Raw genomic sequence first — 55,280 nt, 5'->3', positions numbered from 1 at the left:
CCAATTGGAGCAGGTCGGTAATCGGCTTTTGCTTGAGTTCAGTCAGATTCATATAGGAATGACGTAATCATTTATGGAGGGGGAAATTAAGCTTTTGGCTTAATGAGGCCGCGCCGCGGAGAAGGCGACAGGATCGCGTACTAATCGAAAAGGAGTGCGTCGGCGACGGCTTGCAGGGGGCAGTGGAGAAACCAGTGCGGGGCCGAATGTAACACCTGAATTTCGGAGCGTCTAGCCCTGTTTTACGAAAAAGCCCCGCGATTTGCGGGGCTTTTTTGACGACGCTTAGATGTTCGCGTCGATGAATGCAGCCAACTGCGACTTCGACAATGCGCCCACTTTGGTCGCTTCAACGTTGCCGTTCTTGAACAGCATCAGCGTAGGAATACCACGTACGCCGTGTTTGGCAGGCGTTTCCTGGTTGTCGTCGATGTTGAGCTTGGCAACGGTCAGCTTGCCTTCGTAGGTGGTTGCAATGTCGTCCAGAACCGGAGCGATCATTTTGCAAGGGCCGCACCACTCAGCCCAGTAGTCAACCAGCACCGGGCCTTGAGCCTTGAGTACTTCGGCCTCAAAGGTCGCGTCCGTGACGTGCTTGATAAGATCGTTGCTCATGGATGTCTCCGGATTGTAAGCAAAAAAAACGTTGCCCATCATAGCCGCCCTTCCCCCGTTCAGGAAGCCGCCTCTGATTGAGTCTCGCTATGGCGATCAATGAGTTTGGATATTGCCTTATTCAGGGGGTGGCAGGGGTCAGGAACGCGATGCCGGTACGTAACGCCGCGTTGCGTACGTGCTGCTGCATGGTTTTCTGCGCCGCTGCACTGTTGCGTTGAGCCAGGGCGCGGAGGATCTTGCGATGCTCTTGCCAGGTTTCCATGGCCCGCTCCGGCCGGATGAACGGTAGTTTCTGACTCTCCAGAAACACCTCGGCGCTGGCACTGAGGATGCTGACCATCGCTCGGTTACCGCTGGCGAGGAGAATGCGCTGGTGAAATTCAAAGTCCAGCCGCGCAGCCGCTTCGAAATCACCGGCCTTGAGCACCTGACGCATTGCCTCGACGTTGTCTTCCAGGCTGTCTAACGCCTCGATGGTCAGCGTGACCGCCGCCAACCCCGCGGCAAAGCCCTCCAAGGCATAGCGCAACTGAAAAATCTCCAACGGCGTGGCCTGCGCCGCGAAAGGCCAGGCAAAACCCGCCGGCGGCTCCTGCGCGGTTTGCACGAACACACCTTTACCCGGTTGCACACTGACCACACCCAGAGCGCTCAGGGACGACAACGCTTCGCGCAATGACGCCCGACTCACGCCCAGTTGCACGGCCAACTCACGCTGAGACGGCAGGGCATCGCCTGGGCCGAAGCCCTGCTCCTTGATCAGTTTGCGGATGGCCTGCAACGCCGCCTCCGGTACCGCTTGGGCGATGGAATTCATAAAAAACTCAAGGTTTCAGTCAACTGAGCGGCTAGTTGTAAAGCTATTCGCAGTCGGCGGCAAGTCACGCCCTAAAGGCGCTCGCGAGGTTTTAGCGGCGCTCGAAAAGGGTGCAAAAAACTTACTTACTGTTCAGACCAGTAAGACCAATACACGCCAGTAAAACCCAGCCTTGCAGCGCAATCGGCCACGACTGGCATGGGCTGTGCACTGACCATTGACAGAACATTCCTTCGCCTTTCTCGGAGAGTTGCCATGACCAAGCGCTACAGCGCCCTGCTGACTGCCCTGTTTGCCAGTCTGATGCTGAGTCACACACCCGCACAGGCCAACGGGCTGGACGATATCGTGGCCCGTGGCACCTTAAAGGTTGCCGTGCCGCAGGATTTCCCGCCGTTCGGCTCGGTCGGCCCGGACATGAAGCCCCGTGGCCTGGACATCGACACCGCCAAGCTGCTGGCCGACCAGCTCAAGGTCAAGCTGGAGCTGACCCCCGTCAACAGCACCAACCGTATCCCCTTCCTCACCACCGGCAAAGTCGATCTGGTGATCTCTAGCCTGGGTAAAAATCCCGAGCGCGAGAAGGTCATCGACTTTTCCAAGGCCTACGCGCCCTTTTACCTCGCCGTGTTCGGCCCGCCCGAGGCCGCCATCGCCAGCACCGACGACCTCAAGGGCAAAACCATCAGCGTGACCCGTGGCGCCATCGAAGACATCGAGCTGACCGCCGTGGCGCCCAAAGAAGCCACGATCAAGCGCTTCGAAGACAACAACTCGACGATCGCCGCCTACCTGGCCGGCCAAGTCGACCTGATCGCCAGCGGCAACGTGGTGATGGTGGCGATCAGCGAGCGCAACCCCAAACGCGTACCGGCGCTGAAAGTGAAACTCAAGGACTCGCCGGTGTACGTGGGCGTGAATAAAAACGAGCCGGCGCTGCTGGAGAAGGTCAATCAGATCCTGGTCGCGGCCAAGGCTGACGGCAGCCTGGAGAAGAACGCGATGCAATGGCTGAAAGAGCCGCTGCCCGCCGATCTGTGAAGCCACGGAGCTGACTGATGGCGTATCAATTTGACTTTGTTCCGGTGCTGGCCAACACCGACCTGTTGTTGCGGGGCGCGCTATTTACCCTGGAATTGACGGCTATCGGCGCGATCCTCGGCGTCGCCCTGGGCACCGTCGGTGCAGTAGTGCGTGCCTGGAAAATCCAGCCTTTGGCCTGGTGCTTTGGGGTCTATGTCGAGTTGATCCGCAATACGCCATTCCTGGTGCAGCTGTTCTTCATCTTCTTCGGCCTGCCGTCGTTGGGGCTGAAAATCACCGAATGGCAAGCCGCCGTACTGGCGATGGTGATCAACCTGGGGGCTTATTCCACGGAGATCATCCGCGCGGGCATCCAGGCCGTTCCTCGCGGGCAACTGGAAGCCGCCGCCGCACTGGCGATGACCCGCTTCGAAGCCTTCCGTCATGTGGTGCTGCTGCCAGCGCTGGGCAAGGTGTGGCCAGCCCTGAGCAGCCAGATCATCATCGTGATGCTGGGGTCGGCGGTGTGTTCGCAGATCGCCACCGAAGAATTGAGTTTCGCCGCCAACTTCATCCAATCCCGCAATTTCCGCGCCTTTGAAACGTATGCCCTCACCACGCTGGTGTACTTGTGCATGGCGCTGATGATTCGCCAGTTGCTCAATTGGATCGGCCGTCGCTTTGTGATGAGGAATAGCCAATGAGTGATTTTTCATTCTGGGACATTGTGCGCAACCTGCTTACGGGCCTGCAGTGGACGTTGCTGCTGTCGCTGGTGGCATTTATCGGCGGAGGCCTGATCGGTTTGCTGGTGATGACTCTGCGCATCAGCAGTAAGGCATTTCCACGCAATGTTGCGCGCACCTATATAGAGCTGTTCCAGGGCACACCGCTGTTGATGCAGTTGTTCCTGGTGTTTTTCGGCATCGCGCTGCTCGGCGTGGATATTTCGCCCTGGCTGGCGGCGGCGATCGCCCTGACTTTGTTTACCAGTGCCTACCTCGCCGAGATCTGGCGCGGCTGCGTCGAGTCAATCGCTCATGGGCAGTGGGAAGCCTCCGCCAGCCTGGCACTCAACCCGCTTGAGCAACTGCGTTATGTGATCCTGCCTCAGGCCCTGCGCATTGCCGTGGCGCCGACCGTGGGGTTCTCGGTACAGGTCGTAAAAGGCACCGCCGTCACCTCGATTATCGGCTTCACCGAACTGACCAAGACCGGCGGCATGCTCGCCAATGCCACGTTCGAGCCCTTTATGGTCTACGGCCTGGTGGCCCTTGGTTACTTTTTGCTCTGCTACCCCTTGTCCCTCAGTGCGCGCTACCTGGAAAGGAGACTGCATGCCTCTGCTTAGAATTTCGGCCCTGCATAAGTATTACGGCGACCATCATGTCCTCAAAGGCATCGACCTCACGGTTGAAGAAGGCCAGGTGGTGGCGATCATCGGTCGCAGCGGCTCGGGCAAATCCACCTTGCTGCGCACCCTCAATGGCCTGGAGTCGATCAACGATGGGGTGATCGAGGTCGACGGAGAGTACCTCGACGCCGCACGCGCCGACCTGCGCAGCCTGCGGCAGAAAGTCGGGATGGTGTTCCAACAGTTCAACCTGTTCCCGCACCTGACCGTGGGCGAAAACGTCATGCTCGCGCCCCAAGTGGTGCAGAAAGTGCCCAAGGCCAAGGCCGCCCAACTGGCTCGGCAAATGTTGGAGCGCGTTGGGCTGGGTGAAAAATTCGACGCCTTCCCCGATCGTCTGTCCGGCGGCCAGCAACAACGGGTCGCCATTGCTCGCGCCCTGGCCATGTCGCCCAAGGTGCTGTTGTGTGACGAAATCACCTCGGCCCTGGATCCGGAACTGGTCAACGAGGTACTCAGCGTGGTGCGCCAGTTGGCCAAGGACGGAATGACGCTGATCATGGTGACCCACGAAATGCGCTTCGCCCGGGAGGTCGGTGATAAATTGGTCTTCATGCACCAGGGAAAGGTGCATGAAGTGGGCGATCCCAAGGTGTTATTCGCCAACCCACGTACCCCCGAGTTCGCGAACTTTATCGGCTCAGTGGAGCAGTCGGGCTGACCAGCTCGAAACGGCCCCTCCCCTCCAGCACCGCGTGATCGCGCACCTGCAAGGCGTCGGAGGGCAGTTCGGTGTCGATTTGCACCTGGGCGGTCAAGCGCTTGCCAGCCGCCCTGGTGAACAGTACCTGCCCTGGCAATAGCTGCCCGCCAACGGGTTCACCGGCAAGCTGTACCGGCGCCCACTCGACAGCATGCCCATCCATCTGGGCCTGCTTGAGTGTCAGACGGAAGTGCCCCTGACGGCCAAACCGGAAACTTTGCCCATCGGCAGCTCCGGCAAATCGCAGCGCGATGGTCGCAGGCTCCATACACAGCACGCTCAAGTGCAGCATGCGCGTCCCCAGTGCGAGGGTGGGGCTGTGTACCAGCGGCGCACTGCGAATGACCCCATAGTCGACCGTCGGCTGGCTCACGGACAACCGGCAGTTCTGCGCCTGTACAGCCTCGCTCATCATCACCGTGCACAACAGTACGAGGCCCAGTTTCTTCAGCTTAACGGCCATGGCACACCGCCGATGTTGTCTCGTAGAACGTGTCATTGTCGGGCTGGGTCTCGGGAGTAAGCCTGAGCTGGCAAGTAGAAGAATCCGACAAAGAAACCCGCAACGCCTGGGAGTCGTTCATGTCGTTCAGGAAAATCATGCCGTCACCCACCACGCTGGTCAGGAAACGGTTGTTCTTATCGAACACCGAAGCACCCTGAGGCAATGGTCGGCCCTGTTCATCGGTGCCGGTGACCAGCACTCGGCGCACTTTCACCACATCGAACGTCACGTTGTTCACCGACCCGCGAGCGGCAGCGAGGGTGTGCGTGCCGTTCTTCAGGTCCACGCGTTTGGGCAAGGACTGGGTCTGTACTTCGATACGACTGTCGGTATAGGCCGGCAAACCGGGGATCACTGCCTGCCCGCTGAAATCGGTCCATACCGGGCCGTGCGGGGTACTGATTTTGGCGGCGCCGATATCACCCACCGAGACAATGCCAAAGGTGTCCTGCACGGCATACGGCGAGAACGTCAAACCGCCTCCGTGGGCCACGACGCCGCCGCGCAACTGCCCGGAATAATCGGTGCCCTGGGGGTTGCGACTGACCCCCATGCCCACTCGGGTGTAGCGTGGCATCAGGTCCAACTGACCGCGCAACGTTTGCTCCCGCGCACTGAGGTCACGCTCGACGCCCACTTCGTAGTTCACGTAGTCATTGACCCGCTCCGTAAGGGCGGCGCCAGCCCGCGCGCGGTCCCCACGCCGACTGATATAGCTGTTGACTCGACGATCACCGCCCAGGGGCACGGTCACCTGCAAGCGCACCGACAGATCATCGTCGAACGCCGAATCACGCCGGCTACCGCCCTGGGTAACGTCATGCCGTTTGCGGGTGCCACCCACCTGCGAATCGGCGATCAAGGTGACGTCGGCATGGCTGAATGAGCGGTTCCATGAGGCGAACAGATGCTCGGTGGTGTGCCCGTCGAATGAGTTGCTGCGCGTATAGCCCAAAGAGAATGCCCCCAGCGCGGGGTCGATCCAGCTCACTCCGGCGGTGTATTGATGCTTGAAACGAGAGTCCAGTTCATCGGTCTTGGACGAGCGACCCGCCTCAAGCACTTCGCGATAACCGCGCGTCTGGGTGGTAGCGCTGAGGCTCAGGTCCATATCGGCGGACACCGGGCTGCTCACGCTTAGGCTGCTGCGTGAACCGGACACCGCATTAAGACTGTCTCGGGAAAGGTTATGGCGAGCACCCACGTTCACGCGTTGGAAAAACACGCCGCTCAGCGTGCCTCCGGCCGCCCAGTAGTCATCGGTACTCAACAGACCAAAGCCGGCGGATGAGTCGCGCCCCAGGCCCCAGGTGCCACTGCCCATGGCGACGATGGGTGACGGCGCGTCTTCATGAGTGTTCTCACGCACCTTGCCCAAAGCGAAGTAATAGCCGGGTGACGCGGGAGCAGCACCGGCAAACGAAGCCGCCGGCACCACAAAACTGCGCGTGCCTCCTCGCACATCGATCACGCTGACTTCCAGGTCGCTGGTGCCATTGAGCAGCGGCAACCCGGTCAACCGAAAAGGCCCTTCGGGCACCAGCGTGCTATGGATCAAGGCACCCGACTGACGCACTTCGATCCTCGACTGGCTCTGGGCCAGCCCCTCAACCACGGCATTGTTGCTGCCCGCCGGCACACGGGATTGGCCGTCGGGAAAGAACTGCACACCGGACAGCTGGAGGCCACCGAAATGCGGGTTATTGCTGGACAACTGGCCGACCTGGAAGGTCGATTGCAACGCGCCGATATCCTGCTGGGCATAGGCATTCAAATGTTCGGTGCGGGCCTCGCCATTGTCGGACACATAATATTGGCGGCTGCGAACGATCCAATCTCCGAGATTGAACCCCGCCTCGGTATAAGCCGATACGAACCGGCTCGCACCGCTGCGCGAATGGCTATCGAACCCCTGCACGTCATAGTTGAACAACGCCGCCGCCCCGCCCCGGGCAAAGTGCCCAGCCTCCCATTGCGGCTCGCGCAGTGCCTGCGTCGGCACCACCAGCGCGACCTCATCGTTACCGGGCCGCAGCCGCACCATCGTATTAGGGAAAGCCCCCAGGAAGTCATGACAGGCCTGAGTCGCATCAGCCGTCTCTTGGATAATGCCACTCGGTTTGACCAACCCGGCCTTATCGAGCAGCCCGGCGGTAAAACACAGTTGCCCATGCGCATCGAACCGCGCCTCCACCAACCCGAGCGGGTTGCCATTGAGCCGCAACCCGACCACATGCACACCCTCACGAAAACGCGGGGCCGTGCGGAAATAGTCGGAGACTTTGGGATCAATGCCGTGGGTGGTCAGCGCCGCCAGGTCAAACCCCTCTCCCAACTCCAGGGCGGGCAGCACACCAGGCAAGCTCCACAACGTTGCAACCCCCATGAGCAGCGTGGGCCGACAGGGCCAGAGCGACGCCAGAACTCGGTTACTCGACAGATTTATCATGAGTCGATCAACCCTCGCCGGCATTGATCGAAGCTCGGTAGTTGTCTGCGGAGAAACCGTAGACAGTGGCGGGCTGAATCTCTACAGCAGCCACCCCCTCCAGAGCGCCTTCGACGCTCAATGTCAGCGCCTCCCCCGGCAAAATGTAGGTTCGGGGCAATGTTGCCAGGGCCTTCTGTGGTAGCAGCAGTACCTCCGGCGCCAGACGCACGACATAGGCGCTGTCGTTATGAACGCTGAGGCCCTCGCCCACGTGCTTCCACTTCAACAGCTCCCAGGGGCTGTGATGCAGAGGAAGGCCCCGCGGATGCAGGATCAGCGGCAAGTTCTGCCGCAAGGTGATACCGATGGTCGCACGGCCTGGCGCACGGGCCTGGGGGATGCCCTCGAAGGACACGCGTTTCAATCGCTGGGTTTTCAGCGGCTCCTTCAAGGTGCCGATGAAGCGCACCAACTGGGTTTCGCCCGCCTCCACTCGCGTAATGGGCGGCGTCACGATTAAAAGCGGCTCCACATCTTCCGGTACGTTTTCGATAACCGAGTGAAGCAACGCCGGCGTCGCGTCAGTATTTTTGATAGATATCGTCGCTTCGCCCTGGTCTTCATAAAACACAACCACGGTTGTTTCCGGCAACATTCCATCCGCCATTACAGCACCGGCAAACCACACACAAAAACTGGCACATAACACACGTGCACTATTTATTACTGAAAGACTAAGCATTCAGTGTTCCCCACGCCTTTAAGTTGACCCTTGATAGCTAAGCGCTCCTATTAAAACAGCCGATCGGAAACAAGGGAGTTCTGATCGGCCGTAAATAAGTCGCTTAGATGTAGCTCAACTCAAGCGTCGCACGCCCATCCAGAACCGTATCGCGCGACAGGTCCAGGTCCTGGCCCCGATTAATAACGGCGCGCACTTCGAGGGTGCCGGTCAGTTGACTGATCGCGGCTGGGGTGACAGCCGTGGTGTTGCGCCAGGAATACTGACTAGGCGCCTGGGCCACTTTGCCATCCGAGTTTTGCCAGGCGCCGGTGCCGACACGCACGATAGGAAACAGCGTGGTGGTGGACGAACGCAGGTCTTTGAGGGTGATGGCGAAACCACCGGTTCTGCGGCCGCCAACGGAACCCAGGCCATAGTTGTGGGCTTCGGTATAGCCGGCCCCCAACGCATTGAGGATGCCAGGCACCTTGCTGGCGCCCTGCAGGTCGACGAACTTCAATCCGAACTTGGCTGGGGTAGTGCCGCAGTTGATGCTCAGAGGAGCGGTCTTGGGCAGCAATGGGTTGAACGCAGTTGGCAGCAATTGGCCGGAAGGGATTGTGCCGTAGTCGACGATGCCACCACCGGTCATGCTGAGGTTGCAGGCGGCAGGTTTGATCGTGCCCCTGACGATCAGCTCGGCGCTGCTGGAAGCGTGGGCGTTGATGGCCGCAGCCAGGCAAGCGATACCGAAAGTCAATCCAACAATCTTTTTCATAAGGGTCCTGTCACTGAAAGTTATCAGGCGCATTTATTTATTGTTCCTTACGGCAACCATAAATAAATAACACCACGGCACTATTGCCGAGTGACAGTCTGTCTCCTTAGTACCTAACTAAAAAATGAGACAACACATCAGTTAGTGTGGGAGCGATAAAAATATATTGTCAGCCAAGCGTGAACCTAGAGTAGGCCTCAACAAAAAAAGGAATGAAATATCGACATGAAAGGTGTAGGCAGAATCATAATTCGTACTACCACAGATAAAAGTTATAACTTCCTACAAGAACACACGAGGGCGCTACAGAGGTCGAGAACGACAACCTACCTTTCCTACAGCTAATTCTTATGGGCAACCTCGGCGCAATTCCCGAAGCACTACGCGTTGGCGTCAGCGGTCGATCGTGGCACGATGGCGAGGTTATCGACCGAGACCCCCAAACCATGCCGCAATCCCAAGCCAAGAATCTGTCCCTGATCGCCGCCATCGACCTGGGCTCCAACAGCTTTCACATGGTCGTGGCCAAGGCCCAGAACGGTGAGATCCGCATCCTTGAGCGGCTCGGCGAAAAGGTGCAACTGGCCGCCGGAATCGACGACGAGCGTCAGCTCAATGAAGAATCCATGCAGCGCGGGCTCGATTGCCTCAAGCGTTTCGCTCAATTGATCAACGGTATGCCCCTGGGCGCCGTTCGAATCGTCGGTACCAACGCCCTGCGCGAAGCGCGCAACCGTGGCGAATTCATCCGCCGCGCCGAAGAAATCCTCGGCCACCCCGTGGAAGTCATCTCAGGCCGTGAGGAAGCACGCCTGATCTACCTCGGCGTGTCACATACGCTGGCCGATACCCCCGGCAAACGCCTGGTGGCGGACATCGGTGGCGGCAGTACCGAGTTCATCATTGGCCAGCGTTTCGAGCCGCTGCTGCGCGAAAGCCTGCAGATGGGCTGCGTCAGCTACACCCAGCGTTATTTCAAGGACGGCAAGATCACCCCGGCGCGCTACGCCCAGGCCTATACGGCCGCGCGGCTGGAGATCATGAGCATCGAACACGCCCTGCACCGCTTGACTTGGGATGAAGCCATCGGTTCGTCCGGCACCATCCGCGCCATCGGCCTGGCCCTCAAAGCGGGCGGGCACGGCACCGGTGAGGTCAACGCCGAAGGTCTGGCGTGGCTCAAGCGCAAACTGTTCAAGCTGGGGGATGCCGAAAAAATCGACTTCGACGGCATCAAACCTGATCGACGCACGATCTTCCCCGCCGGCCTGGCGATTCTCGAAGCGATTTTTGACGCCCTCGAACTGCAACGCATGGACCACTGCGATGGCGCCCTGCGTGAAGGCGTGCTGTATGACCTGCTGGGCCGTCACCACCATGAAGACGTGCGTGAGCGCACGCTCAGCTCATTGATGGAGCGTTATCACGTCGACCTGGAGCAAGCGGCCCGCGTTGAACGCAAGGCGCTGCATGCCTTCGACCAAGTGGCCGAGGACTGGGGCCTGGAAGACGGCGTCTGGCGCGAACTGCTGGGCTGGGCGGCCAAGGTGCATGAAGTGGGCCTGGACATCGCTCACTACCACTACCACAAGCATGGCGCTTACCTGATCGAGCATTCGGACCTGGCCGGTTTCTCCCGGGAAGACCAACAGATGCTCGCGCTGCTGGTGCGCGGCCATCGCCGTAATATCCCCAAGGACAAATTCGCGGAATTTGGTGACGACGGCATCAAACTGATTCGCCTGTGTGTGCTGCTGCGTTTTGCGATCCTGTTCCACCACATCCGTGGCACGCAGGAGATGCCCCAGGTCAAACTGCGGGCCGATGGCGACAGCCTGGAAGTGATGTTCCCCAAAGGCTGGCTGGAAGAAAACCAGCTGACCCAGGCGGATTTTGCCCAGGAAGCGGAATGGTTGACGCGGGTGGGGATCAGTCTGAACCTGCGCTAGAGAACACCGAAAACAAATATGGGAGGGGGCTTGCCCCCGATGAGGGAGTGGCAGTCAACAGATTCAGTGACTGCTCCACCGTCATCGGGGGCAAGCCCCCTCCCACCTTTCAGACATCGTCGGTTTTTAGTTCACCGCCAGGATCGGGCTACCCAACTTTTCCAACAACGTTGCCTGCGCGCTGCGCGGGTTCTGGTTGCCGGTCGGAGTGTTGCGCACGTAGCGCCCGTCGGACTGCAGGCTCCAGCTGTGGGTATTATCGGTCAGATAACTCTCCAGCTCTTTCTTGACCCGCATGATCAGCTTCTTGCCTTCCACCGGGAAACAGGTCTCGACGCGCTTATCGAGGTTACGTTCCATCCAGTCGGCGCTGGAGAGGAACATCTGCTCTTCGCCGCCGTTGAGGAAGTAGAACACGCGGGTGTGCTCCAGGAAGCGACCAATGATCGAACGCACATGGATGTTGTGCGAAACCCCGACGATTCCCGGACGCAGGCAGCACATGCCACGCACCACCAGGTCGATACGCACACCGGACTGGCTGGCCTTGTACAGCGCACGGATGATTTTCGGGTCGGTCAACGAGTTGAACTTGGCAATGATGTGCGCCGGCTTGCCGTCGAGGGCGAACTGGGTTTCGCGGGCAATCATGTCGAGCATGCCCTTCTTCAGGGTGAACGGCGCGTGCAACAGCTTCTTCATGCGCAGGGTCTTGCCCATGCCGATCAACTGGCTGAACAACTTGCCGACGTCCTCGCACAAGGCGTCGTCGGAGGTCAGCAGGCTGTAGTCGGTGTAGAGCTTGGCGTTACCGGCGTGGTAGTTGCCGGTGCCCAGGTGGGCATAACGCACGATCTCGCCGGCCTCGCGGCGTAGGATCAGCATCATCTTGGCGTGGGTCTTGAAGCCCACCACGCCGTAGATCACCACCGCACCGGCCGCTTGCAGGCGGCTAGCCAGTTGCAGGTTGGATTCTTCGTCGAACCGCGCGCGCAGTTCGATAACCGCGGTGACTTCCTTACCGTTACGCGCGGCGTCCACCAGCGCATCGACGATTTCCGAGTTGGCGCCGGAGCGGTACAGGGTCTGGCGCACCGCCAATACATGGGGGTCCTTGGCGGCCTGACGCAGCAGGTCCACCACAGGCGTGAACGACTCGAAGGGGTGCAGTAGCAGAATGTCCTGCTTGCTCACGACGCTGAAGATGTTCTCGCTGTTTTGCAGCAGCTTGGGGATCTGCGGGGTGAACGGCGTGTATTGCAGCTCCGGGTGGCTGTCCAGACCGGTGATGCTGAACAGACGCGTGAGGTTGACCGGGCCATTGACCTGATACAGCTCGCTCTCGCCCAGGTTGAACTGCTTGAGCAGGTAGTCCGACAGGTGTTTGGGGCAGGTATCGGCCACCTCTAGACGCACCGCATCGCCGTAGCGCCGCGAGAACAGCTCGCCGCGCAGGGCACGGGCCAAGTCTTCGACGTCTTCGGAATCCAGCGCCAGGTCGGCGTTACGGGTCAGGCGGAACTGGTAGCAGCCCTTGACCTTCATGCCTTGGAACAGGTCATCGGCGTGGGCGTGGATCATCGACGACAGGAATACATAGTTGTCGCCAGCGCCCCCCACCTCTTCCGGTACCTTGATGATCCGTGGCAACAAGCGCGGCGCCGGGATAATCGCCAGGCCGGAGTCGCGCCCGAAGGCGTCGATGCCTTCCAGTTCGACGATGAAGTTCAAGCTCTTGTTCACCAGCAGCGGGAACGGGTGAGTCGGGTCAAGGCCGATGGGGGTGATGATCGGTGCGATCTCGTCGCGGAAGTAGCGACGCACCCAGGTCTTGATCTTGGTGGTCCAGTGACGGCGACGGATAAAGCGGACCTGATGCTTTTCCAGTTCCGGCAGAAGAATGTCGTTGAGGATCGCGTATTGGCGATCCACATGGCCGTGGACCAGCTCGCTGATGCGCGCCAGCGCCTGGTGCGGCTGCAGGCCATCGGCGCCGGCCTGTTCGCGGGCAAAAGTGATTTGCTTTTTAAGGCCCGCCACGCGGATTTCGAAGAACTCATCCAGGTTGCTGGAGAAGATCAGCAGGAACTTCAGCCGCTCCAGCAAGGGATAAGACTCATCCAGCGCCTGCTCCAACACGCGAATGTTGAATTGCAGTTGCGACAGCTCGCGATGAATGTACAGGCTGCTGTCATCCAGATTGACCACCGGCGGCGCCGGGGCTGGCACCGGCACTTCAGCGACGACGGGCGCGAGCGGCTCATGTTCCGGGGGTGTCTCGGAGACTTGCTCCACCACCGGGTGGGCGTCTTTTACGGCAACTTCGGAGAGTCCTTCGGTATTCATCGAGTGTCCTGTGAGAGCTACGGTTGCGCTCTAAGCAATTGGGCGGCGCGGGCGGCAAAGTAGGTCAGAATGCCATCAGCTCCGGCACGTTTAAAGGCAGTCAGGGATTCAAGGATCACTCCCTCACTCAACCATCCATTCTGTATTGCGGCCATGTGCATCGCGTATTCGCCGCTGACCTGATAAACGAAGGTCGGCACCTTGAACTCCTCTTTGACCCGATAAAGGATGTCCAGGTACGGCATTCCGGGCTTGACCATCACCATGTCAGCCCCTTCGGCCAGATCCGCGGCCACTTCGTGCAAGGCCTCATGGCTGTTGGCCGGGTCCATCTGGTACGAAGCCTTATTGGCTTTGCCCAGGTTCAGCGCCGAGCCCACCGCGTCGCGGAACGGGCCGTAGTAGGCGCTGGCGTACTTGGCCGAGTAGGCCATGATCCGCACATTGACGTGACCGGCCAGCTCCAGGGCTTCGCGAATCGCCTGGATGCGTCCGTCCATCATGTCCGACGGCGCCACCACCTGCGCCCCGGCCGCGGCGTGGGACAGCGCCTGCTTGACCAGCGCATCGACGGTGATGTCGTTCTCAACATAGCCGTCAGCGTCCAGAATGCCATCCTGACCATGGGTGGTGAACGGGTCCAGCGCCACGTCGGTAATCACCCCCAGCTCCGGGAAGCGTTCGCGCAATGCGCGGGTGGCGCGCTGAGCAATACCTTGCGGGTTCCAGGCTTCGGCAGCATCCAGGGACTTGAGTTCAGTGGGCGTAACGGGAAACAACGCCAGCGCCGGAATACCCAGTTCAACCCAGCCAGCCGCCTCTTCAAGCAGCAGGTCGATGGTCAAACGCTCCACCCCCGGCATCGACGCCACAGCTTCGCGGCGGTTCTCACCGTCCAGCACAAACACCGGCAGGATCAGATCATCGGTCGTCAGCACGTTTTCACGCACCAGGCGGCGAGAAAAATCATCACGGCGATTGCGACGCAGGCGGGTAGCGGGGAACAGGCGATTGGCAGGGGTAAAGCTCACGACAGACTCCTGAGCCCGGGTTCACGGGCGAGCGTTGCAGTTATAAGCGGCCATTATGACGAAGGAATGACAGTTGTGCTTATCGATGCGACCTGTCGTCGCATTCGTCGTTTATGTAGGAATTGTTCACTTCGTGACACATCTCGATACTTTCATGAATGTTCGCGAAGGCGTAGGCTGCGCGTTCATTTCGCCAGCACCCAGACCATGCTTCAACAATTTCTGCATGACTTCGGCTACTTTGCCCTCTTCCTCGGCACCTTCTTCGAAGGCGAAACCATCCTGGTGCTCGCAGGCTTTCTGGCGTTCCGTGGTTACATGGATATCAACCTGGTGGTGGTCGTTGCCTTCTTCGGCAGCTACGCCGGCGACCAGCTCTGGTACTACATGGGACGCAAGCATGGCCGCAAGCTGCTAGCGCGCAAGCCGCGCTGGCAACTGATGGGTGACAAGGCCCTGGAGCATATCCGCAAGCATCCGGACATCTGGGTGCTGAGCTTTCGCTTCGTCTACGGCTTGCGCACCGTGATGCCGGTGGCAATCGGGCTGTCCGGCTACCCGCCGTTGCGCTACTTGATCCTTAATGGCATCGGTGCCGCGATCTGGGCCGCCGCGCTGGGCGCAGCGGCTTACCACTTTGGCGCCGTGCTCGAAGGCATGCTCGGCAGCGTCAAGAAGTACGAGCTGTGGGTATTGGGCGCATTGCTGGTACTGGGTTTTGGCCTGTGGGTGCGCCGCCGCTTCAAAAACGCGCGTATCGCCCGGCAGGCATGCGCCGACGCACAAGCCCAGAGCGCTGCCGAGCCGGTGCCGGTGGAGAAACCTAAGACGCCAGTCGAGTAAGCCGGCTTCTGCAGCAGTAGAGGGCGATCACGCTGAGCAAGCTGTAACTGGCCAGGCCCAGCCAGCCCAGGCTGCTTGCCGGCCATAGCCCGACCAACGGCGCCAGCCATACCAGCGGCGCATTCAGCGCCAGGCGCAGCAGCTCAGCCTTCAACGCCCACGGGCGATTTTCCAGGGCCACGCCTAAGGTAAACAGCCCCAACGCCATCGCCCCCCAACCCAGGACCAGCGCCGCCGTGGGCAGACCTTCGCCGACGTTCATCAAGTAACTGCCAAACCCCACATACGCCGCAAATTGCACGGCCACGTACACCTGCTGACGCACATCCAGCGGCACTTCGTATTTGCGGAACTGGCTCAAGTCGGGCTTAACCAATGGGTATTTGGCCTTCACATCCGCCGGGCGCCAGCCGGTACGCATAAACCAGATACGCAGCTTGTCCCACAGGCTCTGCGTTCGCCGCGCATCGCTACACAGTTGCGCATAGAACTGCAGATTGGCCCACAGCGGGTTCCAACTGGCCAGGGGCGTGGTCACGCCGAAAATCACCGGTTCGTTTTCGTCTTCTTCTTGGAAACTGCCGAACAGGCGGTCCCAAATAATGAACACCCCACCGTAGTTGCGATCCATGTAGAGAGCGTTCTGTGCATGGTGGGCCCGATGATTGGACGGAGTAACGAAGAACCACTCGAACCAGCCGAGCTTGGGCACATGCCGTGTATGGACCCAGAATTGATACAGCAAATTGAGCGACGCCACGCTGATAAACACCACCAATGGCACGCCGACCACCGCCAGGGGCAGGTAGAAAATCCAGCTCAGCAGAAACCCCGTGCTGGTCTGGCGCAGGGCCGTGGTGAGGTTGTAGTCCTCGCTCTGATGGTGCACCGAGTGCGCGGCCCACAGAATATTGCGCTCATGCCCCATGCGATGCAGCCAGTAGTAGCAGAAGTCATAGAACACAAAGGCGAACAGCCACGTCCAAGGGCTCTGCGCCGGCAAATCGAACAGCGCCAGATGCTTGAGAGCGAACGCGTAGGTCAACACGCCCACGCCCTTGGTCAACAGCCCCGTGGTGGTAGACAGCACACCGGTGCTCAGGCTGTTGATGGCATCCGCCACCCGGTAATTGCGCTGTCCGCGCCAACGGTCGGCAAGCAGCTCCACCACGATCAAGGCAATGAAAAACGGTACCGCGTAAGGCACGAAGTCCATGGGCAAGTCCGGTCTATTTTTGTTACATCAAGATTAGGTGCAGCGCTGTGAGATCCCATTGGCAACAGGTTACAAATTAGTAGACATTTAACGCCAAGAACCCAGGAGAAATGCCCATGAGCAAAAAGATTGCAGTGATCCTTTCCGGCTGCGGCGTGTATGACGGCGCAGAGATCCACGAAAGCGTGATCACTTTGCTGCGCCTGGATCAGCGCGGCGCTCAGGTCCAATGTTTCGCACCCGATATCGAGCAACACCACGTCATCAATCACCTGACCGGCGAAGAAATGCCAGAAACGCGCAACGTGCTGGTGGAGTCGGCGCGCATCGCCCGTGGCGAGGTGAAGGACATCAGCCTGGCCAATGTCGACGACTTCGATGCTCTGATCGTACCCGGCGGGTTTGGCGCGGCGAAGAACCTGTCGAATTTTGCCAGCGAAGGCACCGCATGCAGCGTCAACCCGCAGGTGCTGGCGTTTGCGGAGGCCTTCGCCGAGGCGAGCAAACCCGTAGGGCTGATCTGCATCTCGCCGGCCCTGGCCGCGAAGATCTACGGCCCGGGCGTAACCTGCACCATCGGCAACGATGCCGACACCGCAGCCGCCCTGGGCAAGATGGGCGCCACTCACCAGGAGTGCACGGTTGAAGACATCGTCGAGGACAAAGCGCGCAAACTGGTAAGCACGCCGGCCTATATGCTGGGCAAGAACATCGGCGAGGTGGCGTCAGGCATCAATAAGTTGGTAGATCGCGTGCTGGAGCTGACCCACGAGAACGACGAGTGATCGCCTGACCGGCCCTATGCGGTAAGCCGCTCCACCCTCAACCCTGGCGCATCAGTTGCGTAAGGATTCGGTCCAGCGCATTGGCAAACGCCTGCTTATCCTTCTCCCCATGGGGCGGTGGTCCGCCGCCCATCTGGCCCTGTTCACGCAAGTCGGTGAACAGGTTGCGCACCGCCAACCGCTCGCTCATGTTCGCCGGGCTGAACTCCTTGCCTCGCGGGTCCAGCGCGGTGACACCCTTTTTCACCAAGCGATCGGCCAGTGGCACGTCGCTGCAGATCACCAACTCGCCGGGCACCGCGTGCTCAACCAGGTAGTCATCGGCGGCGTCCGGGCCGCTGGGTACCACGATCAGCTTCACGCAGGCAAAAGCCGGTTTGATCTGGCTCTGCCCGGCCACCAGCACCACCTCGAACTGGCGCTTGAGGGCGAACTTCACCACCAGGTCCTTGGCCGCGCGCGGGCAGGCGTCGGCATCGATCCAGACGCGCACGGTTATACCGCCACTCGGCGCTTCTCGGTCAAACGACTGCGGCCGTATAGCACCACAATCGCCAGGATCGCCACCACCTGCGCGCTCAGCGAGTAAGCGTCGGCGTGGATGCCCAGCCAGTCGAAGTCAAAGAACGCCACCGGCCGTGTACCGAAGACACCCGCCTCCTGCAATGCCTTGACACCATGCCCAGCGAACACCACCGACAGCGCGCACAGCAGCGCCGCGTTAATACCGAAGAACAGCGCCAGCGGCAGCTTCGCCGAGCCGCGCAGGATCACCCAGGCCAAACCCACCAGCAGCACCAGCGCGGTGGCGCCCCCCGCCAGCACTGCGTTATGCCCAGCCGGGCCGGCTTGCAGCCACAGGGTTTCGTAGAACAGGATCACTTCGAACAGCTCGCGGTATACCGAGAAAAACGCCAGCACCGCAAAACCGAAGCGTCCACCGCCGCCCACCAGGCTGCTCTTGATGTAGTCCTGCCAGGCCGCCGCGTGGCGCCGGTCGTGCATCCACACTCCCAGCCACAGCACCATCACGCTGGCGAACAACGCCGTGCACCCTTCCAGCAATTCACGCTGGGCACCGCTGACATCAATCACATACGCCGCCAACGCCCAGGTAGCCAGGCCGGCCAACAGCGCCAAACCCCAGCCGGCGTTGACGCTACGCACCGCCGATTGCTGGCCGGTGTTACGCAGGAACGCCAGGATCGCCGCCAGCACCAGGATCGCTTCCAGGCCCTCACGCAGCAGGATCAGCAAACCGGAGATGTAACTCAACGACCAGCTCAGTCCATCGCCACCGAGCAAACCGGCCGACGCGGTGAGCTTGGCCTTGGCCACGTCCAGGCGCTGCTGCACTTGATCGATCAGCAACCCGTCCTGCAACGACTGCCGATAGGCCATCAGGGCCTTTTCGGTGTCTTTGCGCACGTTGGCGTCGACGTTGTCCAGGGAGCTTTCCACCAGCTCGAAGCCTTCCAGGTACGCCGCTACCGACAGGTCATAGGCTTGTTCGTGATCGCCATTGCGGTACGCAGCCAGGCTCTTGTCCAAGGTGCTCGCGGTGTAGTCGAGCAACTGTGCCGGGCCGCGCTTGACCTGCGGCGGCTGCGCGCGCTGGGCGCGGAAGGCCGCGGCAGCTGCGGCGCCGTCAGCGGCCAGCACTTCATTGGGGGTACGACGGGCCAGGTCGGCGAGGTTGAACGGCTGCTCGCTCTTGGCGGCCGCCGGGTCGGCGGTAAATTCGGCGATGTAGGTGGCCAGGTCCCAACGCTGGCGGTCATCCAATTGATCGGCGAACGCCGGCATGTCGGTGCCTTCGACGCCCAGGCCCAAAGTGTTGTAGATCGCGTAGAGACTCAGGCGATCCAGCCGCGCGGCGTCCCGCAGATTAGCCGGCGGCGGCGTAAGACCCACACCCGCCGGGCCATCGCCAGCGCCGGCTGTGCCGTGACATACCGAGCAATGCTGGGCGTAGAGGGGTGCGCCGCGCGTTGGGTCGGGCGTGATGGCCGGGGCCTGGCTCACTTCATAAGCCACCGCCAACTTGGCGCCCAACTGCCGAGCCTGGCGGGCAACGGTGGCACCGTCCTGACGAGCGGTCACCGCCACGCGCAGTTCTTCGACGCCCGTTACCAGTTCGGCGCGTTCCGGCTTGGCCGGCAAGTCCGCCACCAAACCCTGCAACACCCCAAGGAACTCAACTTGTTCACGGTATTCCGAAGGGTCCACCACCTTGCCTGCGTCGACCGTCGGCGGGTAATCAGCACCGATGTAGTCCAGCAAATGCAGGGCTTGGGGCGCGCCCTCGGCCGTTGCGGCCAACAGGTTGAAGCTGCACGACATCAACGCCGGCAACACCAGCCAGGCGAGAAAACGGTGGGGGGCAGTCATGAATGAATCTCAAAGGGAAATACGAAGTAACACATTGTTTAACGTTAAAGGCTTTGACTCAAGCCGTTCGTGATTTAGCACACCTGAGCGCAACCGTTTAATCCGTCAGTAGTGGCATTTTTGTCGATCGCATCACAGCAAAAAGCCATTGTTTTGCCAGTTATGGCGCCTATAATGCCGCGCCCTGTTAGTGCGAAAGGGAATGTCATTCCGGATTTTTATGCGAAATGACCACATTGGCTGACAACTTTCAGGGAAGAAATCTGCATGGCATTTCGCGCTTTAACCCCGCTCACGCTCGCGGCGGTAACCTTGCTGTCCGGTTGTTCGATGTTCCGCAGCTACGACACCGAGCTGCAAGCCACTAACCAGCAACTGGCCACCGGCAACGTCGATGCCGCCCTGACCCTGCTGGAAAAGAACAACACCGGCGAAGACAAAGACCTGCTCTATTTCTTCGAAAAAGGTGAATTGCTGCGCGCCAAAGGCGACCTCACCGGCAGCCAGACCGCCTGGCGCAGCGCGGACCTGCAAGTCTTCAAGTGGGAAGAATCGGTCAAGTTCGATAGCGCGAAGTACCTCGCCCAGTTCGGCAGCTTCGTGGCCAACGACAAGGTTCGGCGCTACGAAGGCTACGACTACGAAAAAGTCATGCTGACCACCCAGATGGCCCTGAACCTGCTGGCCGTGAACGACTTCGACGGCGCCCGCACCGAGATCAAGAAAACCCACGAACGCGAAGCGGTGATCGCCGAGCTGCGCGATAAGGAATACCTCAAGCGCGAGGGCGAAGCCGAGCGAGAAGGCGTGACCACCCAGTTGAAAGACCTCAACGGTTACCCGGTGGAAGCCCTGAACGCCCCAGAGGTGGTCGGCCTGAAAAACAGTTACCAGAGCGCGTTCAGCCATTATCTTGCCGGCTTCGTCTATGAAGCCCTGGGCGAAAAAGACCTGGCCGCCCCTGGCTATCGCAAGGCAGCCGAATTGCGCCCTAACACTCCGCTGCTGGAACAGGCCTTGCGGGACCTGGACAAGTCCAAGGTCGGCGCCAATGAAACCGACGTGCTGATTGTGGTGCAGAGCGGCCTTGCGCCGGCCCGCGACTCGATCCGCCTGCCGTTGCCGATCCCCATCAACGGCAACCTGGTGATTACCCCGCTGTCGTTCCCGGTAATCAAAGCCGACACCTCCACCGCCACCTTCGCCCAGATCGGGGTGGACGGCCAGCAACAGAACCTCACCGCGCTCAACAGCACCACTGCCATGTCCCGCCGCGCCCTGCGTGACGACATGCCGGGGATCATCCTGCGCACTACCGTACGCGCAGTCAGCCGTGGTGTGGCGCAGAACAACCTGAACAAGACCAACCCCATGGCCGGCCTGGTGCTGGGCATCGCCTCGGCCGTGACCGAAGGCGCCGACACCCGCACTTGGCGCACCTTGCCGGACATGACCCAAGTGACGCGCCTGCGCCTCAAGCACGGCGAGCACCAGGTCAGCCTGCCCAACGCATTGGGCGGCACGCTGGTGACGGTCAAGGCCGATCAGCGCTACCAGGTGATCACCCTGCGCGTGGTGGGCAATCAGGTGTTCGCCGGCGGCCTCGCGGCCCATGTGGTGCCGAGCAGCACGCCCCAGGCGATCGCCACCCTCAAACAACCTTAAGGAGCACGCTATGCGTCATTTCATCCTCGGCGCTTTGGCGCTGGTCCTGCTCGCCGGCTGCGCCACCCCGCCGCCACCGGCACCCGGCAGCGCCGCCAGCAAAATCGTAGTGATGGGCAAATTCAAGGGCATCGCCGTCGGCGCTATCCGCGTCGCGCGGGAGAACGGCTTCCTGACCGCCAAAGTGCAACTGAGCAACATCACCAGCAGCAACCAGACGATGTATTACCGCTTCGCCTGGCTGGGCGCCGACGGCTTCCCGGTAGGCGACGAAGAGACTTGGAAAGTGCTCAACCTGTATGCCAACCAGGCCACTTTCCTGCCGGCCATCGCCAACCTGCCCCAGGCGGCGGATTTCCGTCTTGAAGTGAAAACCCCTTGAGCCGCTCATCCTTTCTGAGAGATTTCCCCATGTTTGCACGCTTCTCGATGCTCGCCGTGGTCGCCGTTCTGGCCAGCGGTTGCGCCAATACCTCGCCAGTACTCGGCAGCAAGAACATCAACTACGGCGATACCAAGGCCGTGGAAACAGTCACCAACGAGTTCGGCTCCACCGACTTGCAGATGATCGCCGAAAGCATGACCCGCTCCCTGGCCCAGTCCGGCGTGCTGCGAGGCCGCCCGGTGGTGCAGGTGTATGACGTGAAGAACAAGACCAGCGAGTACATCGATACCCGCGAGATCACCACGTCGATCAAGACTCAGTTGATGAAGACTGGCACCGCGCGCTTCGCCAGCGACAACACCGACATGCAGAGCCAGGTCGACCAGCTCAAGCTGCAAAACCAGAGCGGCCTGTACAAGAAGTCCACGGTCAGCAAGACCGGCAACATGATCGCCGCGCAGTACCGTCTGGAAGGCTCCATCAGCTCCATTGTCAAACGCAGCGCGGACTACAAGGACGTGTTTTACAAGTTCAGCCTGCAACTGATCGACGTCGAAAGCGGCGTGGCCGAATGGATGGACGAAAAAGAAATCCGCAAAACCACGGAGCGCTAAGCAATGCGTGTATGGATCGGCATGATCGGCCTGCTGTGCGCCTTTGGCGCCTCGGCCGCGCCTAAGATCGCGGTGACCGACCTGGCCTACGAGGCACGGGTCGAGGAATACATCCACCAGGTCTCGGCCAGCGACACCTTCCAGGCCAGCGCTTATCACGCCAGTGGCGCCTCCAATTACAGCGAGTACGAAAGCCGTACCAGCTATATCGAGCAGACCGAGCTGCGTAAATTCAGCGGTGATATCAAGGGCGAGATCCTCAAGTCACGGCAGTTCCAGCTGGTGCAGGGCACGCCCTACACCGCCGATGCTAAGGGTGACGTCTACGACGTGATCAAACGCATCAAGGCCGGCCACTTCAAGGGTGCCGATTATGTGCTGTTCGGCACGTTGTCGGACATCGACTTCACCCAGGACATCAACGCCCTGGACAACACCAACAGTTACTCCGCGGTGCTGGGCCTGACATTGGTGGCGGACTTCAGCCTGATCAACACCCGTACCTACGAGATCACCTCGGCGTTTACCGCCATGGGCGAAGGCCAGGACACCAAACTGGTCAACAGCCGTGACATCCGCGTGAGCTTGAACCGGCCACGGGTGGTGAAGGAAGTGTCGAAAGCGCTGGGTGAGGATGTGGCCAGGCAGTTGGCAGAGCAGTTGGGCGGTGGCTATCAGGAACCTGGCCAACCGGCACCGCGTAACAACCTGCCAAGGGATGAAGCGCCGAAGATTCTGCGCTGAGCGGTAATCCCCCAGGCAACACAAAACCAATGTGGGAGGGGGCTTGCCCCCGATGGCGGTGCCTCAGCTACAGCTAAGCTGACTGACACGCTGCTATCGGGAGCAAGCCCCCTCTCACACGTTTAGCGACCGAGCTTTACGCCGTTGCGCGATGCAAGCTGGCCAGGAAACCCGCTGCCCCCACGAACAATCCGGCAAACGTCCGGTTTACCCGCTTTTGCTGCGTGGGCGTGCGCAACAGTCGTAGGACTTTGGACGCCAACCCCGTATAGCCCGCCATCACGATCATATCGACGCTGATCATCGTCGCGCCGATGATCAAATACTGAGCCAGCAACGGCGCCTGCGGGTTCACGAATTGCGGCAACACCGCGAGCATGAACACCAAGGCCTTGGGGTTGCTGGCGTTGACCAGGAAGCCACGGAACATCATCGCCATCGGCTTGCCGATGGGGCGTACGGCCGCGTCATCGGTCATGTCCAGCGGCAAGGCACGCCATTGCTTGATGGCCAGGTACACGAGGTACGCCACACCAAACCATTTGATCGCATAGAACGCGGTGGACGACGCAGCCAGGATGGCACCCAGGCCACCCGCCACCACGGCAATCTGCATCGCCAGGCCCAGTTGCAGGCCGATGGCGTTCCAGTAACCGCGTAAAAAACCGTATTGCAGGCCGCTGGACATCGACGCAATGGCGCCGGCGCCCGGGGAAAGGGAGATGATCCAACTGGCCAGGAAAAAGGCCAGCCATGTATCGAGAGCCATGACATACCTCGCGTGAGAATAAGCGGTGGAGCCTTAAGCTAACTCCGCCGACCAGAGGCTGGCTATCGGTTTTTATCACCGTGCAGGCTAGCGATCGCCCGGAAACACGTGGGTACCTGGCCAACGCCGTACCGAACGCTGGAAAAACAGACTGTTAGGCACCTGCACGATCGCGCTGTCGGTACCGGCGGCCTCCACTTCAACCAGTGTGGTGTAGAGCAAATTGATTGCCACCACCCGCCCCTTGACGCCCGGTTTGTCGACGGTATCCACCAACTCGACAATGTCGCCGAGACGAAATGGGCCGACGGTAAAGATCAGAACCGCGCAAAGCAGGTTGGACAATACCGACCACATGGCGAAGAACGCCACGGCGGCGACCGCCACGAAGCCCGACAGTGCCGTCCACAACACGGTGGCGGATACACCCAGGCGCTCCAGAACAAAAATCAGCGCACTCCCCATGATCAGCCAGCGCAGGCCGCCGCGTAGTGGCATCAGCAGCTGCGGTGGGAATGGGTAGCGCTCGCCCAGGCGCGTAAGGACTTTGCTCACAAAGCGCTGCGCCAGGTAACCGGCCAGCAGGATCAACAGGATCTGCACGCCAATCCACACGGGCTCGATCCACTGTGCCGGCAACTGCAACGCTTCCATCAGGACAGCGCCTCCAGCTCCGCTTGCAGGGTTTCGAGCAATTCGAGGGCTTCCATCCAGGCCTCCTCCAATTGCCCTTCGCGCACCTTGAGCTTGGCCTGTTCGGCGAGCAGGTCACGCAGTTCGTCCTTGCGCGCGGCTTCGTACACGGCGCTGTCGCCGAGGCTGGCTTCGATCTTGGCCAAGCGCTCATGCACCTTGCCCAGCTCAGCTTCCAGCTTGTCGGCTTCGCGCTTGTGCGGCGCCAACTGCTGACGCAACGCGGCGGCGGCCTGGCGCTGGGCCTTCTTATCGGTTTTGTCCGGATTCACCGGGGTGTTGCTCACCGGCGCATTGCGCAGGCGGTAATCGGTCAGCCAACGGGCGTAGTCGTCGAGGTCGCCGTCGAACTCTTCGACTTTGCCATCGGCCACCAGCAGGAAGTTATCCGTGGTGCTCTTGAGCAAGTGCCGATCGTGGGACACCACCAATACCGCACCACTGAATTCTTGCAACGCCATGGTCAGCGCCAGGCGCATTTCCAGATCCAGGTGGTTGGTCGGTTCGTCGAGCAGCAACAGGTTCGGACGATCCCAGGCGATCAGGGCCAAGGCCAGACGGGCTTTCTCGCCGCCGGAAAAATTCAGCACCGGCTCATCGATGCGCGCGCCACGGAAGTCGAAGCCACCGAGGAAGTCACGCAGGGTCTGCTCGCGCTCGGTCGGCGCCAGGCGTTGCAGGTGCAGCAATGGGCTGGCCTTGGCGTCTAGGGAGTCCAACTGATGCTGGGCGAAGTAACCCACCACGGTGTTCTCGCCACGGGTCAAGCGACCGGCCAGAGGTTCCAGCTCACCCGAGAGGTTCTTGATCAGGGTCGATTTACCCGCGCCGTTAGGCCCCAGCAAACCGATACGCGCCCCAGGCGTGAGTTGCAGCTTGACCTTCTCCAGGATGGTTTTGTCGCCATAACCCAGGCGCGCATCCGAAAGATCCAGCAGTGGGCTCGAAATCTTCACCGACTCGCGGAACACGAAGTCGAACGGCGAATCGACGTGAGCTGCCGACAATTCTTCCATGCGCTCCAGCGCCTTGATCCGGCTCTGGGCCTGGCGGGCCTTGGTGGCCTGAGCCTTGAACCGGGCAATGTAACTTTCCATATGCGCACGTTGCGCCTGCTGCTTCTCGTAAGCCTGTTGTTGCTGGGCCAGGCGTTCGGCACGCGCACGCTCGAACGCGGTGTAGCCGCCGCGGTAGAGGGTGATTTTTTTCTGCTCGACATGGGCGATGTTATCGACCACGGCGTCGAGGAAATCCCGGTCGTGAGAGATCAGCAGCAAAGTGCCCTGATAGCTCTTGAGGAAGTCTTCCAGCCACAGGATCGCATCGAGGTCCAAGTGGTTGGTCGGTTCGTCGAGCAGCAACAGGTCCGAGGGGCACATCAGCGCCTGGGCCAGGTTCAGGCGCATCCGCCAGCCGCCGGAGAAGTCGGCGACCGGGCGATCCATCTGTTCGTTGGTAAACCCAAGGCCGGCGAGCATCTTGCGAGCGCGGGCGTCGGCGGTGTAGCCGTCGGCGCTGTCGAGCTCCGAGTGCAGGCGCGCCAGAGCTGCGCCATCCTGGGCCTTCTCGGCTTCGGCCAGGTCGTGTTGCACCTGGCGCAAGCGCAGGTCGCCATCGAGCACGTAGTCGATCGCGATGCGGTCCAGGGTGTCGATCTCCTGGCGCATATGAGCGATGCGCCAGTCGGCCGGCAGCAGGCAGTCGCCGGAGTCCGGGGTCAGTTCACCCAGCAACAGGGCGAACAGCGTGGATTTGCCGGCGCCGTTGGCACCGATCAGGCCGGCTTTGTGACCGGCGTGCAGGGTCAGCTCGGCGTCTTCGAGAAGACGTTGCGGGCCACGCTGTAATGTTAGGCTTTGAAGTCGGATCATAATGGCGGCGGAGTCTACCAGCTTCGTTGGCCGCTGGCTTGGGTGTGACTATGTGCGCTGACCTGTGGAGCTTTGCTCTCTCGATTTACGCCCGTCCGGGTATGGAAGCCGCCTGCCTGCGGTTGCAGGCGCAAGGGGCCGATGTGTGCCTGATGCTGTGCGGCGTCTGGCTGGAACAGCGCGGCGTTATTCTGACCGACGAGCGAGTGCAGGCACTCAAGCACATCGCCGGGCCTTGGCAGACGCAGGTGATCGAGCCGTTGCGCCAATTGCGCGTGCAATGGCGAGCGAGCGCGCAGCACGACCAGCCGCTGGCGGCCTTAAGGGAACGGATCAAGTCGATGGAGCTGGAAGCCGAACGGCACTTGTTGATGCGTCTTGAAGGGCTGGCCGAGACATGGCCATCGGGCAAGCGGGCAGATCAACAACGATGGTTGGAAAGACTGGCGGCCGAGGATGCCGCCAACCTTGACCACGACGCGCTGCAGCAGCTGCGCGTCGCGGCCACCGGCGCTTAGGAAGCGCTGGTTGGGGTAGTGCTTGGCGCTGCCGGTGCAGGGGTGCTGCTTGCCGGTGCGGTTGGAGCGGTGGCGGCTGCCGGGGTCGCTGCCGGAGTGGCCGGCGTAGGCTTCGCAGCGGCCGGCTTGGCGGCAGCAGGTTTGGCTACTGGCTTAGCGGCGGCGGGCTTAGCTGCTGGTTTGGCTGCTGGCTTAGCGGCAGCGGTTTTAGCCACTGGTTTGGCTGCTGGCTTAGCGGCAGCGGTTTTAGCCACTGGTTTGGCTGCTGGCTTAGCGGCGGCGGTTTTAGCTGCTGGTTTGGCTGCTGGCTTAGCGGCGGCGGCTTTAGCTGCTGGTTTGGCGGCTGGCTTGGCGGCAACGGTTTTAGCTGCTGGTTTGGCGGCTGGCTTAGCGGCGGCGGTTTTAGCTGCTGGCTTGGCGGCTGGCTTAGCGGCAGCGGTTTTAGCTGCTGGCTTGGCGGCTGGCTTAGCGGCAGCGGTTTTAGCTGCTGGCTTGACTGCTGGCTTAGCGGCAGCGGTTTTAGCTGCTGGTTTGGCGGCTGGCTTAGCGGCAGCGGTTTTAGCTGCTGGTTTGGCTGCTGGCTTAGCGGCAGCGGTTTTAGCTGCTGGTTTGGCTGCTGGTTTAGCGGCAGCAGTTTTAGCTGCTGGTTTGGCTGCTGGTTTAACGGCAGCGGTTTTAGCTGCTGACTTGGCTGCTGGCTTAACGGCAGCGGTTTTAGCCGCTGGTTTGGCCGAAGGCTTCTTCGCCGCGCTTGCTGCAACAGCTTTTACCGGTGTACGAGCACCCAGCACTTTAGCCACGGCTTCTTTTACACGCCCAACGCCCTGGGCCAGTTTCAGGCTTTCCTGAGCATCTTTTTTGAGTTGAGAAATGTAGGCGCGGGTTTCAGCTTGGCGATCCTTGAGAGCGTCCAGCAAGTCCTCAAGTTCTTTAACAGCGTCTTTGGCTTTGGCTTGTGCCTTGGCCTTGCCGGCGGTGGCGGCATCTTGCAATTTGGTGCGGGATTTGTGCAGCTTTTCTTGCGCCTTACCGCGCTGTTTTTCCAACTTGGCGAGCAGTTTTTCTGCATCGGCCAACGCTTGGGAACAGGCGCTTTCCAGATGTTCGAGCAAGCTGCCCGACAGTTGTTGGAGTAAGTGCAACGGGGTATTAACAGGCTTCTGTTTGGCCGACATGGTTTACCTCCTGGCTGACGTGGGTGCGGCTCATACTAGCCCTCTGCTCTTACCGCCGCTAGCGCATGTTGACAGTATCGATTGCCTCGCGTTGCACCGTACGAAAATTCTTATCGTGAGAACGAAAATGGGCGGCACTTTTTACGTTTCCACACTGGCATAATCCATCGCACTTTCGGCCGGAGAATGTCCATGTCGCGTTACCTTTTTCTTGTGCTTGGCCTGGCGATTTCGGTAGCCAATGCGAGCGCGCCGTCGCCGTCTAAAACCATCGAGCCGGATCGGCATGACCTCGCCTACAGCCTGGGCGCCAGCCTCGGTGAGCGCCTGCGCCAGGAGGTTCCAGACCTGCAGATCCAGGCCCTGATCGACGGCCTCAAACAAGCCTATCAAGGCAAGCCACTGGCCTTGGATAACGCGCGTATCGAGCAGATCCTCGCGCAGCACGAAGCGCAGAGCGAAGCGGACGCCCAAGCGCCCCTGAGTGAAAAAGCACTCGCTGCCGAACAACAATTCCTGACCCAGGAAAAAACCATGAAAGGCGTTCGTGAATTGGCGGATGGAATTCTGCTCACGGAACTCACGCCAGGTACCGGCCCCACGCCGAAAGCCAATGGTCAGGTTCAAGTGAAATATGTCGGTCGGCTGCCCGACGGAACGGTTTTCGACAAGAGCACACAGCCTCAGTGGTTTCGCCTGGACAGCGTGATCAGCGGCTGGAGCAGTGCTCTACAACAGATGCCCGTGGGTGCGAAGTGGCGCCTGGTGATTCCATCGGCGCAGGCTTATGGCGCCGACGGTGCCGGCGAATTGATCCCGCCGTACACGCCCTTGGTTTTCGAGATCGAATTGCTCGATACCCGTTCTTGAGCCAATAAAAAACGGTGCGACCTGCGCACCGTTTGTTTATCGCGTGTCCCGAAGTCAGACCTGAGCGACAGTGTTTTCTTTGTGAGCGTTGTGCAGCACTTCAATCAGGCAGTCTTCGAGCTCGAAACGCTCGTGGAGCAGCGCACCCAATTCTTTGAATTTCTCGGCGACACACTTGCCTTGATCGCACAGGTCGGTGAATGCCAGCAGCTTCTCGGTGATCACATCGATGCGTGGGTAAAGGGTCTTGGCAAAATCCAGACCGCGCTGGTCTTTGAAGGCTTCCGCCTCCTTGGTGAGCTGGGTGTAGATGCTCAAATGCCCTGCGGACACGTAATCCACCAACACCACGCAGAAATCCTGCAACGGTTCACGCTTCTCGGCCAACGCCTCGGGCTCGGCACCGAGCGCATCAAAAGCCCGAATCAATTCGTGACGTGCCTTCAACCAGCTGTCGATCAGCTTGTGCACCCCGCCCCAGCGTTCGCGAGCATTCTTGCAACGTTCCAACATGATGATCTCTCTTCCCTATTAGGGGCGCTGCCGCCTGATGCCCGCGCAACACTTCAAGGATAAAGCAGCAGCGGGACAGGGCTGCATCAGACAACTGGTTTGAATAACGCGTGCGGGCCAGATTATGCCCGCATGACTATGGCTTCAAGGTACGCAGGACAGAAAGTTCATACAAGTGTTTAATCCCGTCCTACAAACCTCAGCCTGCTTTTATGGCCTCGTCGGGTACAGGCGACGGCGAAGTAACGGTCGTGAAAACTGCGTGATGCCCAGAATCAGCATCCCCACGAAAAACAGCAGACTCCACTCCGGCAGGCTTAAATCGAACAACGTCCAGTTGATTTCCACGCAGTCGACAGTGCCTTCGACGGCCTGTTGCAGCGCCTGCCAAAGCGAAAGATTTTCGAGCATATGGTTGAGGCTGGGCCAGCAATCGGCGGTTTGGTCGGGTGCGGCATTTTGCAGCAGTATCTGGCGTACCGCCGTGATAGCGCCCAGCGTCGCGCACGCCACGCTGGCCAGCCCATATAGCGAGATGACGGGACGTTTGGGGTTATGGAGGGCAGCGATCAAATTGATCAGCGTGAAAGCAGCCAGAAAAACCCGCTGCAGTTGGCATAAGAAACACGGGCGTAACGAGACGCCGAACTCAAGGTAATAGGATGCGCCCAACGTCAGCGCACCGGCCAGGAACGCCAGAAAAAACAAGGAGCGAGAAGGGGCCAAAGACATGCTTTATCCGCATCGCGAAAAGTAGATCGCTACGGTAGAGGAAAGGCCTGAACGCTTTCAATATACGTTAGACCAGACGATTCCGTGAGAGCCTGCAGACATCCCACCAGAGGATGGAAGACTTCAGGCGACGGCGCGTAGGAGTTTGCTGCCAGACACTGACCCTCCCTGTTCGCGTGCATCAAAGGGGGTGAGGGTTTGACATATCTGAGTCAACCCTCCGCTCCTTCCTACATCAAACCCGGGCAGGGACTGGCAAAGGTGACGCCAATAAACGGCGATCCAACAACCCCAGGCCTTCCTGGAACAACTGGTTGCTGCGTTCGGTATCTCCCAACTGCGCCAACAGACGCGCCAGCTCGGCGCAAGCCTCAGGGTTGCGCTGCACCTGCAGGCTACTTTCCAGATAGTCGCGCGCCTTTCCCCACAAGCTGTTTTGCAGGCACAAGCGTCCCAAGGTCAGTAACAGGCTGGCATCACCGGGATGATCCTTGAGCCAACCTTCGGCGAACTTCAACTGCCGAGCCGAGTCGCTGCCGCGTAAAAGACCGTAGAGGCGAATGAGATGGCTGTCGTAACCGCGCTTGATCGCACCACGCAAGACCTCTTCGGCCTTGGCGTCGGCACCCAATTGGCGCAGTTGCTCGGCGTAAGCCAGCACTAACTGCGGCTCCTGACGCTGGGCAGAGGTAAGCTGCTGCCAAGCCCGCTCAAGGGACTGCTGGCCAGCTTCGTCCTGCTCCTCACGCTGAGCCGCAAGGCTGAGGTTTTCACCCCATGCGCGACGTTCCAGCTCGGCCAGTTCGCCGGCAGGCAGCACCTTGTCCTTACGCAGCTGCGGCAAAAGGTGAATCACCGACGACCAGTCACCGCGCTGTTGATGCAAACGCTGCAACTGACGTAGCACCTGCGCGTTATGCGGATGACGCTCGTGCATTGCCTGTAGGGTGACCAGCGCACCGTCCGTATCGCCACGGTCCAGTTGCAGTTGCGCATGACTCAAGGCGACCGCCAGCTCAGCCTGGGGCTGGCGCTCCAAAGCGCGCTCAAGCAAAGCATCGCACTCTTCGTAACGCCCCTGTTCATTGGCGGCTCGCGCCGCGCCCAGGTAGTACAACAACGGTTGGCGTTCGGCTTCGGCGGCACGCCGCAAATGGCGTTCGGCACTGGCCCAGCGCCCTTCGGCGAGGTCCATCTGGCCCTGTTCGATAGCGATCTGTGTACGGCGGCTGCGATTACGCCGCGACCAAGGGTTGACCACGCCGCCCGACGTGGTAACCAGGCTCAGCAAGACGCGGACCAGGTAGATCGCCAGAATGATGGCAAACACGGCGAACAGGGTCGCCCACAGGCTCGACTCGTAATGCAGCACATGTGGATAAGTAATCAGCACGTAGCCGGTGTGTTTCGAGATGCCCACAGCCAGTGCCAGGGCGATCGCGATCGCCAGCACCAGGATCACATAGAAACGCTTCATCGGCTCTACTCCTGGGACGCCGGCTTGGCAGCCGCCTTGGCTTCATCGGCAGACAGGTGGCGACGATCAAGATACGCCTGCACCGCGGCGAGGCTCGCGGCCAGGTCCGGTGTCACCACCGACACGGCTTTGGGCTCAAGCTCGGCAATGCGCGCCAGCATCGCTTTGCTCTGCGGGTTGTCCTGATTGAAGTTGTCCTGCAGCACGCTGCGCGCCTCACCCAGTGAGCGGCTATACACCGCCGACTCACCATTGAGCGCCGCCCATTGCGCCTGTTCGAGCGCCAGGCTCAGGGCCAGACGCACTTGGTTCAGCCCCTGACCGGCAAGCAACGGACGGATGTTGTCGTCTGGGTTGAAATCAATGCGGAAGTAGCGAGAAATCTGCTCCCACCACTGGCTCCAACGTCCCTCGGTATCAGTGGTGGGACGACCTTCAGCGGCGGGTTCAGTCAGTTGATACTCCGGCGCAATCGCCGCCAGCTGCACCACTTGATCGCGCAGGGCGGCCAATTGCAGGTACAGCCCGGTGCGGTCCGGCTGTTCGGTACTGCGCAGAGCGACCAGGCTCTTGGCCAATTGCTCACGGGCCGCATAGGCGCCCGGATCGCTTTGCTCGCGCAGAATCTCGTCAGCGCCCTGCACCAGCGCCTGGGCGCTATTGATGTCCTGCAAGGCCGACAGGCGCAGGCTCGCCAGGCGGATCAAATGCTCGGCCTCGGCCAGACGCCAGTCCTGACGGCTGGCACCCAGAACGGTTTCCAAGCGCTGGCTCAGGTGTTGCTGATCACCCTGCAATTGGGCCACCAGACGGCGACGCTCCTCCAGCTCATCCGCACCCGGCAGTTGAGCCAGTCGCGCGGCCAGTTGTTGCTGGGTTTGCTTGAGAGTTTGGGATTGCTCATCCAGGGTCTGCACCTGGCCCAGTTGCTGCTGGTGACTGGCTTGCAGGGCACGGACCTGCCAGATCCCCCAACCGCCGGCGGCCACTCCGGCAGCGCCGAGCAGCAAGGCGACGACCGCCAGGCCATTGCCACGGCGCGGCGCGGTGACCGGTGTCTCGACCGGCGCATCAAGTGCGGGTTGAGCTTCATCTTTAGGCAAGGCTGTTTCGCTCACGTATCCGTCCTTTGCGTATCAGAGAGTGGGGGCGGGATGTTTTTATAAGACATAGCCGCCTAACGCCACTAACAAAGCCGCGGCACTCGCGCCGCGACAATCCACCACTTTTTCTGCACCGGCAGCCCGCGCCATTTCCTGGACTCTTGGGCTGGGCACGAACAACGGCAGCTGTGCCACCTCCGGCCAATCGGCGCCGGCCAGGGCTTGCAGGTGCAAGAAACCCTGCCCACTGCTGACCACCACGCCGTTCAAGCGTTCCAACTGGATGCGCTGCATCAACACACCGGTGTCGTAGGTCGGAAGGAACCGCCGGTACAACTCCAGGTAGTCGACACTAGCACCTCTCTCGCGCAAACGCTCTGCCAGCAATTCGCGGCCGCCCTCACCACGCAGGATCAGCACCCGTGCATCGGGGCGCGCAATAGCCTCGCGTAATGCCGGCAGTTCAAGCAAGGCCTCGCTGTCATCGCCGGTGTGCGGATAGTGAACCGTGTAGCCTTGATCGGCCAGCACCTGCGCAGTAGCTGCCCCCACACTGAACCAGGGCACCTCGGACCAGTGGCGATCCAGCTGTTGCAAGGCCAGGCGCGCGGCGGGTTTGCTGACGACAATCACGGCACAGTAGCGGCCGAGGTCACGCAACAGCGCTTGCTGGTCAGGGGTGATCGGCAAGGGCTCGATATCCAGCAAGGGCAGGCTGCTGCTGTAGATCCCGACGTCGGACAACACCGTCGCCAGCGCCGCCGATTCCTCGGCGGGCCGCGTCAGCAGCAAACGCCAGCCGGTCACTGCGGGCCGGCCTCGCCGTAGACTTTTTGCAGGATGGCGCCGGCGCCTTTCTCCAGCAGCTCTTGCGCCACTTGGATGCCCAAAGCCGTCGCTTCGCATTGCGGGCCACGCACCTCGGCGGTCAGCAAGGTGCCGCCTTCCGGATCGCCCACCAGACCGCGCAGCCACAAGTTATCGCCTTCAAGCACGGCGTAGCAGGCAATCGGCACTTGGCAGCCGCCATTGAGGTGCTTGTTCAAGGCACGCTCGGCGGTGACGCGAACTTCGGTATCACGATGGTCGAGAGGCTTGAGCAGAGTATGGATTTCACTGTCGGCGCTGCGACATTCGATACCCACGGCGCCCTGCCCACCGGCGGGCAGGCTGTCTTCGACACTGATGGCCGAGGTAATGCGGTCTTCGAAGCCAAGGCGGATCAAACCGGCGGCGGCGAGGATGATCGCGTCATACTCACCGGCATCCAGCTTGGCCAAGCGCGTATTGACGTTGCCGCGCAGAAAGCGAATCTGCAGATCCGGACGGCGCGTCAACAGCTGGGCCTGACGGCGCAGGCTGGAGGTACCGACGATGCTGCCCAGGGGCAACTCGTCCAGTGAAGCGTAGGTATTGGAAACGAAAGCGTCGCGGGGGTCTTCGCGCTCGCAGATGCAAAACAGGCCCAGACCTTCAGGGAAGTCCATGGGCACGTCTTTCATCGAGTGCACGGCGATGTCGGCTTCGTTCTCCAGCAGCGCGGTTTCCAGTTCTTTGACGAACAGGCCCTTGCCGCCGATCTTCGACAACGGTGAGTCGAGCAGCTTGTCGCCGCGACTGACCATGGGCACCAGGGACACCTTGAGGCCGGGGTGGGCCAGCTCAAGGCGAGCTTTGACGTATTCGGCCTGCCATAGGGCCAAGGCGCTTTTACGGGTGGCGATGCGGATTTCGCGAGGGGACATGGATCAATCCGTACTGAATAGATACGGCAGATAATAACAGCTCAGGCAAATACGCCTTGATTTGAATCAGCAAGTGCGGGGCCTCCCTGGCCTCGTCGCACCGGGATAAGGAATGCAGCCCCGCTAAAGCCCTCGGGCTAAAGCTGCTGCATCATTTTGCGCACGCCGGCGACATGCCGACGACTGACAATCAAGGCATCGCCGTTGAGCCCTTTGAGGAACAACTGAAAGTGCCCCAGCGGCGTACGTTGCAGACGCTCGATACGCTCACGGGCCACCAACGCATTGCGGTGGATACGCACGAAGCGGTCGCCGAACTCATCTTCAAGGGCCTTGAGCGGTTCATCCAACAAGACTTCACCCGCTTCGTGACGCAGCGTGACGTACTTGTGATCGGCGATGAAGTAGACCACTTGATTCAGAGGGATCAACTCGATGCCTTTGCGGGTACGTGCACTGATATGGCTGCGGGGGCCGTTGCCACTTTGGGCGGCGGGCTGGGTCAACGCGGCGAGCTGGGCGCGGCTGGGGCGCTCGGCCTTTTTCAGGGCTTTGAGCAACGCTTCGGCCGTCGCCGGTTTGGTCACAAAGCTCACGCCACTGTCTTCCAGCGTCTGCGCGGGAAACTCGTCCTGAGCCGCACACAATACCAAGGCCGGTGGCGATTCGCGCTCACTCAGGCGGGCAGCAACCTGCAGACCATCCAGGCCCGGCATACGGATATCGAGCAACAGCACATCGGGCTTGAGGCTGTCGATCAGCGTCAACGCCTCCTCACCGGTGGTGGCGCTCGGTTCAAGAACGGTATAACCCTCGAGTTCACTGATTAAACGACTCAGTCGCTCGCGGGCTTGGGGTTCGTCATCAACGATCAGGACATTCATATTGCGCTGGATTCCTGCGTGAGTCTCGCACAAGGATAACGTAGACAGGTGCGGTGACTTGCGTCACAGCGATCCACGCTAAGACTCGTGCGAGCGGCAAAAAGTGCCCCGAAGGTGGCACCCATATTTACCCGGACCTGTTCATTAGCGCCCAAGACCCGCTGCCTTCGGGCATCGTCGTAGGGTTTGCTGATACACAATCCGAATACCCCCCTTGTTTAATGGTTAGTCTGGGCTCTGACCGCATTACCCGACTTTGGTGCATTCACACACTATCAGTCCAACTGTAGACGCTTGCCGAGACGACATTGCTCAATCGTCAAATATCGTTTCAATAAGTCTCTTTTTCCAGTCTCGTCCCGGACGCGATCGACGGCAAGGCACTTAGCCATCCTTTGCACAAATAAAAATGCCGACGACCCGCGCCACCGCCTCCGCGAGCAACCCTGTTATGATCGGCGCCACACTTCCACGCCTTTTTATTAAAGCAACTCACGAGCGAATCCATGAGCACCGACAAGACCAACCAGTCCTGGGGCGGCCGCTTCAGTGAACCCGTCGACGCCTTCGTCGCGCGCTTCACCGCCTCCGTCACCTTCGACCAGCGCCTGTACCGCCACGACATCATGGGCTCCATCGCCCACGCCACCATGCTGGCCAAGGTCGGCGTGCTGACAGAGCCCGAGCGCGACAGCATCATCGACGGCCTGACCACCATCCGCGGTGAGATCGAAGCCGGTACGTTCGACTGGCGCGTCGACCTGGAAGACGTGCACATGAATATCGAAGCCCGCCTCACCGATCGTATCGGTGTGACTGGCAAGAAATTGCACACCGGACGCAGCCGTAACGACCAAGTCGCTACCGATATTCGCCTATGGCTGCGTGACGAAATCGACCTGATCCTGTCCGAAATCACCCGCCTGCAAAAAGGCCTGCTTGAGCAAGCCGAGCGTGAATCGGACACCATCATGCCCGGCTTCACCCATCTGCAGACCGCACAGCCCGTGACCTTCGGCCACCACCTGTTGGCCTGGTTCGAAATGCTCAGCCGCGACTACGAGCGCCTGGTGGACTGCCGCAAGCGCGCCAATCGCATGCCTTTGGGCAGCGCCGCGCTAGCCGGTACGACCTACCCGATCGACCGCGAATACACCGCGCAACTGCTGGGTTTCGACGCCGTGGGCGGCAACTCCCTGGATGGCGTTTCGGACCGTGACTTCGCCATCGAATTCTGCGCCGCCGCCAGCATCGCGATGATGCACTTGTCGCGGTTCTCCGAAGAGCTGGTGCTGTGGACCAGTGCACAATTCCAGTTCATCGATTTGCCGGACCGTTTCTGCACCGGCAGCTCGATCATGCCGCAAAAGAAAAACCCCGACGTGCCAGAGCTGGTACGTGGCAAGAGCGGCCGTGTATTCGGCGCGCTGATGGGCCTGCTGACCTTGATGAAGGGCCAGCCATTGGCCTACAACAAGGACAATCAGGAAGACAAGGAACCGCTGTTCGACGCCGCCGACACCTTGCGCGATTCGTTGCGCGCGTTTGCCGACATGATCCCAGCGATCAAGCCCAAGCACGCCATCATGCGCGAAGCGGCTTTGCGCGGGTTCTCCACGGCGACTGACCTGGCGGACTACCTGGTGCGCCGTGGCCTGCCGTTCCGCGACTGCCACGAAATCGTTGGCCACGCCGTGAAATATGGCGTGGACACCGGCAAGGACCTGGCGGAAATGAGCCTGGAAGAACTGCGCCAGTTCAGCGATCAGATCGAGCAGGACGTGTTTGCCGTGCTGACCCTGGAAGGTTCGGTCAACGCCCGTAACCATGTGGGCGGCACCGCGCCGGCGCAGGTCAAGGCAGCGGTCGCGCGCGGCCAGGCCCTGCTCGCCAACCGCTGAGTACAGTAGTGGGAGGGGGTTGCCCCCTCCCACACTTGATCACTTTTTCGCCGCCACCATGGCCAGGAACGCCGGCATCGCGGCTTGCCTGTCCGCCTCCACTTTTTGCGCGTTGGGCATTGCGTTAAGGCGATCCAGCAACGCTTTGGCCGCCGGCAACTGCGCCAGCAAGTCCAGCCCGAACAACTTCTCGCCGACCCCGCAGGCCAGGTTCAAGCTGTACATGAAGTACAGATCCGCAATGGTGAAGCTCTCCCCCGCTACAAACGGCGCAAACTTGCCATGCCGCCCCAGCGAAGCGATGCCCAAGAGCAATTCCGCCTTGGATTTTTCCTTGATCGCCTCCGCAACCACTACGCCAAAAAATGCTTCGCCAAAGCAGGCGCGCGCGGGCAGTTCGATATAGAGCTCGATTTCCCGGCACAAGGCCAACACCTGGGCGCGCTCGAACGGGTCGGCCGGGAGCAGTGACGGCCCTTCCTGGGTTTGTTCGATATATTCCAAGATCACGCTGGTTTCATTGATAAAGCCCTGCTTCACCTCCAGCACCGGCACCTTGCCGCGCGGGCTGACCGCCAGTACGTCAGGGGCCTGCCCGGCATAAAACAGTACTTCTTCGAAGGGCAGGCCCTTCTCCAGCAGCGCCAGTTTCACCATGTTGTAGTAGTTGCTGACCGAAAATCCGTAAAGCTTGAGCATCGCAAAGCCTCCAGGCCGTGTGCGGGGTTGGCTGCAAGCGTTATAGACGCCCGGTGGCCGCTTGACCAGCAGCATCACCTGCTTGAATGGGGGTAGACTGGCGCCCTTTCCTTGAGGAGCACCGCCATGAGCGAGCCCACTGATATCGACAATGACGAAGAAGCTTTTGCCGAACATATGCTGATCGGAGCGATCGAAAACCAGATCGAAAGTGACAACCCACCCGCCGCCAAGGCCACATTCAACAAGCTGACGTTGGTGGGCTATGAGCGGGAAGAAATTCTAAACCTGATGGCTCATGTGCTGGCTTTCGAAATTGGCGCCATGCTGTACGAGGATCGCGCGTTCGATACCCAATGGTACGAAACAGCGCTGCGCGCACTGCCCGAGCTGCCGCCGGAAAAGGAATAGCTCCGAGACGCAGCAACACGCTGGACAGTTCGGCAAAGTGAGTTCACCTTATGGCCTGCTAGCCTCTAATAAATTTAGAAAGTCTGGAGTCCTTATGTCGTATACCCCTGAGTTGGTTGCCGAACTGGAAATCCTCGCACTCTTCCCCTTGGACAGCACCCAGGAAGGCCTGAAAGTCCATCAGACCGCCGCGCCCAGCGCTATCGCCGCAGTCAAACGTCTCTTCGATAAAAAACTGATCGACCAGCCGGATGGGGGCTATCTGACCAGCCTTGGCCGCGATGCTGCCGAGCAAGCGCAAACCCTGCTGACCATCTTGACCACTGCCACGAACAAAGAAGCCGCCTGATTCCGGATGCCACCCATGGAGTCCGCCGCCGCGGATTCCGAGGGCGTCGCCTGAGCGACTGTAAAATTCTGACGCCAAAAAACCATTTCCCTCTAAACCTCCTACGTTTCTGACTGTAAACTCCTACACGGCCGCCCACGCCGGGCTCTGCGAGCCAACGAGTTCGACATGACCCGCACCCATGAAATCCGCCCCGACTTGGACGAAGGCATCGACCGCAAGGTGCTTGCACAGTTGCGCGCGCGTTTCATGGCGCTCAATGAAGGCCGCATGGCCCGCGCCGTCGAGGGGCTGACACCTCGCCAGCAAAGCGTACTGACCCTGTTGCCGCTGTTCTTTCACGTCAATCACCCGCTCTTGCCCGGTTATGTCTCGGGCAGCACGCCGGCGGGGCTGTCGAATTTCGAGCCTACCCCCCAAGCACTGATCGAAGCCCAGCGCCTGACCCGCTCGTTCGCCTATAAACCGCGCCATGGCAACCCGCCCCGACCGATCCATGGGCTGTTCCTGATGGGCAGCCTTGGCACGCTGGCCCAGGCCGACCAAAGCGACATGGATGTGTGGGTATGCCACGCGGCGGATCTGGGCGAAAACGAGCTGGCCGAACTGCGCAAAAAGTGCCAATTGCTGGAGGCCTGGGCCCAGAGCATGGGCGCCGAGGCGCACTTTTTTCTGATCGAACCGACGCGCTTCGTACTCGGCGAGCGCGACACCCAACTCAGCTCCGACGACTGCGGCACGACCCAGCACTATTTGCTGCTCGATGAGTTCTATCGCACCGCCATCTGGCTGGCCGGTCGTACACCGATCTGGTGGCTGGTGCCGGTATATGAAGAAACCCGCTACGCCGAATTCACCCATACGCTGCTGTCCAAGCGCTTTATTCGCGCCGATGAAACCCTGGACCTTGGCCACCTGGCGCGCATCCCACCGGGCGAATTCATGGGCGCCGGGCTGTGGCAGTTGTTCAAAGGCATCGAGTCGCCTTACAAGTCGGTGCTCAAGCTGTTGCTGACCGAGGTGTACGCCAGCGAACACCCGCAGGTGCAATGCCTGAGCCTGCGCTTCAAACAGGCCGTGTACGCCAATCAAATGGACTTGGACGAGCTGGACCCCTACGTTGTGGTCTACCGCCATATCGAGGGCTACCTCAAGCAGCGTAACGAGCCGGAACGGCTGGAGCTGGTGCGGCGCAGTCTGTACCTGAAGGTCAACCGCAAGCTCAGCGCCGGGCAGCGCGCCAGCAGTTGGCAACACCTGTTGCTCGAACGCCTGGCCCAGGAGTGGGGTTGGGACCCGCGTCAACTGGCGTTACTGGATAGCCGAAGCCAGTGGAAGGTGCGCCAAGTGGCTTCCGAACGCCGCGCCCTGGTCAACGAGCTCAACCACAGCTACCGCTTCCTGACCCAATTCGCCCGCACCGAACAGACCGTCAGTTTGATCAACAAGCGCGACCTCAATGTGCTGGGCCGGCGCCTGTACGCCGCGTTCGAGCGCAAAGCCGGCAAAGTCGAATTCATCAACCCGGGTATCGCCCCGGACTTGGCCGAAGACACCCTCACCCTGCTTCAATCGCCTAACCGCAAAGAGCCGGGCCAGCATCACTGGAGTTTATATAACGGCAATCTCACTGCTCTGGAGTGCGAACACTTCGCGCCGATCAAGCGCAGCCGCGATCTGCTGGAAATGCTCACCTGGTGCCATCGCAACGGCGTCATCGACAGCAGCACACGGCTGGCCCTGCACCCCGGTGTCAGCGACATGACCGAATTCGAGCTGTTCAATCTGTTGGGCAGCCTGCAACAGACCATCGCTTTGCCCCTGGCCAGCGTCGATGAAGAGCGCCTGCTGCGTTCGGCGGTACCCGAGGAGGTGCTGTTGCTGATCAATGTCGGCGTCGACCCGCTCAAGCATCACCGCGAGCTGAACATCCTGATGACCACCGAGCGCACCGATTCCCTGAGTTACGCCGGGGTGCGCGATAACCTGGTGCTGACCCTCGACCAAGTGACCCTCAACAGCTGGAACGAGGTGATGGTCAGCCGCTACGACGGCCCCCATGCGTTGCTCGATTGCTTACGGGATTACCTCAACCAGCTGCCACCGGGTCATCTGCCGCGCCTGCGGGTGCGCTGCTTCTGTCACAACCGTGCGCAATTCATCGCGCAACGTGTGGAGGAAGTCTTCGACACCGCGCAACACCTGCTGCTGGGTCAGTCCAACCATCGCTATCTGCTGCAAGTGCAGCAGCACTACCATGTGATGGAGTTGATGCCGGGCCAGGCCACCCACGTTTCGTTGGCCACTCAGGAGGCGCTGATCGCTTACCTCAGCGAAGAATTGGCCAGCTACAGTCCGCTACACCTGGACGCCATGGCCCTGGAAGATCACGACCTGGCGCTCTTGCTGCCCATGGGCATGGCGGCCTGCGTGCAGGTGTTCTACCGGGTCAATGAAGATTTCGCCGAGTTGTACGTGCTCGATGAGTTCAACTCGCTCTGGCAACAGCGCTTGCCCTTCCATGATGAACAGAGCCTGTTGGTGCCGTTGCAGCGCTTTTTGCAATCGATCATCTATCGCCGCGATGCGCTGTCACCGCTGGACCCGCAGCAACCCATGAGTGCCGTGCAAACGCTGTATTACCAGTTGTTGCCATCAGGCAGCGGCCGCGCCCGTGGCGTCGAACCTCGGCCAGCGCCTTTGACCCCGGCGAACAAACCGTTCTATGACGTGCAGGCGATTATCGGCAAGGCGGCACCGGGCCAAGTGAGCATCACCCTGTACTGCAATCAGCGGGAGTTTTCCGAGCTGGAATTCGGCGATCAACTCTTCACCGTGGTCGCCCAGGAAATTGTCGGGCAGCGCCGGGAACCCGAGCGCTACCGCTGCTACATCACCGACCTGGACCTGTCAGGCCTGCTCGGTGATGTGCAAAGCCCAAGCAACCTGTATCTGCGCTATAAGGCCGAACTGGAACGGTCGCTCAACGAAGCGCTGAGCCAGATTTAGAGAGGAAAGGCGCCACCATCTTTTGGCTGGCCTTCGACACTGAGCAGTTCCAGTTTGAGGGTCTTGCCACCCGGAGCCGGCCAGTCGATATGCTGGCCCACCTGCAGGCCGAGCAGCGCGCTGCCGACAGGCGCCAGGATCGAGATCTTGCCGGCGTCGGCGTTGGCGTCTTTGGGGTAGACCAGAGTCAGGTGGTAGTCCTTACCGCTGCCTTGCTCGCGGCAATGCACGCTGGAATTCATGGTCACGACACCCGCAGGCACTTCATCGTGGCCGACCACATCTTCGGCGCGGTCGAGTTCGGCTTGCAACGCTTCGACGCCGGGAGACTCGTCGCCCAAGCGATCGATCAGTTGCTCCAGACGCTGCACGTCAAGGCGGGTGAGGATGATGGACGGTGCGGTGGTCATGATTCAGGCAGACTCCTTTTTTCTGCACAAAAAAGCAAAACCCCGCCAGAAAAAGGCGGGGTTCTCACGGGCCTCGATGAGTTGAGGCGTAGCCGGACACTAACACAGCGTCACAAATAAACAAGACGGCCTCAGGCGCGGGCCCTGCGCTGCTCGGCTTCGGCGCGGATCACCCGACGCCGATCATCGTCGGCGGAGCGCCATTCGCGAATGTCTTCGACATGCCGGAAGCAGCCAAGGCAGACTTTGTGCTCATCCAGACGACACAAACTGATACAAGGTGACGGCACCGCCGGGCTGACATTGCTGAACAGCGGCTTGGGCGGGCGTACGGGTGCAGGCTGGGTCACGGTCAGATCTCGTCGAAGTCCAGCTCGGCGCCGGTATATTCCTCGACCAGGCGCGCGAGCATTTCGCCCAACAACTCTTCACTCTTGTCGCACTGCCATTTGCCGCTTTCTTCGTCGTAATCGAAGTGAACGCCACCAGAGCGAGCGGCCAGCCACAACTGACGCAGCGGTTCCTGGCGACTGAAGATCAGCTGCTGACCACTCTCGAATTTGACGGTCAGCACGCCTGCCGAGTTTTCCAGGTCCACGTCCAGGCCGCTGTCATCAAAAATATCCTCCAGCGCCTGCTGGGTCGCATCCACCAAGTCGTGAAAACGGGCTTCGGTCAAACTCATTGTGGCAACCTCGAAAGTGTCTGGTTTTGCTCAAGCGCCGCACGATACGGGCGAGCTTCGCCGATTGCAAAGGATACCGATTTCATTACCAATCTCGGTATGAAATATCCCAAGCCAGCGTAGTCTGCTTCGCGCTTAAGACGGCAAACCCCCGCCGGACGGGTATTCCAGCGCATAGGCAAGCTGGCGGGTGGTGGGTATACTCGGGCGCAATTAATGCATATTCAAGGATTTCGCCATGAAGCGCCTGATCTCTTCCCTTGCTGCGCTCGTCGCGGTCGCTTGCCTCGTTAGTGCCTGTGGTCAAAAAGGCCCACTGTACCTGCCCGATGACAGCAAAGACCCGAACGAACAGGCGCAATCGTCGCAAAAGCCAGCAAAAGCGCATAAGCACGACACCTTCGAATAAGGGAACCCCATGGACGCTTTTAACTACCGGGACGGCGAGCTGTTCGCGGAAGGCGTGGCGCTGTCCGCGATTGCCGAACGCTTTGGCACCCCGACGTACGTGTACTCCCGTGCGCACATCGAAGCGCAATACCGCTCGTTTACCGATTCGTTGAATGGCGTGCCGCACCTGGTGTGCTACGCGGTCAAGGCCAACTCGAACCTGGGTGTGCTCAATGTCCTGGCGCGCCTGGGCGCCGGTTTCGACATTGTGTCCCGTGGCGAGCTGGAACGTGTTTTGGCCGCCGGCGGCCAGGCCGACAAAATCGTGTTCTCCGGCGTCGGCAAGAGCCGCGAAGATATGCGCCGCGCCCTGGAAGTCGGCGTGCACTGCTTTAACGTCGAGTCCAGCGAAGAGCTGGAGCGCCTCCAGGTCGTGGCCGCCGAGATGGGTGTTCGTGCGCCGATCTCCCTACGCGTCAACCCGGATGTCGATGCCGGCACCCACCCGTACATTTCCACCGGTCTCAAAGAGAACAAGTTCGGCATCGCAATTGCCGACGCCGAGGACGTGTACATCCGCGCCGCCCAACTGCCGAACCTGGAAGTGCTGGGTGTCGACTGCCATATCGGCTCGCAATTGACCACGCTGCCACCGTTCCTGGATGCGCTCGACCGCCTGCTGGCACTGATCGACCGCCTGGGCGACTGTGGCATTTACCTGCGCCACATCGATCTGGGCGGTGGCGTCGGCGTGCGTTATCGCGATGAAGAGCCGCCGCTGATTGCCGATTACATCCAGGCCGTGCGCGAGCGCATCGAGGGCCGCGATCTGGCGCTGATGTTCGAACCGGGCCGCTATATCGTCGCTAACGCGGGCGTACTGCTGACCCAGGTCGAGTACCTCAAGCACACCGAGCATAAGGATTTCGCCATCGTCGACGCGGCGATGAACGATCTGATCCGCCCGGCGCTGTACCAGGCCTGGATGAATGTCACCGCCGTAACGCCGCGCAACAGTGAAGCGCGCGCCTATGACATCGTCGGCCCGATCTGCGAGACCGGTGACTTCCTGGCCAAGGATCGTCAGCTCGCCCTGGAAGAAGGCGATCTGCTGGCCGTGCATTCGGCCGGTGCCTACGGGTTTGTCATGAGTTCCAACTACAACACCCGCGGCCGTACCGCCGAGGTGCTGGTGGACGGTGATCAAGCGTTTGAAGTGCGTCGCCGCGAGACGGTAGCCGAGTTGTATGCTGGCGAAAGCCTGCTGCCGGAGTAAGCCATGCTGCTGCGTTTTACCAAGATGCACGGGCTGGGCAATGATTTCATGGTTCTCGACCTGGTCAGCCAGCACGCGCATATCCTGCCCAAGCACGCCAAACAGTGGGGCGACCGGCATACCGGCGTCGGCTTCGACCAGTTACTGATCGTTGAGGCGCCCACTAACCCGGAGGTGGATTTCCGTTACCGGATCTTCAACTCCGACGGTTCCGAAGTGGAACAGTGCGGCAACGGCGCGCGCTGCTTTGCGCGCTTCGTGCTGGACAAACGCCTGACCGCCAAGCGCCAGATTCGCGTCGAGACCAAGAGCGGCGTGATCGAGCTGGATATCCGCAACGACGGCCAGATCAGCGTCAACATGGGCGCGCCACGTCTGGTGCCGGCGGATATTCCGTTCCAGGCCAGCGAGCAGGCGACCAGTTATGCCGTAGAGGTCGACGGCAAAATGGTCGACCTGGCGGCCGTGTCCATGGGCAACCCCCACGCCGTGCTGCGCGTCACCGATATCAATAACGCCCCCGTGCATGAACTGGGGCCGAAAATCGAAAACCACCCGCGCTTCCCGGCGCGGGTCAATGTGGGCTTTTTGCAGGTGATCGACCGTCACCGCGCGCAATTGCGCGTGTGGGAACGGGGCGCCGGCGAAACCCAGGCCTGCGGTACCGGCGCCTGCGCCGCTGCCGTCGCCGCGATCAGCCAGGGGTGGATGGATTCGCCGCTGCTGATCGACCTGCCCGGTGGGCGCTTGTCCATCGAATGGGCGGGCCCGGGCCACCCGGTGATGATGACCGGGCCGGCCACGCGCGTATACGAAGGACAGGTCCGTCTATGAGTGAGCCAATCCAATGACCGATAAGCCTCAAGTACCCGCACAAGCATCCCCGAGCGAAACTCTGGAGGCCGCTGCCGTCGCGGCGTACCTTGAGGCTCATCCGGATTTCTTCGTCGAACATGACGAACTGCTGCCGGCCTTGCGCATCCCCCACCAGCGCGGCGATACCGTGTCGTTGGTGGAACGTCAGATGAAGATCCTGCGCGAGCGCAATATCGAAATGCGCCATCGGCTCTCGCACCTGATGGACGTGGCCCGCGACAACGATCGCCTGTTCGACAAAACCCGCCGCCTGATACTGACCCTGCTGGACGCCACCAGCCTGGAAGAAACGGTGATGGCCGTGGAAGACAGCCTGCGCCAGGACTTCCAGGTGCCTTTTGTCAGCCTCATTCTGTTCAGCGACAACCCGATGCCGGTGGGCCGATGGGTCAGTGGCAGCGAAGCTCAAACCGCAATCGGCGGGCTGCTGTGCGAAGGCAAGACCGTCAGCGGCACCTTGCGCGAACATGAACTGGACTTCCTGTTCGGCGCCGAACAGCGCAAACAGATCGGCTCCACCGCCGTGGTCGCCCTCAGCCATCAAGGCCTGCACGGCGTATTGGCTATTGGCAGCCGCGACCCTGCGCACTACAAAAGCTCGGTGGGCACGCTGTTCCTGACCTATATCGCCGAAGTGCTCGGCCGCGTCCTGCCGCGCTTCACCACTTCCCTGCGCGCGGTGCGCTAGTTATGGAACGGCAACTGGACGCTTACTGCGCGCACCTGCGCAACGAGCGCCAGGTGTCGCCCCACACGCTGGAAGCCTACCGGCGGGACTTGAACAAGGTTCTGGCCTACTGCGAAAAGCAGCAGATCGCCAGTTGGAAAGCGCTGGATATCCAAAGCCTGCGCAGTTTGATCGCGCGCCTGCATCAGCAGGGGCAATCCTCGCGCAGCCTGTCTCGTCTACTGTCGGCGGTGCGCGGGCTTTATCACTACCTCAATCGCGAAGGCCTGTGCGACCACGACCCGGCCAATGGCCTGTCACCACCCAAGGGCGAACGGCGCCTGCCCAAGACCTTGGATACCGATCGCGCCCTGCAATTGCTTGAAGGCGCAGTAGAAGATGATTTCCTCGCCCACCGCGACCAGGCAATCCTTGAGCTGTTCTATTCCTCAGGCCTGCGCCTGTCGGAGCTGACCAGCTTGAATCTCGACCAACTGGACCTGGCGGACGGCTTAGTGCAAGTGCTCGGTAAAGGCAGCAAGACCCGCGTACTGCCCGTGGGCAGCAAGGCCCGCGAAGCGTTGCAGCATTGGTTGGCGCTGCGGGCGCTGGCTAACCCGGCGGACGACGCCGTCTTCATCAGCCAGAAGGGCCGACGCCTCGGGCCACGGGCGATTCAGGTCCGGGTCAAGGCCGCGGGCGAGCGCGAATTGGGGCAAAACCTGCACCCGCATATGCTGCGGCACTCCTTTGCCAGTCATCTGCTGGAATCGTCCCAAGACCTGCGCGCCGTACAGGAACTGCTCGGGCACTCCGATATCAAGACCACACAGATCTACACCCACCTGGATTTTCAACACCTGGCAACGGTGTACGACAGCGCCCATCCAAGGGCCAAACGCATCAAGGGCGGCGACTCATGACTATCAAGCTGATCACTTTCGACCTGGACGACACGCTCTGGGACAACGTACCGGTCATCATCAGCGCCGAAGCGTCGATGCGCGAATGGCTGGCGACCCATGCGTCCAAAGTCGGAGACCTGCCTCTGGAGCATTTCGCCAGATTGCGCCAACAGGTGCTGGAACGTCACCCGGAACTCAAGCACCGCATCAGCCTGTTGCGCCATCGGGTACTGACGCACGCATTCGAAGAGGCTGGTTATCCACAGCCCGAGGCCACCGAAATGGCGGATGTGTGCTTTGAGGCGTTCATCCATGCACGCCATCAACTGACGGTCTTCCCCGAGGCCGAACCCATGCTGCAGGCGCTACGTCGCCAATACCTGCTGGGGGTCATCACCAACGGTAACGCTGACGTACAGCGGGTCGGCCTGGCGGACTACTTTCACTTCGCCCTGCGGGCCGAGGATGTCGGCATTGCCAAACCGGATGCACGGTTGTTTCAGGAAGCCTTGCAGCGTGGCGGCGTGAATGCGGACGCGGCAGTGCATGTGGGTGATCATCCAGGGGACGACATTGCCGGCGCACAGCAGGCGGGGCTGCGTGCGGTGTGGTTCAACCCGACGGGCAAGGCTTGGGAGGCGGATAAGCGCCCGGATGCGCAGATTCGCAGCCTGACGGAGTTGCCGGAACTGCTCCGCAGTTGGCAATAACCTTGTAGATCCAGCGGTGGGAGAGGACTTGCCCCCGATTACGATAGGTCAGCCAGCAATTTAGGGACTGATCCCCTGCTATCGGGGGGTAAACCTCATCCCACATTTGAATCGCATAAGACTCAAAAACATCAGACATGAAAAAGCCCGCAGCGACGGCGGGCTTTTTCTTACAAGCGGGTGGCTGACTTCAGATAGGTCGGCTGCCGTACTTGTTATCCGGCTTCTTGGGCGGATCGGCTACCACGTTAGGCTCGACTTCGACCACTTTGCCGCCTTTAGCGAGGAACTCTTCCATCGCGCGGGCCAGGGCATCACGCTCTTTGTTCTTGGCTTCAACGCTCGGCAACTCATCGACCGAAACCGCGGCCTTGGCTTTGCCTTTGGCTTTAGGAGCTGCGTCATCGCCGACACTGTCATCGGCCTCGCCAGTAACGTCGTCGTCAACAGCTGCCGCGTCGAGACTATCATCAGCCTCGTCGTCGTCACCTACTTCAAGTTCGTCGTTTTCCAGATCATCGTCGCTCATGTTCTACCTCATGACTTGCGAAAAGCAGATTAGTTATAGCCCAGCTTGATCCTCTGTCGAGGCGGCTGGAAAAAAATCAACGTCCACCGGTTAACCAGTGGCCTATGCCCCATCACCATGCAAAGTGGCGAGGACTTTACGAGCACCGCCATGATCACGGTGCTCGCCCAGATAAACACCTTGCCATGTCCCCATCGCCAAGCGGCCGGCCTTCACCGGCAAACTCAGCTGGCAGCCCAGGAGACTGGCCTTGAAGTGCGCCGGCAGATCGTCCGGACCTTCGTCGTTGTGTTCGAACCCTGCACGGCCTTGTGGTACCAGCGAGTTGAAAAAACGTTCGAAGTCACGGCGAACCGCCGGGTCGGCGTTCTCGTTGATAGTCAACGAAGCCGAAGTGTGCTGCAGCCACAGGTGCAACAGTCCTACACGACATGCCTTCAATTCAGGCAAGCCGGCAAGCAATTCGTCGGTCACCAGGTGAAAGCCCCGGGGCCTGGCCCGCAGGGTAATCAGGGTCTGTTGCCACATACAGTTCTCCGCCCATCGGCGCGCATTCTAGCGCGCTCTGGGAAAAAACAAAGTGTCGAATACGCCTACATGCCTGTAAGACATTCGCACGCTGAAAAATGCCGTGTGCGCCCCATCACAATCACTGCACAAAAATGGCCTGGCGCCCTATGACTGACAAACGCCAGACAAAAAAATGCCCGGCAAGCCGGGCAACTTTTTTTCGCGTACTTACAAGTTGTAGCCGCGCTCGTTGTGTTGCGCCAGATCGAGGCCAACCGCCTCTTCCTCTTCGGTGACACGCAGGCCCATGACCATGTCCAGCACCTTAAGGATGACGTAGGTGACGATCGCCGTGTAGATCACGGTGAAGCCCACACCTTTGCACTGGATCCATACCTGTGCCGCTACGTCCGTCACGGTGCCGAAGCCGCCCAGCGCAGGGGCTGCGAAAACACCGGTGAGGATCGCACCGACGATACCGCCGATACCGTGCACACCGAAGGCGTCCAGGGAGTCGTCATAGCCCAGCTTGCGCTTGAGGCTGGTGGCGCAGAAGAAGCAGATCACACCGGCCACCAGGCCAATCACCAGGGCGCCCATCGGGCCTACGGTGCCGGCAGCTGGCGTAACGGCAACCAGGCCAGCGACCACGCCCGAAGCGATGCCCAGTGCGCTTGGCTTACCGTGGGTAATCCACTCGGCGAACATCCAGCCCAGCGCCGCAGCAGCGGTGGCGATCTGAGTCACCAGCATCGCCATGCCGGCGGTGCCATTGGCGGCCGCCGCGGAACCGGCGTTGAAACCAAACCAGCCGATCCACAGCATGGCCGCACCGATCAGGGTGTAACCCAGGTTGTGCGGCGCCATCGGCGTGGTCGGGTAGCCTTTACGCTTGCCGAGCACGATGCACGCCACCAGGCCCGCGACACCGGCGTTGATGTGCACCACGGTGCCGCCGGCGAAGTCCAGCACGCCCCAGTCCCACAACAGGCCGCCGTTGCCGCTCCACACCATGTGTGCGATCGGTGCATAGACCAGGGTGAACCAGATGGCCATGAAAATCAGCATGGCGGAGAACTTCATGCGCTCGGCAAAGGCGCCGACGATGAGTGCCGGAGTGATGATCGCGAAGGTCATCTGGAAAGTGATGAACACCGCTTCGGGGAACAACGCCGCCGGCCCGGTGATGCTGGCCGGGGTGACACCCGCCAGGAACGCCTTGCCCATGCCGCCGAAGAAGGAATTGAAGTTGACCACGCCCTGTTCCATACCAGTGGTATCGAACGCGATGCTGTAGCCGTAAATAACCCACAGGATGCTGATCAGGCCCGTGATGGCAAAGCACTGCATCATCACCGACAGAATATTTTTGGAGCGAACCATGCCGCCGTAGAACAGCGCCAGGCCAGGGATGGTCATGAACAGCACCAGCGCAGTGGATGTCAGCATCCACGCGGTGTCGCCGGAGTTGAGGACTGGAGCAGCCACTTCGTCTGCCGCCATGGCCAGGCTTGGCATTACGATGGACAACAGGGCTCCGAGCCCTGCGAATTTACGCAGAGTCATATTGTTTTCTCCTGGGGCGTTGGGGTTTGGCGGCTTAGATTGCGTCGGTATCGGTTTCGCCGGTACGGATGCGAATAGCCTGTTCCAGATTGACCACGAAGATCTTGCCGTCACCGATCTTGCCGGTGTTGGCGGCCTTGGTTATCGCCTCGATAACCCGGTCAAGATCCTTGTCGTCAATGGCGACATCAATCTTCACCTTCGGCAGGAAATCCACTACGTATTCCGCGCCGCGATACAGCTCGGTGTGACCCTTCTGCCGACCGAAGCCTTTGACCTCAGTAACGGTAATGCCCTGCACGCCGATCTCGGACAACGACTCGCGTACATCGTCCAACTTGAACGGCTTGATGATGGCAGTGACTAGCTTCATGAAAACTCTCTCCCGAATTGGTGGACTTGCCCCAGGAAAACAAACCCGTCTCAAGTCTAAGCGCAGTGCCTGGCTTTGTAACGCGTCGTCGCCTCGGCTATGCCGTTGCGACGCCAGCTAACCACTGGTGACAAACCTGTACCCCTGATCCATCGGCGCACTGCATTCGTCACAGCGACTGCATCAGTGCATGGGTCATGATCGTCTAAGCAGAAACCTTGCCAGCTCCGTAAAAACCACTGAAATCAATCCTTTGCCCACTTATGTCCACCTGCGGGTCGTTTTGGTGAGCGTAATGCGCACAAAAACGGTGCGTGGCCCGCCGCCCCTCTGCGCGAAAAGCGTGCGCGCAAGGCCGTGAAAAAGACTATAGACGGCGCGTGATACACTGCCCGCCAACAGTTTTTCCGGAATATTTCCCATGCTCGCGCCCAAAGATTTCCTCGACGCCCTGAGCGGCCACGCCTCTCGCCTGTTCAGCGGAGAAACTCCATTGCCCCGCAATGAAATCGAAAGCCAGTTCAAGGCCTTGCTGCAAAGCGGTTTCAGCAAGCTCGACCTGGTCAGCCGTGAAGAATTCGACAGCCAGATGGTCGTGCTGGCCCGCACGCGTGCGCGGCTGGAGAGCCTGGAGGCGAAGGTGGCGGAGTTGGAAGCGCGGCTGACGCCTGATCAGAAATAACCCATACCTCTGTTGAGACGAGCCTGTTCGCGCAGATCTTCGCGAACAGGCTCACGCTCCACCTACCCAAGATACGTTCAGTAAAACCTCCCCGCCCCGCTCTTACCCACCTCGTCTACCCTTGAAAAACCGCAGGAAGCGGCCCTCACTTTTCAAGGAACGAGCATGTCCCTCGCCATCGTCCACAGCCGCGCCCAGATCGGCGTCGAAGCGCCCGCCGTCACCGTCGAAGTGCATATGGCCAACGGCCTGCCGTCCCTGACGCTGGTGGGGCTGCCCGAAACCGCAGTCAAGGAAAGCAAAGACCGCGTGCGCAGCGCCATTCTCAACTCCGCGCTGCAATACCCTGCCCGTCGCATCACCCTCAATCTCGCGCCCGCTGACCTGCCTAAGGACGGCGGGCGTTTTGACCTGGCGATTGCCTTGGGCATCCTGGCGGCGAGTGTGCAAGTGCCGGCGCTGATGCTCGATGACGTGGAGTGCCTGGGCGAACTGGCCCTGTCCGGCGAGGTACGCGCGGTGAAAGGTGTACTGCCGGCGGCACTGGCCGCACGCAAGGCGGGACGCACGGTGATAGTTCCGCGTGCGAACGCCGAAGAAGCCTGCCTGGCATCGGGGTTGAAGGTGATTGCGGTGGATCACTTGCTGCAGGTGGTGGCGCACTTGAATGGCCAGGTGCCGATCGAGCCATACAGGTCCGATGGCTTGCTGTATCTGAACAAGCCCTATCCGGACTTGAGTGAAGTGCAGGGCCAATTGGCGGCCAAGCGCGCGCTGCTGCTTGCTGCGGCTGGCGCACATAACCTGCTGTTCAGCGGCCCGCCCGGCACCGGCAAAACCTTGCTCGCCAGCCGCTTGCCCGGTCTGCTGCCGCCCTTGACCGAACACGAAGCCCTGGAAGTCGCGGCCATCCAGTCGGTGGTCAGCCTGGCACCTCTGAGCCATTGGCCCCATCGGCCGTTTCGCCAGCCCCATCACTCCGCGTCCGGGCCGGCCTTGGTGGGCGGTGGCTCGAAACCCCAGCCGGGGGAAATCACCCTGGCCCATCACGGTGTGCTGTTTCTGGATGAATTACCGGAATTCGATCGCAAGGTGCTGGAGGTACTGCGCGAGCCGCTGGAGTCAGGGCATATCGTGATTTCCCGCGCGCGCGACCGGGTAAGTTTCCCGGCGCGCTTCCAACTAGTGGCCGCAATGAACCCCTGCCCCTGCGGTTATCTGGGTGACACCACCGGGCGCTGTCGCTGTACGCCGGAGCAGATCCAGCGCTATCGCAACAAACTGTCCGGGCCGTTACTGGACCGGATCGACTTGCACCTGACGGTTGCACGGGAAACCACGGCGCTGAACCCGGCACTGGCAGCCGGGGATAACACAGCAACGGCGGCCGCACAGGTTGCCAACGCGCGGGAGCAGCAGGAAAAACGCCAGGGCTGTGCCAATGCGTTTCTGGACCTGCCGGGGTTGCGCGAGCATTGCAGGCTGGCGAAGGCCGACGAGAGCTGGCTGGAGAGTGCCTGCGAGCGGCTGACACTCTCCTTGCGCGCGGCTCACCGCTTACTCAAGGTGGCGCGCACGTTAGCCGATCTGGAGCAGGAGGCTACGATCACTCGCGAGCATCTGAAGGAGGCGCTGCAATACCGCCCGGCGGCTATCATGTGAGCATCCCTCCCTGATCAACAGCGCTTCAGCGGAAGCGATCCACCTCATGCCGCAAGCCCGACGCCAGTGTCTCCAACTCCTTGGCGGTGATCGCCAGGTTCGAGACGACTTCGCGCTGTTCGCTGTTGGCCAGCGCAATGCTCTGCAGGTTGCTGCTGAGCAAAGTCGCGGTGCTGCTCTGTTCCTGGGTAGCCGTGGTAATCGCAGCGAACTGCTGACCGGCCGAGCGGCTTTGTTCGTCGATCCGCGCCAGGGCCGACGCCACGTCGGCGTTGCGCGACAAGCCTTCCTGCATCAGAACCTTGCCTTGCTCCATGGTGCTGATGGCGTTGCCGGTTTCTTTCTGAATGCTTTGGATCATCCCGGAAATTTCATCGGTGGCTTCACGTGTACGCGAGGCCAGATTGCGCACTTCATCCGCCACTACAGCGAAACCACGGCCTTGCTCACCGGCCCGCGCAGCCTCAATGGCGGCGTTGAGCGCCAGCAGGTTGGTCTGTTCGGCAATGGCGGTGATCACACCGACGATGCCGCCGATCTCCTGGGAACGCTGACCCAACGTGTTGATCACCGTTGCGGTGCTGTTCAGTGCCGTAGCGATATGCTCCAGGGACGACGAGGCTTCCTGCATCGAGTTGCGTCCGATCCGGGTCTGTTGGGCGTTCTCTTGAGCCAGACGTTCGGTGTTGCCCATGTTGTCGGCGATGTTCAGCGATGTGGCGCTGAACTCTTCCACCGCGCCGGCCATGCTAGTGATTTCACCGGACTGCTGCTCCATGCCCTCATAGGCGCCCCCGGACAACCCGGACAGCGCCTGAGCGCGACCGTTGACCTCTTCGGCCGCCTTGCGGATATGCGACACCATGGTCGACAGCGCTTCCCCCATCTGGTTGAAGGCCCGCGCCAGTTGGCCGATCTCGTCATGGCTGGAGACGTTCAGGCGAGCACTCAAATCCCCAGCGCCCAGGGCTTCGGCCTGACGCACCAAATCGCCCAACGGCGCCAGTTTGCTGCGCAACAACCATACCGTCGCACCCACCGCCAGCAACATCGCCAACACACTGCCGATCACCAGACGCAGGCCGACGGCCCAGGTGACCGCGCGGATTTCCGCCTTTGGCATGCTGGCGACCACTGCCCACGGGCCGCCGTCGAACGGTACCGATACGCTGTAGAAGTCTTCGCTCTTATCGCTCCAGAAACGTCCCTTGCCTGGGGTTTTGGCCAGATCCAGCATCACCGGCACCGCTTGCTCCGGGGCCTGCACACCCGCCGGCGACACCAGCCAGTGTTTCTGTTCATCCAGCAAGGCCAGTGAACCGGTCTGGCCGATGCGGAAGCGTTTGAGGTTCTCGAACTGGGCGTTCTGCGCATCGGTGTAGTCGAAACCGATAAACAGCACCGCGATAACTTTGCCGCTGGCGTCACGCACCGGGCTGTACTGAGTCATATAGGAGCGATCGAACAACACCGCCCGACCAATATAGGGCTGCCCGCTGAACACCCGCGCATACGCCGGGCTCTGGCGGTCCAGCACAGTACCGATGGCGCGGCTGCCGTCCTGCTTGGTCAGGGAGGTGCTGACCCGGATAAAGTCGTCGCCACTGCGCACGAACACCGTGGCTACGCCGCCGGACATCTGCTTGAACACATCCACTTCGGTGAAGTTGTTGTTCAGCACCTCGCTGCCCAGATACAGGCTCGGGGTCTGCACACCGGCGACCGCGATGGGCTGGTCCGCGCGCACGCTCAAGCCCGCGCTGAAGCGCTTCTCGAACAGCCCCGTCAGGCGCTGAGTGCTTTCACGCAGCGTGCTATGGAACGTATTCAGCTGGTCGGCGAGCAGGCGCGCCTCGCTGGCCAAATGTTCCTCGCGGGTGTCGAGGTTGGCGGCATCCAGGGAACGCAGGGCAAAAACAGTACTGCCGCCAATGGCGACAGCCAGGATCACGGCAAGGGCCATACCGAGTTGGGAGGCAATCCGGGCACGAGGTTGAGACATGACAGCTCCTGGCCGAGGCCAGGATCATCCTGATCTCATAGCGCTGCTCGGCAAATTATCTAAGTGGGCAAACGTTGGTGCACGATGGTTCCAACACACCTACTTCGGCGGGTGATTGCAATACTTGAGCGAATCGCAGGGGTATCGCGCAAACGGTTGCGCACCAGCGTTATAAGCACTTCAATCGAAGCGTTCCACCGCAGGCAACACCATCGCTTGCACTTCGCTCTGCAGGAAATCCGCGAGGCGTCGCAGGCGCTCGCCACCCGGACGGGTTTTCGGCCAGACCAGATAATAGTGCTCGCCACTGGCCACAGCGCTGGGCCATGGCAGGCT

The 55,280-nt window shown here is 60.7% G+C and carries 58 protein-coding genes and 2 pseudogenes (2 of these 60 cut by a window edge); 25 read left to right on the top strand and 35 right to left on the bottom strand.

The features are described 5' to 3' along the window. The 3 genes from rho to K1567_RS17215 form a co-directional block, all read right to left on the bottom strand. Positions 1–52, bottom strand: partial view of a transcription termination factor Rho gene (gene rho, locus K1567_RS17225; RefSeq protein ID WP_016973082.1) — the 5' end (the start) only. The gene continues 1,208 nt to the left of window position 1, outside the view; 52 of the gene's 1,260 nt are visible here — the first part of the coding sequence; its start codon is at positions 50–52; the stop codon falls past the left edge of the window. 233 nt (positions 53–285) lie between these two features. After that, positions 286–615, bottom strand: coding sequence for a thioredoxin TrxA (trxA, locus tag K1567_RS17220; RefSeq protein WP_034101399.1), 330 nt, complete (start codon positions 613–615; stop codon positions 286–288). 121 nt (positions 616–736) lie between these two features. Beyond that, the gene (locus tag K1567_RS17215; RefSeq protein WP_034101400.1) at positions 737–1,435 is read right to left on the bottom strand and encodes a FadR/GntR family transcriptional regulator; all 699 of its coding nucleotides are present in this window, start codon (positions 1,433–1,435) and stop codon (positions 737–739) included. 255 nt (positions 1,436–1,690) lie between these two features. On the opposite strand from K1567_RS17215, the gene K1567_RS17210 reads away from it, so the two are divergent. Genes K1567_RS17210 through K1567_RS17195 form a run of 4 tightly spaced genes read left to right on the top strand, consistent with a single transcriptional unit; the run spans position 1,691 to position 4,533 of the window. Next, positions 1,691–2,476 (top strand): transporter substrate-binding domain-containing protein, encoded by a 786-nt coding sequence (locus K1567_RS17210; protein WP_034101401.1) that lies wholly within the window; start codon positions 1,691–1,693, stop codon positions 2,474–2,476. A gap of 17 nt (positions 2,477–2,493) precedes the next feature. Next, the gene (locus K1567_RS17205; RefSeq protein ID WP_034101402.1) at positions 2,494–3,162 is read left to right on the top strand and encodes an amino acid ABC transporter permease; all 669 of its coding nucleotides are present in this window, start codon (positions 2,494–2,496) and stop codon (positions 3,160–3,162) included. Further along, on the top strand, positions 3,159–3,809 hold the full coding sequence (locus K1567_RS17200) for an amino acid ABC transporter permease (RefSeq protein WP_034115425.1): 651 nt from the start codon (positions 3,159–3,161) through the stop codon (positions 3,807–3,809). The genes K1567_RS17205 and K1567_RS17200 overlap by 4 nt, the downstream gene beginning before the upstream one ends. Next, entirely contained in the window at positions 3,796–4,533 is a 738-nt protein-coding gene (locus K1567_RS17195) for an amino acid ABC transporter ATP-binding protein (RefSeq protein WP_034101404.1), read from the top strand. The genes K1567_RS17200 and K1567_RS17195 overlap by 14 nt, the downstream gene beginning before the upstream one ends. Here K1567_RS17195 and K1567_RS17190 read toward each other — a convergent pair. The 4 genes from K1567_RS17190 to K1567_RS17175 all read right to left on the bottom strand — a co-directional run bounded on the left by K1567_RS17190 (position 4,505) and on the right by K1567_RS17175 (position 9,013). Beyond that, on the bottom strand, positions 4,505–5,038 hold the full coding sequence (locus K1567_RS17190; protein ID WP_034115426.1) for a hypothetical protein: 534 nt from the start codon (positions 5,036–5,038) through the stop codon (positions 4,505–4,507). The genes K1567_RS17195 and K1567_RS17190 overlap by 29 nt on opposite strands. Then, positions 5,028–7,529, bottom strand: a complete 2,502-nt coding sequence (locus K1567_RS17185; RefSeq protein ID WP_220698674.1) for a fimbria/pilus outer membrane usher protein — start codon at positions 7,527–7,529, stop codon at positions 5,028–5,030. The genes K1567_RS17190 and K1567_RS17185 overlap by 11 nt, the downstream gene beginning before the upstream one ends. 7 nt (positions 7,530–7,536) lie before the next feature. Continuing rightward, positions 7,537–8,253: a fimbria/pilus chaperone family protein gene (locus K1567_RS17180; RefSeq protein WP_082136136.1), complete on the bottom strand. Its 717-nt coding sequence runs from the start codon at positions 8,251–8,253 to the stop codon at positions 7,537–7,539. 103 nt (positions 8,254–8,356) lie between these two features. Beyond that, the gene (locus tag K1567_RS17175; RefSeq protein WP_169902331.1) at positions 8,357–9,013 is read right to left on the bottom strand and encodes a DUF1120 domain-containing protein; all 657 of its coding nucleotides are present in this window, start codon (positions 9,011–9,013) and stop codon (positions 8,357–8,359) included. A gap of 446 nt (positions 9,014–9,459) precedes the next feature. On the opposite strand from K1567_RS17175, the gene ppx reads away from it, so the two are divergent. Then, complete coding sequence (gene ppx / locus K1567_RS17170) at positions 9,460–10,962, top strand: exopolyphosphatase (RefSeq protein ID WP_034101409.1); 1,503 nt, start codon at positions 9,460–9,462, stop codon at positions 10,960–10,962. A 126-nt stretch (positions 10,963–11,088) separates the two neighbouring features. On the opposite strand, the gene ppk1 is transcribed toward ppx, so the two are convergent. Together ppk1 and hemB are read right to left on the bottom strand one after the other, a co-directional pair. After that, complete coding sequence (gene ppk1, locus K1567_RS17165; RefSeq protein ID WP_034101410.1) at positions 11,089–13,308, bottom strand: polyphosphate kinase 1; 2,220 nt, start codon at positions 13,306–13,308, stop codon at positions 11,089–11,091. A gap of 17 nt (positions 13,309–13,325) precedes the next feature. After that, entirely contained in the window at positions 13,326–14,339 is a 1,014-nt protein-coding gene (hemB, locus tag K1567_RS17160; protein ID WP_034101411.1) for a porphobilinogen synthase, read from the bottom strand. A gap of 207 nt (positions 14,340–14,546) precedes the next feature. Between hemB and K1567_RS17155 the strand changes: the two genes are divergently transcribed. Next, on the top strand, positions 14,547–15,182 hold the full coding sequence (locus K1567_RS17155; RefSeq protein ID WP_034115429.1) for a DedA family protein: 636 nt from the start codon (positions 14,547–14,549) through the stop codon (positions 15,180–15,182). Here K1567_RS17155 and K1567_RS17150 read toward each other — a convergent pair. Next, positions 15,163–16,398 carry a sterol desaturase family protein gene (locus K1567_RS17150; RefSeq protein ID WP_220698673.1) on the bottom strand — a complete coding sequence of 412 codons (1,236 nt, stop codon included), beginning with the start codon at positions 16,396–16,398 and terminating at the stop codon, positions 15,163–15,165. The two genes, K1567_RS17155 and K1567_RS17150, sit on opposite strands and share 20 nt — an antisense overlap. Positions 16,399–16,514: 116 nt before the next feature. Here K1567_RS17150 and elbB point away from each other — a divergent pair, with 116 nt between their 5' ends. After that, positions 16,515–17,183 (top strand): isoprenoid biosynthesis glyoxalase ElbB, encoded by a 669-nt coding sequence (elbB, locus tag K1567_RS17145; RefSeq protein ID WP_034101414.1) that lies wholly within the window; start codon positions 16,515–16,517, stop codon positions 17,181–17,183. Between the two features lie 37 nt (positions 17,184–17,220). Here elbB and K1567_RS17140 read toward each other — a convergent pair whose 3' ends face one another. Then, positions 17,221–17,676, bottom strand: a complete 456-nt coding sequence (locus tag K1567_RS17140; protein WP_034101415.1) for a YaiI/YqxD family protein — start codon at positions 17,674–17,676, stop codon at positions 17,221–17,223. Between the two features lie 2 nt (positions 17,677–17,678). Next, positions 17,679–19,574, bottom strand: a complete 1,896-nt coding sequence (locus tag K1567_RS17135; protein WP_220698672.1) for an FTR1 family protein — start codon at positions 19,572–19,574, stop codon at positions 17,679–17,681. 267 nt (positions 19,575–19,841) lie between these two features. Here K1567_RS17135 and K1567_RS17130 point away from each other — a divergent pair, with 267 nt between their 5' ends. From K1567_RS17130 to K1567_RS17115, 4 genes are read left to right on the top strand one after another with little or no spacing between them, the layout of a single operon-like run. Continuing rightward, on the top strand, positions 19,842–21,239 hold the full coding sequence (locus K1567_RS17130; RefSeq protein WP_034115433.1) for a COG3014 family protein: 1,398 nt from the start codon (positions 19,842–19,844) through the stop codon (positions 21,237–21,239). A 10-nt stretch (positions 21,240–21,249) separates the two neighbouring features. Next, a complete protein-coding gene (locus K1567_RS17125) occupies positions 21,250–21,621 on the top strand; it encodes a YcfL family protein (protein ID WP_034101418.1) in 372 nt (123 codons plus the stop codon). Positions 21,622–21,650: 29 nt separating this feature from the next. Beyond that, positions 21,651–22,238 (top strand): penicillin-binding protein activator LpoB, encoded by a 588-nt coding sequence (lpoB, locus tag K1567_RS17120; RefSeq protein WP_034101419.1) that lies wholly within the window; start codon positions 21,651–21,653, stop codon positions 22,236–22,238. A gap of 3 nt (positions 22,239–22,241) precedes the next feature. Beyond that, the gene (locus K1567_RS17115; RefSeq protein ID WP_034101420.1) at positions 22,242–22,982 is read left to right on the top strand and encodes a hypothetical protein; all 741 of its coding nucleotides are present in this window, start codon (positions 22,242–22,244) and stop codon (positions 22,980–22,982) included. Positions 22,983–23,118: 136 nt separating this feature from the next. On the opposite strand, the gene K1567_RS17110 is transcribed toward K1567_RS17115, so the two are convergent. The 3 genes from K1567_RS17110 to K1567_RS17100 form a co-directional block, all read right to left on the bottom strand. Continuing rightward, positions 23,119–23,751, bottom strand: a complete 633-nt coding sequence (locus tag K1567_RS17110; protein ID WP_034101421.1) for a LysE family transporter — start codon at positions 23,749–23,751, stop codon at positions 23,119–23,121. Positions 23,752–23,838: 87 nt separating this feature from the next. Further along, positions 23,839–24,405 carry a mechanosensitive ion channel family protein gene (locus K1567_RS17105; protein WP_034101422.1) on the bottom strand — a complete coding sequence of 189 codons (567 nt, stop codon included), beginning with the start codon at positions 24,403–24,405 and terminating at the stop codon, positions 23,839–23,841. Continuing rightward, positions 24,405–26,315, bottom strand: coding sequence for an ATP-binding cassette domain-containing protein (locus K1567_RS17100; protein ID WP_034101423.1), 1,911 nt, complete (start codon positions 26,313–26,315; stop codon positions 24,405–24,407). The genes K1567_RS17105 and K1567_RS17100 overlap by 1 nt, the downstream gene beginning before the upstream one ends. 50 nt (positions 26,316–26,365) lie before the next feature. On the opposite strand from K1567_RS17100, the gene K1567_RS17095 reads away from it, so the two are divergent. Beyond that, a complete protein-coding gene (locus tag K1567_RS17095) occupies positions 26,366–26,833 on the top strand; it encodes a TIGR02444 family protein (protein ID WP_034101424.1) in 468 nt (155 codons plus the stop codon). On the opposite strand, the gene K1567_RS17090 is transcribed toward K1567_RS17095, so the two are convergent. Further along, on the bottom strand, positions 26,830–28,008 hold the full coding sequence (locus tag K1567_RS17090) for an AlgP family protein (protein WP_220698671.1): 1,179 nt from the start codon (positions 28,006–28,008) through the stop codon (positions 26,830–26,832). The genes K1567_RS17095 and K1567_RS17090 overlap by 4 nt on opposite strands. Before the next feature lie 192 nt (positions 28,009–28,200). Here K1567_RS17090 and K1567_RS17085 point away from each other — a divergent pair, with 192 nt between their 5' ends. Next, positions 28,201–28,878, top strand: coding sequence for an FKBP-type peptidyl-prolyl cis-trans isomerase (locus K1567_RS17085; protein ID WP_034101428.1), 678 nt, complete (start codon positions 28,201–28,203; stop codon positions 28,876–28,878). A gap of 54 nt (positions 28,879–28,932) precedes the next feature. Here the strand turns inward: K1567_RS17085 and rsd are convergent, their stop codons facing one another. The 8 genes and pseudogenes from rsd to K1567_RS28035 form a co-directional block, all read right to left on the bottom strand. Beyond that, a complete protein-coding gene (rsd, locus tag K1567_RS17080; protein ID WP_220698670.1) occupies positions 28,933–29,391 on the bottom strand; it encodes a sigma D regulator in 459 nt (152 codons plus the stop codon). A gap of 210 nt (positions 29,392–29,601) precedes the next feature. After that, positions 29,602–30,123 carry a disulfide bond formation protein B gene (locus K1567_RS17075; RefSeq protein WP_047881760.1) on the bottom strand — a complete coding sequence of 174 codons (522 nt, stop codon included), beginning with the start codon at positions 30,121–30,123 and terminating at the stop codon, positions 29,602–29,604. A 235-nt stretch (positions 30,124–30,358) separates the two neighbouring features. Continuing rightward, complete coding sequence (locus K1567_RS17070) at positions 30,359–31,600, bottom strand: heme biosynthesis protein HemY (protein WP_034101431.1); 1,242 nt, start codon at positions 31,598–31,600, stop codon at positions 30,359–30,361. 5 nt (positions 31,601–31,605) lie between these two features. Beyond that, the gene (locus K1567_RS17065; protein WP_034101432.1) at positions 31,606–32,718 is read right to left on the bottom strand and encodes a uroporphyrinogen-III C-methyltransferase; all 1,113 of its coding nucleotides are present in this window, start codon (positions 32,716–32,718) and stop codon (positions 31,606–31,608) included. Positions 32,719–32,760: 42 nt separating this feature from the next. Beyond that, positions 32,761–33,510, bottom strand: coding sequence for a uroporphyrinogen-III synthase (locus K1567_RS17060; protein WP_034139772.1), 750 nt, complete (start codon positions 33,508–33,510; stop codon positions 32,761–32,763). Beyond that, complete coding sequence (gene hemC, locus K1567_RS17055) at positions 33,507–34,448, bottom strand: hydroxymethylbilane synthase (RefSeq protein WP_034101434.1); 942 nt, start codon at positions 34,446–34,448, stop codon at positions 33,507–33,509. Before hemC ends, K1567_RS17060 begins: the two co-directional genes overlap by 4 nt. A gap of 137 nt (positions 34,449–34,585) precedes the next feature. Then, positions 34,586–35,332: a LytTR family DNA-binding domain-containing protein gene (locus tag K1567_RS17050; RefSeq protein WP_034101435.1), complete on the bottom strand. Its 747-nt coding sequence runs from the start codon at positions 35,330–35,332 to the stop codon at positions 34,586–34,588. Further along, a pseudogene (locus K1567_RS28035) lies at positions 35,329–35,445 on the bottom strand (sensor histidine kinase); the annotation flags it as partial. The gene K1567_RS17050 and the pseudogene K1567_RS28035, both read right to left, overlap by 4 nt. A gap of 393 nt (positions 35,446–35,838) precedes the next feature. On the opposite strand from K1567_RS28035, the gene argH reads away from it, so the two are divergent. Then, positions 35,839–37,233, top strand: a complete 1,395-nt coding sequence (gene argH / locus K1567_RS17045; protein ID WP_034101436.1) for an argininosuccinate lyase — start codon at positions 35,839–35,841, stop codon at positions 37,231–37,233. A gap of 39 nt (positions 37,234–37,272) precedes the next feature. Here argH and K1567_RS17040 read toward each other — a convergent pair whose 3' ends face one another. Next, a complete protein-coding gene (locus K1567_RS17040) occupies positions 37,273–37,932 on the bottom strand; it encodes a glutathione S-transferase family protein (RefSeq protein ID WP_034101437.1) in 660 nt (219 codons plus the stop codon). 126 nt (positions 37,933–38,058) lie between these two features. On the opposite strand from K1567_RS17040, the gene K1567_RS17035 reads away from it, so the two are divergent. The 3 genes from K1567_RS17035 to K1567_RS17025 all read left to right on the top strand — a co-directional run bounded on the left by K1567_RS17035 (position 38,059) and on the right by K1567_RS17025 (position 41,701). Then, the gene (locus tag K1567_RS17035; RefSeq protein ID WP_040266841.1) at positions 38,059–38,343 is read left to right on the top strand and encodes a hypothetical protein; all 285 of its coding nucleotides are present in this window, start codon (positions 38,059–38,061) and stop codon (positions 38,341–38,343) included. A gap of 94 nt (positions 38,344–38,437) precedes the next feature. Further along, positions 38,438–38,692 carry a TIGR02647 family protein gene (locus K1567_RS17030; protein ID WP_034101439.1) on the top strand — a complete coding sequence of 85 codons (255 nt, stop codon included), beginning with the start codon at positions 38,438–38,440 and terminating at the stop codon, positions 38,690–38,692. Positions 38,693–38,860: 168 nt separating this feature from the next. Then, positions 38,861–41,701, top strand: coding sequence for a class I adenylate cyclase (locus K1567_RS17025; protein ID WP_167416987.1), 2,841 nt, complete (start codon positions 38,861–38,863; stop codon positions 41,699–41,701). Here K1567_RS17025 and rnk read toward each other — a convergent pair. From rnk to cyaY, 3 genes are all read right to left on the bottom strand, one after another. Continuing rightward, positions 41,698–42,111 carry a nucleoside diphosphate kinase regulator gene (gene rnk, locus K1567_RS17020; RefSeq protein ID WP_034101441.1) on the bottom strand — a complete coding sequence of 138 codons (414 nt, stop codon included), beginning with the start codon at positions 42,109–42,111 and terminating at the stop codon, positions 41,698–41,700. The two genes, K1567_RS17025 and rnk, sit on opposite strands and share 4 nt — an antisense overlap. A 131-nt stretch (positions 42,112–42,242) precedes the next feature. Next, the gene (locus tag K1567_RS17015; RefSeq protein WP_034101442.1) at positions 42,243–42,461 is read right to left on the bottom strand and encodes a DUF1289 domain-containing protein; all 219 of its coding nucleotides are present in this window, start codon (positions 42,459–42,461) and stop codon (positions 42,243–42,245) included. 2 nt (positions 42,462–42,463) lie between these two features. Beyond that, on the bottom strand, positions 42,464–42,796 hold the full coding sequence (gene cyaY / locus K1567_RS17010; protein WP_034101443.1) for an iron donor protein CyaY: 333 nt from the start codon (positions 42,794–42,796) through the stop codon (positions 42,464–42,466). A gap of 238 nt (positions 42,797–43,034) precedes the next feature. Here cyaY and K1567_RS17005 point away from each other — a divergent pair, with 238 nt between their 5' ends. From K1567_RS17005 to K1567_RS16980, 6 genes are read left to right on the top strand one after another with little or no spacing between them, the layout of a single operon-like run. Then, positions 43,035–43,205, top strand: a complete 171-nt coding sequence (locus tag K1567_RS17005; RefSeq protein ID WP_034101444.1) for an LPS translocon maturation chaperone LptM — start codon at positions 43,035–43,037, stop codon at positions 43,203–43,205. A 9-nt stretch (positions 43,206–43,214) separates the two neighbouring features. Then, positions 43,215–44,462, top strand: a complete 1,248-nt coding sequence (gene lysA / locus K1567_RS17000) for a diaminopimelate decarboxylase (RefSeq protein WP_034101445.1) — start codon at positions 43,215–43,217, stop codon at positions 44,460–44,462. Positions 44,463–44,465: 3 nt separating this feature from the next. After that, positions 44,466–45,296, top strand: a complete 831-nt coding sequence (gene dapF, locus K1567_RS16995) for a diaminopimelate epimerase (RefSeq protein ID WP_220698669.1) — start codon at positions 44,466–44,468, stop codon at positions 45,294–45,296. 13 nt (positions 45,297–45,309) lie between these two features. Further along, complete coding sequence (locus tag K1567_RS16990) at positions 45,310–46,026, top strand: DUF484 family protein (RefSeq protein WP_034101447.1); 717 nt, start codon at positions 45,310–45,312, stop codon at positions 46,024–46,026. Positions 46,027–46,028: 2 nt separating this feature from the next. Continuing rightward, positions 46,029–46,928 carry a tyrosine recombinase XerC gene (xerC, locus tag K1567_RS16985; RefSeq protein ID WP_034139782.1) on the top strand — a complete coding sequence of 300 codons (900 nt, stop codon included), beginning with the start codon at positions 46,029–46,031 and terminating at the stop codon, positions 46,926–46,928. Next, positions 46,925–47,620 (top strand): HAD family hydrolase, encoded by a 696-nt coding sequence (locus K1567_RS16980; protein WP_220698668.1) that lies wholly within the window; start codon positions 46,925–46,927, stop codon positions 47,618–47,620. Before xerC ends, K1567_RS16980 begins: the two co-directional genes overlap by 4 nt. Positions 47,621–47,810: 190 nt before the next feature. Here K1567_RS16980 and sutA read toward each other — a convergent pair whose 3' ends face one another. The 4 genes from sutA to glnK form a co-directional block, all read right to left on the bottom strand. Continuing rightward, on the bottom strand, positions 47,811–48,149 hold the full coding sequence (gene sutA, locus K1567_RS16975) for a transcriptional regulator SutA (protein ID WP_034101450.1): 339 nt from the start codon (positions 48,147–48,149) through the stop codon (positions 47,811–47,813). A gap of 102 nt (positions 48,150–48,251) precedes the next feature. Then, positions 48,252–48,677 (bottom strand): secondary thiamine-phosphate synthase enzyme YjbQ, encoded by a 426-nt coding sequence (locus K1567_RS16970; protein WP_034101451.1) that lies wholly within the window; start codon positions 48,675–48,677, stop codon positions 48,252–48,254. Positions 48,678–48,887: 210 nt separating this feature from the next. Next, positions 48,888–50,225, bottom strand: coding sequence for an ammonium transporter (locus K1567_RS16965; RefSeq protein ID WP_034101452.1), 1,338 nt, complete (start codon positions 50,223–50,225; stop codon positions 48,888–48,890). 34 nt (positions 50,226–50,259) lie between these two features. Further along, positions 50,260–50,598: a P-II family nitrogen regulator gene (gene glnK, locus K1567_RS16960; RefSeq protein WP_002555808.1), complete on the bottom strand. Its 339-nt coding sequence runs from the start codon at positions 50,596–50,598 to the stop codon at positions 50,260–50,262. A gap of 421 nt (positions 50,599–51,019) precedes the next feature. On the opposite strand from glnK, the gene K1567_RS16955 reads away from it, so the two are divergent. Both K1567_RS16955 and K1567_RS16950 read left to right on the top strand, forming a co-directional pair. Next, positions 51,020–51,280: an accessory factor UbiK family protein gene (locus K1567_RS16955; protein ID WP_034101453.1), complete on the top strand. Its 261-nt coding sequence runs from the start codon at positions 51,020–51,022 to the stop codon at positions 51,278–51,280. A gap of 165 nt (positions 51,281–51,445) precedes the next feature. Continuing rightward, positions 51,446–52,942, top strand: coding sequence for a YifB family Mg chelatase-like AAA ATPase (locus tag K1567_RS16950; RefSeq protein WP_047881765.1), 1,497 nt, complete (start codon positions 51,446–51,448; stop codon positions 52,940–52,942). Between the two features lie 25 nt (positions 52,943–52,967). On the opposite strand, the gene K1567_RS28030 is transcribed toward K1567_RS16950, so the two are convergent. The 3 genes and pseudogenes from K1567_RS28030 to K1567_RS16940 form a co-directional block, all read right to left on the bottom strand. Next, the gene (locus tag K1567_RS28030) at positions 52,968–53,690 is read right to left on the bottom strand and encodes a methyl-accepting chemotaxis protein (protein WP_373874164.1); all 723 of its coding nucleotides are present in this window, start codon (positions 53,688–53,690) and stop codon (positions 52,968–52,970) included. A 180-nt stretch (positions 53,691–53,870) separates the two neighbouring features. Beyond that, positions 53,871–54,905 (bottom strand): annotated as a pseudogene (locus tag K1567_RS28025) (Cache 3/Cache 2 fusion domain-containing protein); the annotation flags it as partial. A 219-nt stretch (positions 54,906–55,124) separates the two neighbouring features. Further along, positions 55,125–55,280, bottom strand: partial view of a LysR substrate-binding domain-containing protein gene (locus tag K1567_RS16940; RefSeq protein ID WP_047881766.1) — the final stretch only. 765 nt of this gene lie beyond the right edge of the window; only the last 156 of its 921 coding nucleotides appear in the window; its start codon lies beyond the right edge, outside the window; it ends in the stop codon at positions 55,125–55,127.

The organism is Pseudomonas sp. S5F11, assembly GCF_019641515.1.
Taxonomy (GTDB): Bacteria; Pseudomonadota; Gammaproteobacteria; order Pseudomonadales; family Pseudomonadaceae; genus Aquipseudomonas; species Aquipseudomonas rhodesiae.
The sequence above is the reverse complement of the archived record's forward strand: the minus strand, read 5'-3'. Positions and strand labels throughout refer to the sequence as shown.

Bases quoted from the DNA above. Each gene is read 5' to 3' on its own strand.
- trxA (WP_034101399.1), bottom strand. From the start codon at position 615: ATGAGCAACGATCTTATCAAGCACGTCACGGACGCGACCTTTGAGGCC.
- K1567_RS17215 (WP_034101400.1), bottom strand. From the start codon at position 1,435: ATGAATTCCATCGCCCAAGCGGTACCGGAGGCGGCGTTGCAGGCCATC.
- K1567_RS17210 (WP_034101401.1), top strand. From the start codon at position 1,691: ATGACCAAGCGCTACAGCGCCCTGCTGACTGCCCTGTTTGCCAGTCTG.
- K1567_RS17205 (WP_034101402.1), top strand. From the start codon at position 2,494: ATGGCGTATCAATTTGACTTTGTTCCGGTGCTGGCCAACACCGACCTG.
- K1567_RS17200 (WP_034115425.1), top strand. From the start codon at position 3,159: ATGAGTGATTTTTCATTCTGGGACATTGTGCGCAACCTGCTTACGGGC.
- K1567_RS17195 (WP_034101404.1), top strand. From the start codon at position 3,796: ATGCCTCTGCTTAGAATTTCGGCCCTGCATAAGTATTACGGCGACCAT.
- K1567_RS17190 (WP_034115426.1), bottom strand. From the start codon at position 5,038: ATGGCCGTTAAGCTGAAGAAACTGGGCCTCGTACTGTTGTGCACGGTG.
- K1567_RS17185 (WP_220698674.1), bottom strand. From the start codon at position 7,529: ATGATAAATCTGTCGAGTAACCGAGTTCTGGCGTCGCTCTGGCCCTGT.
- K1567_RS17180 (WP_082136136.1), bottom strand. From the start codon at position 8,253: ATGCTTAGTCTTTCAGTAATAAATAGTGCACGTGTGTTATGTGCCAGT.
- K1567_RS17175 (WP_169902331.1), bottom strand. From the start codon at position 9,013: ATGAAAAAGATTGTTGGATTGACTTTCGGTATCGCTTGCCTGGCTGCG.
- ppx (WP_034101409.1), top strand. From the start codon at position 9,460: ATGCCGCAATCCCAAGCCAAGAATCTGTCCCTGATCGCCGCCATCGAC.
- ppk1 (WP_034101410.1), bottom strand. From the start codon at position 13,308: ATGAATACCGAAGGACTCTCCGAAGTTGCCGTAAAAGACGCCCACCCG.
- K1567_RS17155 (WP_034115429.1), top strand. From the start codon at position 14,547: ATGCTTCAACAATTTCTGCATGACTTCGGCTACTTTGCCCTCTTCCTC.
- K1567_RS17150 (WP_220698673.1), bottom strand. From the start codon at position 16,398: ATGGACTTCGTGCCTTACGCGGTACCGTTTTTCATTGCCTTGATCGTG.
- elbB (WP_034101414.1), top strand. From the start codon at position 16,515: ATGAGCAAAAAGATTGCAGTGATCCTTTCCGGCTGCGGCGTGTATGAC.
- K1567_RS17135 (WP_220698672.1), bottom strand. From the start codon at position 19,574: ATGACTGCCCCCCACCGTTTTCTCGCCTGGCTGGTGTTGCCGGCGTTG.
- K1567_RS17130 (WP_034115433.1), top strand. From the start codon at position 19,842: ATGGCATTTCGCGCTTTAACCCCGCTCACGCTCGCGGCGGTAACCTTG.
- K1567_RS17125 (WP_034101418.1), top strand. From the start codon at position 21,250: ATGCGTCATTTCATCCTCGGCGCTTTGGCGCTGGTCCTGCTCGCCGGC.
- lpoB (WP_034101419.1), top strand. From the start codon at position 21,651: ATGTTTGCACGCTTCTCGATGCTCGCCGTGGTCGCCGTTCTGGCCAGC.
- K1567_RS17115 (WP_034101420.1), top strand. From the start codon at position 22,242: ATGCGTGTATGGATCGGCATGATCGGCCTGCTGTGCGCCTTTGGCGCC.
- K1567_RS17110 (WP_034101421.1), bottom strand. From the start codon at position 23,751: ATGGCTCTCGATACATGGCTGGCCTTTTTCCTGGCCAGTTGGATCATC.
- K1567_RS17105 (WP_034101422.1), bottom strand. From the start codon at position 24,405: ATGGAAGCGTTGCAGTTGCCGGCACAGTGGATCGAGCCCGTGTGGATT.
- K1567_RS17100 (WP_034101423.1), bottom strand. From the start codon at position 26,315: ATGATCCGACTTCAAAGCCTAACATTACAGCGTGGCCCGCAACGTCTT.
- K1567_RS17095 (WP_034101424.1), top strand. From the start codon at position 26,366: ATGTGCGCTGACCTGTGGAGCTTTGCTCTCTCGATTTACGCCCGTCCG.
- K1567_RS17090 (WP_220698671.1), bottom strand. From the start codon at position 28,008: ATGTCGGCCAAACAGAAGCCTGTTAATACCCCGTTGCACTTACTCCAA.
- K1567_RS17085 (WP_034101428.1), top strand. From the start codon at position 28,201: ATGTCGCGTTACCTTTTTCTTGTGCTTGGCCTGGCGATTTCGGTAGCC.
- rsd (WP_220698670.1), bottom strand. From the start codon at position 29,391: ATGTTGGAACGTTGCAAGAATGCTCGCGAACGCTGGGGCGGGGTGCAC.
- K1567_RS17075 (WP_047881760.1), bottom strand. From the start codon at position 30,123: ATGTCTTTGGCCCCTTCTCGCTCCTTGTTTTTTCTGGCGTTCCTGGCC.
- K1567_RS17070 (WP_034101431.1), bottom strand. From the start codon at position 31,600: ATGAAGCGTTTCTATGTGATCCTGGTGCTGGCGATCGCGATCGCCCTG.
- hemC (WP_034101434.1), bottom strand. From the start codon at position 34,448: ATGTCCCCTCGCGAAATCCGCATCGCCACCCGTAAAAGCGCCTTGGCC.
- K1567_RS17050 (WP_034101435.1), bottom strand. From the start codon at position 35,332: ATGAATGTCCTGATCGTTGATGACGAACCCCAAGCCCGCGAGCGACTG.
- argH (WP_034101436.1), top strand. From the start codon at position 35,839: ATGAGCACCGACAAGACCAACCAGTCCTGGGGCGGCCGCTTCAGTGAA.
- K1567_RS17040 (WP_034101437.1), bottom strand. From the start codon at position 37,932: ATGCTCAAGCTTTACGGATTTTCGGTCAGCAACTACTACAACATGGTG.
- K1567_RS17035 (WP_040266841.1), top strand. From the start codon at position 38,059: ATGAGCGAGCCCACTGATATCGACAATGACGAAGAAGCTTTTGCCGAA.
- K1567_RS17030 (WP_034101439.1), top strand. From the start codon at position 38,438: ATGTCGTATACCCCTGAGTTGGTTGCCGAACTGGAAATCCTCGCACTC.
- K1567_RS17025 (WP_167416987.1), top strand. From the start codon at position 38,861: ATGACCCGCACCCATGAAATCCGCCCCGACTTGGACGAAGGCATCGAC.
- rnk (WP_034101441.1), bottom strand. From the start codon at position 42,111: ATGACCACCGCACCGTCCATCATCCTCACCCGCCTTGACGTGCAGCGT.
- cyaY (WP_034101443.1), bottom strand. From the start codon at position 42,796: ATGAGTTTGACCGAAGCCCGTTTTCACGACTTGGTGGATGCGACCCAG.
- K1567_RS17005 (WP_034101444.1), top strand. From the start codon at position 43,035: ATGAAGCGCCTGATCTCTTCCCTTGCTGCGCTCGTCGCGGTCGCTTGC.
- lysA (WP_034101445.1), top strand. From the start codon at position 43,215: ATGGACGCTTTTAACTACCGGGACGGCGAGCTGTTCGCGGAAGGCGTG.
- dapF (WP_220698669.1), top strand. From the start codon at position 44,466: ATGCTGCTGCGTTTTACCAAGATGCACGGGCTGGGCAATGATTTCATG.
- K1567_RS16990 (WP_034101447.1), top strand. From the start codon at position 45,310: ATGACCGATAAGCCTCAAGTACCCGCACAAGCATCCCCGAGCGAAACT.
- xerC (WP_034139782.1), top strand. From the start codon at position 46,029: ATGGAACGGCAACTGGACGCTTACTGCGCGCACCTGCGCAACGAGCGC.
- K1567_RS16980 (WP_220698668.1), top strand. From the start codon at position 46,925: ATGACTATCAAGCTGATCACTTTCGACCTGGACGACACGCTCTGGGAC.
- sutA (WP_034101450.1), bottom strand. From the start codon at position 48,149: ATGAGCGACGATGATCTGGAAAACGACGAACTTGAAGTAGGTGACGAC.
- K1567_RS16970 (WP_034101451.1), bottom strand. From the start codon at position 48,677: ATGTGGCAACAGACCCTGATTACCCTGCGGGCCAGGCCCCGGGGCTTT.
- K1567_RS16965 (WP_034101452.1), bottom strand. From the start codon at position 50,225: ATGACTCTGCGTAAATTCGCAGGGCTCGGAGCCCTGTTGTCCATCGTA.
- glnK (WP_002555808.1), bottom strand. From the start codon at position 50,598: ATGAAGCTAGTCACTGCCATCATCAAGCCGTTCAAGTTGGACGATGTA.
- K1567_RS16955 (WP_034101453.1), top strand. From the start codon at position 51,020: ATGCTCGCGCCCAAAGATTTCCTCGACGCCCTGAGCGGCCACGCCTCT.
- K1567_RS16950 (WP_047881765.1), top strand. From the start codon at position 51,446: ATGTCCCTCGCCATCGTCCACAGCCGCGCCCAGATCGGCGTCGAAGCG.
- K1567_RS28030 (WP_373874164.1), bottom strand. From the start codon at position 53,690: ATGGCCGGCGCGGTGGAAGAGTTCAGCGCCACATCGCTGAACATCGCC.